We start from the raw sequence: 57671 nt of genomic DNA, 5'->3' as shown, positions 1-57671 counted from the left end.
ATGTTGAGGTTATCGATAATCAAACAAAAGAAGATATCACCCAAGAAACATTGTTACAAATCATCTTGAACGATGAAAAGAAACACACGATATTTTCCACAAAACTTCTTCACCAGCTCATCAAACTACAAAAAGACGAACACCAAGAATTTCTGCAGTTTTATTTGAGTTCCAGCCTTGATTCTTATATGAAACTCAAGGACAATATGCAACAGCAGTTCAATATGTGGAATGGTTGGATGAATATGACACAAATGCCCAACTATTTCGCAAACAATGCATGGGAACAACTACAAAGTACCCTAAAAGGGTATGAAAAAAAAATTGCTGATTTGGAAAACAAACTAAAGGGGGAAGATGAATGAGAGTTTCGTTCATACTTGTATTCACACTAATCACTAGTGTATTCGCCACACAATACTTGAACGAAGTACCTGTCAAGGTAAACAATAACATCTTGTATTGGGAAAAGAGTGAGGCATACCGCGATCACCATCCCATGTTTGTCAGAGAAAAAATTTTGGAAATCACACGCTTCCAAAATCCTCAGGTACTTGAATGTTTTCCACAGGAGCTATACAACAACCAAGGTGCTGATTCATCACTAATGGTACTACTGTATTCTCGCGGTTGGAAACAAGCACAAAAAACACCAGTGCTTCTAATACATGGGGCAGGAGATGATGCGTTTCGCGCTTGGGTCCACCCGAGAAGCATGACAACGCCAAAATCTATACCAAGCGACAAGAAGGGTTTTATGCAAAGACTTTCGCAAAAAGGACATCCCGTTTTTGCGATCAATTTCTCTCATAACCACGGTTGCAATTACTTACAAGCAGAACAAATTCGCAATGCCATCCATATTATTAAGCAAAAAACCCAACGAACAAAAGTAAATGTCATTGCTCACTCAAAAGGCAACTGTGCTGCAAGTATTTACATGAGTGATCTTGGCGAAGTGAATAGCACCTATAAATCTTTTTTGACAAAGTACCAAAATGATATCGGGCACTATGTTCAGATAGGTGCTGCCAACAAGGGTATTGACTTAGTGTTTCGCTACTACATGGGAAATGTCACAGCTCTTGCTAACAACACCTCCTCTCCCATCTGCTTTTACCAAGGTCTAGTTTATGGATCATGGGCAAAGTTATACGAATTGGATATCTACGCACAAAATCCGGGAAAATACAGCGGCAACTACTTTCCAGGGCAAAGCCAGCTACTATACAACTTGGTAGATGATGGGCTTGACTTTTCGGTGTTTAGTTACACCCCAGTAGATTTCAATTTAACAATGAAGGCCTGCTACTACGGAGGAACAACCGCCTTTGTCGCTTCTTACGGAATCCAACATGCCATCAAAGAAGGTCATAACACCATAGGTAAACTAAATGATAAGGGTCTTGATCCGGGTATCAATGTCATTAATGTTTATGGAACACATTCGACTCTTGATGAGATAGATTTAGGTTGGATAAAAATTCCTATTGGAGTGCAAGACTATCCCAGTGATGGCGTACTGTATAAATACAGTGCTTCCTATACAGAGGGTCTCACCAAACGTGGTGCAAAACTTGTGGGACAAAGAGGATTTGATAAAAATCACTTGCAAATAGCTTATGATCCGCAAATACTTGAATGGATTGTAAGTTTGTGGTACTAAAAAGAATTGTTTGTAGATGTGGAATATAAACCAAAACGTATCCTCGATGCTATGAGGATACGTTTTGAAAACTATTCTGAGCCACCAGAGTTGGAAAAAAACCCAATAATATAGCCAAGAATAAAAGTAGAAACACCAACAACAATGGTGATAAAATGCTGTTGAAAAAAAGAAGCTTCCATTTCAGCCACTAATCAGTTCCTTTTCATAGTTTAGTCGTCACCGGTAACAATTGTAGTAACTTCCATAAAAACGCCTAAAACATTGCGTACTTTTTGATCAACAGTTTTGATTTTGGTAATACCACCGTTTGCTGCCGCAGATTTAGCACTGGCATCTCCAAAACTTACACCGAAGATTAGAGTAGCTTTTGCCTCACCCACTAATGCTCCTGGGCTATTGCCTGTTACTGCCAAAGGTCCTTCCACATCCGCGTACAAAGCTCCCACCAAAGGATTTACAGAAAGAGCGCATCCAGAAATGGTAAGCGCAACGGCAAGAACCAACAACACATTTGTAAATTTTTTCATTTAGCTTTTCCTTAACAGCTATGTGAATAGTTAGTAAAATTAAAGACTGGTATAGTTCAAAACTCTATTGTAACGATATAAAATTATCGTTCAACAAAAAAAGGACGTTTGATGAAAGGCATCATTCTTGCAGGAGGTAAAGGAACCAGACTGTATCCTGCGACAAAAGCCGTATGTAAACAACTCATGCCCATTTACGACAAACCAATGATTTATTACCCCTTGTCCATTTTGATGTTGGCGAAAATCAGAGAAATTTTAATTATTGGTAACCCTCAAGATATACCGGTATTTCGCAATTTATTTCAAGATGGTAGCTCTCTAGGACTAAATATTAGTTATGCCCCCCAACCGCAACCCAATGGCATCGCCGAAGCTTTTATCATCGGCGAAAAGTTCATCGGTAGCGATCGAGTTTGTCTTATTCTTGGCGACAATATTTTCTATGGCGAAGGGCTAGGAGAAATGTTGCAAAAAACTCCTGAATCGGGGGCAACTGTTTTTGGCTACAACGTCCCCAATCCAGAACGTTATGGCGTTATTAATTTTGATGAAAATGGTCAACCAAGTAGTATCGTAGAAAAACCACAAAATCCGAAATCCAACGTTGTGGTCGCCGGACTGTATTTTTACGACAATCGCGTGATTGAAATTGCAAAATCTCTAAAACCTTCTGCGCGAGGTGAACTAGAAATTGCCGAAATTAACGATCGCTACCTCCAAGAAAAGCAACTCAATGTCAACATACTTGGTCGCGGCTTTGCCTGGCTGGACACCGGGAGTTTTCAAACAATGCTAGATGCCTCTAATTTTATCCGCACCATAGAAGAACGCCAGGGACTAAAAATTGCTTGTATAGAAGAAGTTGCCTATCAAAACAGTTGGATCTCCGCAGAACAAGTAAAAGAAATTGCCTCGCCTCTCATTGCCAGCGGATATGGTAAGTACTTACTAAAGGTAATCAAACATGACAAGACATAATATATTGGTAACCGGAGGAGCGGGTTTTATTGGTTGTAATTTCATTCGCTACATCTTTGAAAATACCGACTTTGCAGGACGCATTATCAATATCGATAAGTTGACATATGCGGGAAATCAAAATCACTTATCGGACATTGCGGCAAAGTACCCCCAGCGCTATTTTTTCAAACACCACGACATATGTGATTATCAAATGGTCAAGGATGTTTTTCAAAAATACCAAATCGATACGGTTGTTCATTTTGCCGCAGAATCTCACGTAGATAGATCTATTTATGGCCCGAAAAATTTTATTGAAACCAACATTGTTGGCACATCGATACTTTTGGAAATCGCCCGAGAGATATGGGCAGAACGCCAAGATGTGCTATTTCACCATGTGAGTACCGACGAGGTTTATGGTAGTTTGGGAGATAAAGGCTACTTTTATGAAACAACCGCCTACAACCCAAGAAATCCATACTCCGCATCGAAAGCCGCCTCTGATCACCTAGTGAACGCTTACTTCCATACTTACAAACTTCCCATTACCTTATCCAATTGTTCTAATAACTTTGGCCCATATCAATTTCCCGAAAAACTCATTCCTGTAGTGATCAACTGTATCAAAACAGGCAAAAATATTCCGGTTTACGGGCAGGGAAAAAATGTACGCGACTGGTTGTATGTAGAAGATCACTGTAGTGCGATATGGGCTATTTTACAACGAGGAAAACGTGGGGAAACTTACAATGTTGGAGGGGAAAACGAGTGGCAGAATATACAACTTGTGGAGCTTCTGTGCGAAACAGTTGCCAAAATCGAAAAGAAAAATAAAGATGCCTACAAGAATTTAATAACGTTCGTCACCGATCGTAAGGGACATGATTTGCGCTATGCCGTCAACTGTGACAAACTTAAAAGCGAATTAGGATGGTCACAACAACATGACTTTATTACGGCAATAGACAAAACCGTACGTTGGTATTTACAAAAGTAATCTAAAAAAATTTAAGGAAAATGTATGCAAAAAAATATGATTATATTCGTTGTGAGTTGTGTCATTGGAGTTTTTGCTTTTTACAACCTCACACAAATAAGAGATGAAGCCAACGGCTTAGTACAAAAAAGAATTGGTGTTCGCATGGAGCTAAATACCAATGAGCTTACACCACCACGAGACCGACAGGAACATCAAGAAAAGCAGCAACAACTACAAGAGAAATACGACGATCTAAACTACCAGATAGATGCCGTCACCTCACGTAGACCAAAGTTTATCGTACTATTTTTTCTTGCCATTATTGGTGCTATAGCTGCGATAGGTCTCATCATATACCAAAAAGTAAAACGCAAGTAGGACCTACTTTCTTTTATGAACGATCATGCGTATCCCATTTTTGGGACGAAGAGTGACCGAAGGATGCATGACAACCGCATGATCTTTAACAAGTTCAAAATCGCATTTTTGCATCATGTGCGCCAGCAACAAAGTCGTTTCCATCATCGCAAAGTGATTACCAATGCACAGACGCGGTCCGCCTCCGAAAGGAAGGTATGCGTAACGGTGCAATTGTTTCTCAAACTCAGGGGTCCATCTTTCGGGGTAAAACTCATGGGGGTTTTCATAAAAGCGTGGATCGCGATGTAAAAAATACATCAAAACAAATACTTGCGAATTTTTTGCGATTTTTTGCCCGGCGATTTCAATGTCCTCCGTCACTTCGCGACCAAGACCCCAAGCAGGAGGATAAAAACGCATCGATTCCTTCATTACCTTTACTGTATATGTAAGGTTTTGCATATCACTCGCCCGAGGCAAGCGTCCTGCCAAAACCTCATCCACTTCCGCAAATAGCTTTTCCTTTACCTCTGGATGTTGCGCAAGTAGATACAATGTCCACGACAACGAAATTGCTGTCGTTTCGTGCCCCGCGGCAATTAGAGTGATGATTTCGTCACGGACTTGTTTATCACTAATCGGCGAGCCATCTTCGTATTTGATGTTGATAAGGTCTGACAAAAGATCATTGGCCTGTTGTGGATTTTTCTTGCGTTCGCGTATCATATCCATAATCGCAAAGTCGAACTTATACGTCATCCATATCATCCGCAAATTGAGCGGTGTCGGAAACCACAGAGGCAAAGGAACACCCCCGCTGATCATTTTTCCAAATTGATTCATGGCTAAATCGAGCAAACGTTCGATATTTTCAATATCGTCCACAATAGTACCAAATAATGTTTCTCCGGCAATATACAGAGCCACGTCCATCATCTTTTGATGTATATCGAGTTCTTCACCATCTTCCCAAGTGTCTACGTGCTTTTCGATATGTTTCGCCATGATTTTTGCATATTCCGCAATGCGCTTTTTTTGGAAAGACGGCTGCGAGGCACGTCTTTGCTTTAGCCACGGTTGCCCTTCATTTGTTAGCAGGCCTTTACCAAGAAGTATCCTAAGCTGCCTTAAATCCCAAGGTTTGCGAACCCGGGTATGATTTTTCACCAACAATTCTTCGATATACTCTGGCCTATTCACCACATAACACTTTACATGAAACGCCCGAAATTTGAATATATCTCCATGCTCAGCGATACATTTATCAAAAAAAGCAAACATATCTTTGTGTATATCGCGAAAATTACCACTAATAAAACGTCCCTTAGGTCCCGTGATTTCGTTCATGATTATTTCCTGAATAAATTGGTATGACTTGCGATTTGTTGGTTGTCACTGTGGGTTGTTCATCCGTGATTGAAGGATGGGGCGGACGCAAGGTCCGCCCCTACATTTGTAGTGTCCGTTTTTTTTAATAATCGGAATCAAAAAAATCGTCGCCGCTTGTTTCTTCTTCTACGCGACCATCGTCCATAAAATCATCAATAGGATCTGTAGGACCGCTGTCTTTTGCCGGTTCGGACAAATCTTCACTACCATTGTCAAACGCATCCTTGCCACTAACTTCTTCCTCAACACGTCCATCATCGCCTAACCAATCGTCTGCGGTTTTTTCTTCGCTAGAATCGTTATCGACATAGTCGTTGCCTTGTTCGAAATCATTACCACTGTTGTGGTTATGATTGTGGTTGTCTTCTTTATAACTGCTATTGTTGTCCTCATTGAAAAACTCTTTACCAGACTGCTCTGAGGGAGTTTCGTTATGTGGCGGATATGGTTCGGGATCTGTCGGGTATGGATTTGGATCGGGATCTGAAGGATATGGGTTTGGATCGGGATCTGAAGGATATGGATCTGAAGGGTACGGATCCACATGCGGCTCGTGGTGAACTTCTTCTGTTACACAGCCGATAAATATCAAACAAGAAATACCCAAGATTATAGCTATTTTCATATTTTTATACTCCTGTAAATAATATGTCCCATGTTACTGTTCCTCTGATTATACATGACTCCCCACAAGAGTTCACACAAAAAACAAATATTGTCCGCTTTGTGTTGCGTATTTTTACAATCGATTACATTTTGTAACAGAAAATGGATAACAACAAATTTTGTTTTACCTTTTCATCGTAAATACTGAATATTTTGTTTTTTCTCATGAGCTATCATTTTAAATAACGTTAGAATCAATGATACAGTGCCTGCTAGTATAATTTTATTGCAACTCAAGAATTATTAGTTAAAATAAAAACTTAAATATACTTAAATAACTATTTGTTCGTAAGCATTCATTTTTAGTTATGTAAGATAACTTGCGAAATTTTATTAAAAAATTTAATAAAATTTCAAGCCCAAGCACTAGTCAACGAAAAAATAACCAAATAGGTTTCAACAAGCTTACGAACACACTTGGTTTAAAGACAGAACCATGAGTATCGTACTCTCGTTGTAAGGTCTTGTGACTACCGCACACTATAAAGATGGCACATTTTTTGCTCTATTTTTGACTATGACCAAACTAAAAATACAACGAGTCTACGACGTGTGAAATTTTATTGATAGAAAATAGCAGTTACAACTTAAAAAATTAGTTTGTGATGGCAAACTAGCATAGGTTTATGCTGTAAGGATTGTAACTAAGGGAGTGATTTAGATGAGATTGTTTTATCTGTGTTTATTATTTATTTTTGCTAGTGTGAGTACGTATACCCAAGATATAGAATACTACACTCCAGAAGCGCAAGAAGACACATTGACAACACAGGACTATGGTTTAGAACAAATTAGTTCTCAGGGAAATAACGACTCTGTTTTTAAATGGGCTTGGGAGAAGTCTCACTATGGATACGATTATGCCATCGCGAGACAGGGGGGTTGGACCGACCCAAGTTCTGCTGGTAACGCTGTTATTGGTGTTTTTGGAACACGACATGAGAAAGATGGAGACTCTAGAGCTATTACAGGTTATGTTGCATTCCGTCCTTTTTTGTTAGACTACCAAACCTACTCAATTGCTTTTGGATTTTCTTACGTGGGAACTTTGCAAAATTTTTACGAACCGACAAACAACGTTAATGATGAGGATTTTGGAGGTGTTATTGCAGACTTAGAGGCTCAAGACATCGATGTATTCTTAAATTACCAAGCCTTCAACTTTTCGGTTTTAGGAAGTTTCCCACAAATTGGCGTACAATTCACCTTCGAAATAGGTTACCTACTTTCCAACTTACGGGCTTCCATAGAAGATATTCGTGTTCAAGACAGCGACTTCAATGGTGCTCTTTTTGACCTAAACCTACAGAACTACAATTTTAACCAACGCGATCACAGTTTGTACGTCTCATTTGAGATACGTAAACTTTTTGAGAGAAACTACTTCAATATTGTCAGTCTCTTTTTGTATTCTAACATCAATCTCAATAGTGAGAGACGTAATTCCTCCGCCAATGTAGATCTCACAATCCTTGGTGCAAATGATCAACTCGATGATAAGGTTCAAGATTTGACCAATGTTGTTGACGTCAATCTCGGTAATATAGGAAACATTGACCCAGAAGATGAAACTCTCGATGTTACTTATCTAGGTGCATACTTTTCATCACGCTTAATCAATATACCTTTTGGTTGGGAAGCGATAGGAGATCAATCGGGTATCGCCATAGAATCGATTGCTGGTATCGAGTATGGATATGGAGAATTTTTAGGGGCAGACGCTCATGGCGCCGCTCTGCAAATGGGGGGACAAATTACATTTTTCGAATTTGCTATTTTGAGTTTTGTCCACACATGGCATCAAAGTAACGATTTTGAAGATGAATGGAACATTACTTTTGCAGTGGGCTTGTATGGTGCTGTGTCTCCAAGTTCAACTCGAGTAGGTCCTTCAGTACAGGGATTTTAAACAAAACTTAATAGTTATTATCTTTTTTTTGAAAAAGTATATCTCATTGGTATTATTTTTGTTTATTCAAAAATAACATCAATGTAGAATGTAACTAACAAACAATCAAAATGTTAGGAGTTTATAAATTGAAATATATAATATTACTTAGCTTAGCCTTTGTAATGGCTGTATGCCCTTTTGCAGCAGAGGAAAAGTTTGAGGTAGTTTTAGACGCAAAAGGTAGCAATACCGATAACAGCGACTTTGGGTGGAGCATTCTTCTTGTTGACGGTAGCGTTGACCAAGATTGTGCAGTAAAACTTTTTTCTGCGCGTACTCGCGAAGTTTTCTTCGAAGGTAAAGTACAAGCAGGTGAAAGATTCCCTATCAATGTTAAAACAAGTGAAATGAGCCTAACAATCACCGATGGTGTTGCAGGTTCAACCGTAAACTGTACCGTACAGTGGAAGCTTGGAAAGTTCGACGAACTTTTCAGTCTGTCTATGCATACAAACAAAGCAGGTGCAGCACACTACAGCAGAGCTGTGATTGCAGAAAAAGATGCAAGTATTCGCGTCAACAATATCATGGCAAGCCACAACTGCGTTATCAAAATAAAGTTAGATAACGCGGCATGTTTTCGTCAAGAAGTACGTGCTGGTGAAATTTATACAGTTGATGGTATTTCTCAAAGCAACATGAAGGTTTCTGTTGCTAAGGGTCCAAAAAACCAAACTGTACACCTATCTTTGGATGTTGACATGGTGGGAAATGCTACTTTCCAATCAAGAAACAGTGTAAACGCCTTAAGTGCTTCCAGTAACTGGAGCATCATCAACGACAGTAATGCATACAGAGTTGAGTTCGATCAAACAACTGATGATACAGGATGTGTACATTCTGATTCTTACAATGTTAGCCCAAAAGGTTATCACCCACAAATCAAACTTCTTATTGTTAACCAAAAATTCAAGGACATTGTATTGAAAGTTAACGGTATTACTCTTCGCCCAGAATTTGGCATCTCTTTCAACGGACAACATTTCTACAGAGTTGGATTTGGTCTAAAGAGTGGTGAAGAACTAGAGCTTGGTTTGGTCGCAGAAGGTGGAAAACCAATGCATTCAACAAACTTTGCTTTTGTTTGCGAAAACTTTGACGAGCAAGAGTAATCCTCAGAATAAACGATACAAACAGTTTATCGTTATGAATAAACACAAAATCCCACTTCGGTGGGATTTTTTTATTTCAGGATAAACGTTTTTAAAATCTCCTCGCCAGTGACAAACATCTTGTTTTGGTATACAAATGGCGCTCTATCAATCTCATCTACACATTTCTGTTGATATACAATATTCCCATTGCTAAGATCGAATGCGTATAGCTCACCTAATTTAGAGCCACAATACAATCGATCTCCCACGATAACAGGCGAAGCTATTTCGCTGTCGACCTTTTGTTCCCATTTTAATTTTAGACGTTGTAAATCCACAGCATAGACATACCCCCCCTCACAACCAAAATATATCGTATTCTTATAAATGAGAGGTGTGGTTTCGACTCCATTTCGCACCTTAAATTGCCATTTTTGTTGCTTGTTTCCAACATCGATTCCGTACATCCTGCCACTGTTAGAGCCAAAGTAGATGGTGCGTCCCACCACAACAGGTGCGGTACGCACCCCACTTTCACTGCGAAAAGCCCAAACCTCGCGTCCGGTATTTTTCTTCCAACAATAGACCATTTTATTACTGCACGTGGCGATCACCATGTCTTTGTATAAAGCGGAATTCCCACGAAAATCGTAGGGACTACGTCTTCCTCGATGTGGTTTACTATCTTTTGGTACCACATCTTTTTTCCAACGCAACATTCCTCCATCAATCGCTATCGCAAAGAATTTTCCGTTGCGACAACCAACAAAAACGGTTTCTTCATCTACCATAATAGAGCGTGAAGGACTATTGATCTCAAAGTGCCACTGCTCAACTCCACTGTACATATCTAAACAATATAACTTTTGATAGTCACTAAAGTAAACACGACCATTCATTACTGCCGGAGTTGCCCTTACCTCGTGGTTCGTTGAGAAAGTCCACAACTCTGTTCCGTCGTTGGTTTTCCATGCCTGTAGGCCACCACGTCGTAAAGCAAAATAGAGGATATCTTCGCACACAACCGCTGCCCCTGCAGACTCATATCTTCCTAACTCAAATTTCCGTTCTGGTTGTAATTGTCTTACGTTTTGGGAATGTACACGCCTATTGTTTGTCATGTCACCAAAAATAAATGCTTGGTTTTGCGGAGCATGACGCGTTATTTCACAGGTAAATCTACTCCAGCGATGGTCTCGGGACAACGTAATTACCTCAACAGTTTTCTTTCCATACAGAATGGGTACTTCCTTGGTAAATTGTTGTTGGTTTTCCAATGTGTATTCGCGACCATTCACAAATATACGATGCAAGGAACTGCCTGGTTTTGCCTTTCCATGTATTGTCAGAGAATCTTTTTTTGATGGTAGGTCACCACTTTCAGAAAATGTAATTTTGTACATCTGTTGGCCGTGATTGGGATTTTGGCTAACACGCTCGTAGAACAAAATAAAACATACAATTGTAACAAAGATGAGTAAAGCTCCCATGACCGGCAAATGATATTTCCCCATCCATGCAATAAAAGAGGCCGCAAAACGTTTTTTTATGTGCGAAGATTTTCCTTCGCCAAAACGTTGTAACTCCTCGGCGAATTCTTCGGCGGTGGCAAAGCGCAAGTGCTTTTGCTTTTCAATTGCCTTGAGACATATCAACTCTAGTGTTTCGTGTATTTGTGGATTGAGCTGTCGCGGAGGTGCGGGTTTTTTGTGTATGAGTTGTGCGAGAATTTGCCATTTCGTTCCAGAGAATGGCACGCGTCCGGTGAGCATTTCGTAAAAACAAATCCCCAAAGAATATACATCTGTTTGTCCGTCAATTTTTTGATTGCTGCGCGCTTGTTCAGGAGACATATATGCTGGTGTTCCCAAAATTTCACCTGTTTGTGACAGTTTCGTCGTATCGCGGAATTGTTTTGCCAAACCAAAATCCATGACGATAGGTTCACCTTGTTTGTTGACCATAATATTCGAAGGTTTCAAATCGCGGTGCAGCAAATCATTTTCGTGTGCGTAGTGAATTGCGCGTGCTATCTTTGTCGTGATTTCAATAATCCGCGAAGTGGTGAGGCGCTTCATCGCGATCAGTTCTGACAGCATTTCGCCTTCGATATACGGCATCGTAAAATAATAACGATTATTCTCTTTATTCACTTCGTAAATCTGAATGATATTCGGATGTGACAATCTGCTCATGGCTTGGACTTCACGCAAAAAACGCTTTTCCTGTAGAGAGTTTGTTTCTCCCAACATTGCTTTTAAAGCAACTTGGCGGCTATCTCTCATATCTTCCGCAAGAAAAACACGCCCCATGCTTCCTTGTCCAATTTCAGATATAAGACGGTAATGACCAACTATTTTCATCTCAAATGCCCTTGACAAACAGAAAAAATTGTGTGGTTTTCCAACTTCAATACAATTCCCATCCAACATTCTTCGTTAAATCTTCGTAAAACTTTACAGACTTATAAAACTTTAATTCAATATAATCGTGGATATTTGATCCCCAAGCCCATACAGATATATGTGACCTTGTAGAATTTGTTTGTATGGCAAACATTTTTTGCTATAACAGAAGTCATACCTTAATTATAAAACGATAATGAATCTTTGTAAAAAAAATAATTGTGAAGGAGGGCGCGGTACCGCGCAACGAATATGGAAGAGTACACAAAAATATCACAAAAACAGTTTCTCGAAGATATAAAAGCAGGTAAAAAACTAGAAAACTGCGCAATTGACGAAGTTCACATCAACAGTGAAACCATCAACCGCGAAATTCAAATCGAAAACTGTACCATTGCAAAAATGACATTGCAAAACTGCATTTTCAAAAAACCAATCACATTCAATAACGTCACTTTTCAAGGCGAAGTGTCTTTGAACCTAGACAAAGAAGAACACAAGGAAGCCGGGCAGACGGTATACGAAAACGATGTGAATTTCTTAAAGTGTACCTTCCAAGATGTGCTGCACGCAAAGAGCGCTATTTTTGAAAAAGTCACCACGTTTGACGAATCGATATTTGAAAAAAGAGTTACTTTTGCCAAAGCACGTCTTTTAGACAAATCTTCTTTCGCCAAAACACACTTTAAAGAGACATGCCGCTTTGAGGCAACCAATTTCCATCATGTGACCACTTTCGAACAGTCGGTATTTTCTGACAAAGCCAACTTTAAAAAAGTATATTTTCTACAAACTTTTTTGTTTCGCAAAGTAAAATTTGAAAGTAATGTAACATTTGAGAATGCTACATTTACAGGTTTTGCGCGCTTCGAAGACATGGAATGCGCCGGAAAATTTAGCCTGAAAAAAGTCACCATGGATAGCAAGGGTTACTTTCATCGCGTCAAGCTCGGAGATGAAGGTATTTTTCGCGGAATTGTCTGCAAAGAAAGTCAATACTTTAGTTGGATGGAATGCGCCGGAGACATGGATTTTTCCGGCGTAGAAGCCCTATCATCTTTCTACATACAAGAAAGTAAATGCCAAGGAGAAATAAAATTTACCCGTAGTGTTTTTCATCATGACCTACATTTGATCGGTAGTTATTTCGGAAAACGAGTAAATCTGGGGCAAACAGTCTTTCACATGCGCCTAAACTGTACCGAATGTGTTTTCAACGAAGACGTGGTACTCTACGCGTCGAATCCGAACATTTTGCTCCTCAAACGTTCACAAATCGAAGGAAAAATAGCCTCGCACCGCGAAAAAGAATTTCACAAAGCCAAAGAAGTCTACGTAATGTTACGCCGTTGCTTTGACTACTGGGGAGAGCATGAAAATAGTGAATGGGCGTACTACAACTTTCGCAAAGCAGAACGCAAGGCTCACAAAAGCATCAACCCCCTAACCAAATTTAAATTGTTCTGCAATTGGTTGTTCTTTGATTTAGGTTGTGGTTATGGAACAAAGCCTATTAACGTCACCATTCTCGCTGGTTTTTTAATTTTTGTGTTCACCAGTATTTTTTGGAGCTTTGGACAATTTTTTGTTGTAGATCCCAGCTTAGGAGATACCACAAACGGTATCTCCTTTATGCAAGCTTTGTACATTAGTGCCATGAATTTTGTGACATTGGGGACAGAAGGAATTTCACCATCTTTTGATCACTGGATTAAGTACTTAGTCGCCATAGAAGGTTTTCTAGGTTTATTTCTCATGACAGTGTTTGTCGGTACTTACACACGCAAGATGGCCAAATAACCGTTCTTTTTGTTGTAATAGGGTGTAAATAGACTACATGCCCTATTACAAAACTTTTTCAGATGAAAGCTTGAATAATCGCGGTGATTGTGTATATTACAATGATAGGATAAGTTGTGTAATTTTGCTACAAACCATAAACCACCGTCTGTGTGATCCGTCTACCACAATTCAGTGTAACACAATCTACACAACAGACTATATCCTAGAACGGTTCGCTTTGTTTGGAAGATTAAAATTATGAAAAAGATAGCCATTGTTTCAGATATTCACGGTAACATTGAAGCCTTGACCGCTGTTCTTGATGATATCGAAAATCGCGGTGTGGACACAATATATTGTTTAGGAGATGTGATTGGTTATGGTCCTAATCCAATCGAGTGCTTCAATATTGCCACTCGTCGTTTTGAAATTATCATAAGAGGTAATCACGAAGAAGGCGTTGTTGACGGAGCCTATGGTGTTAGTGCAATGGCGAAAGACGCAATGGACTGGACAAGAGAGGTAATGAAACCTCAGTTTTATAGTCTACCTAACACAAAAAAACAATGGCATCTACTACAAAATTTACCTTTAATGTTTCGCGAAAACAATATGTTGTTTGTACACGGATCTCCACGCTGTCCGACCCAGGAGTACATTCTAGAAGACGATACCCAGGACATTTTTGGAGAAATTCCCGAAAAAATTGCAGAGATTTTCTCATGTGTAGATCAATTTTGTTTTGTCGGACACTCTCATAAACCAGGCATTATTACCGACAAGAGTGAATGGATTCCCTTACACAGATTTGACTACATTTGGGAAGTGAACAAAGGACAAAAAATCATTTGTAATGTCGGCTCTGTGGGGCAACCTCGCGACCGCGACAACCGTTCATGCTATGTTACCTTTGATGGTAAACAAATTTGTTATCATCGCATTCCTTACGATTGGTCACAAACCCAAGAAAAAATTCGCAAATTACCAAAGCTCGACAATCGTTTAGCAGATCGTTTAGAGGTGGGTCACTAATGAAAAAAACAGTGAACAAAAATGTCAAAAAAAACAGTGCCTCCTTCGCACAATTTGCTCTCAACTCCATAGATGACAATGTAAAATATTCATCAAAAAACAATTTACTACTCCCGGCTCTTATCGTAATCGGTGCGTGGATTGTTTTTGCTTCCACAGGTTTACAAGAAGCCTTCAAAAGTATCACCGACTTGCAACAGATGATGGATGTATGGCAAAACGGTGGGCAAGCCCTAGATCAATATCTACAAAACAATACCACTGCCGAGCAGTCTTCGTGGTGGGATGGTGTTTCCGGTCTTTTTAGTAGCGAAGAGCAACCCAAAGAAAAGATGTCCGGTTTCCAAAGAGGCCTCATTGTCAATAGCGCGACAATTCTTGCCCTTGTGGCTTTCCTTTCGCTAGTATGCATGCGTTTTGGCAAAGCTACGTGGCGTGATGCAACAATTGTCACAGGTACACTGTTGTTGCCACTACTCATTGGAATGTTCATTAGCTATGTTCTATTTAAAATGGCCACAAAATCACAGTCAGAAAATCTTCCAGGCATTTTATATTCACTGGGGTTAGGAATTGTAATGACTGCTTTTATGACGGCTTTTATTATGCTCTATGTCAATATACAAAGTGCTCTTGGTATCATGCAACGCAAACGCTACTATACAACGATAGGTGCTGTATTTGTTGCTCTTGCCGTTTTTGGCGGCCTTACTTATTCTCTTTCATAAGATAAAACGATGACACAACACCCTTCCGACAATCACTGGCATGAAATGTGGCGCGACAACCGCATTGGATTTCACCAAAGCGAAGTATCTGCTTTTTTAGAAAAATATTGGGAAAATAACCACCGCAACGTATTTGTGCCGCTGTGTGGCAAAACCAAAGATATGGTATGGCTTCGCGAACAACAACATCGTGTGATAGGTGTCGAATTCAATGAAACTGCTATTCGCGACTTTTTCGGCGAAAATGAAATTGAACATACCGTAGAACGTAAAGAAAATTTACATCTCTTCCACAATGAACATTACCAACTCTATTGTAATAATTTTTTTGATTTACCCATTCTTTCAGAAGTAGAAATAGTTTTTGATCGTGCGGCATTGGTAGCCTTACCAATAGATATACGCAAAAAATATGTGGAGTACTTAAAAAAAATCACCCCAAACTGCATGCGTATATTACTCATCACTTATGAATACGACCAACAACAAATGTCTGGTCCTCCATTTTCCATTACACACGATATGGTAAAAGACTTATATCATGATCACGAAACTATTGACAAACTAGACGAAAGAGACGTTCTACAGTTGTTGCCAATGTTTCAAAAACGCTTGTCTTTTATGAAAGAATGCGTTTACCAAATTCACAGATAAACTATTTCGAAGTAATGAAATCGATGAAAATTTCTCCTCGCAAAAAAATAATTTTCGCTAGTGTTGCCACTTTGGTACTTTGCAGTGTTGTTTTTTTGATACTAGAAATTTACTTACGTATTGCAAAAGACTACGTTGACTTAGATCAATTCACCGGAAAAAAACCTGGAGTTAGTAATCCAAATAAACAGTGGGCATTTATCGACGCCTTTTGCGCTTTTTCACCGCAGCCAGGACAAAGATACACATTTGGCAAACTCACCAACAAAACAGTAAACGACCACGGTTTTTTCTCTACACCACCCATCAGCGCAAAAAAACCACAAGGAACAATACGTATTTTATTCCTCGGAGGCTCTTCCACTGCGGGAACAGGACATAATCTTCAAGATACCGACACTTGGCCATGGCAAACAATAGATCTTCTACGTAAACGTCTACCGACAAAAAAAATCGATTTTATCAATGGCTCCTGCGCCGGATATTCAACATTTGAATCTTACGGGCGTCTATGGAGTCGTTTACGGCACTTCTCTCCAGATATCGTAGTGATGAATCACGCGTGGAATGAAATGCAGTACTTCGCACAAGCGGAAAATATTCACCAGTGGCGTGTTTTAAAAAATAGTTCGTGGAAATTTCAAGATATCCACAAAGTCGTCAAACTATATGAGCCGCATTGGGTAGATCATTTCGTCAAATACTCGCAATTGCTCATCAGAATACGTTTTCAATTTTCCACGCTCATCAACGGCGAAATCGGACAGGTGGCAGAACAAGAATTGCAAACCGACTTCAACCACAAAGGCTTATCTATTTTACAGACAAATTTTAAATTAATACGCGAAACATGCTCGGTAATCGACGCAAAACTTTTCGTCGCCAAACAAGCGACATTGATCTCCACAAATACTCTCCCACAACATCGCACCAAATGCCGCTGTGAATACCATGGATTTAATTACGACGCACACATACGAGCTTTTGAAGCCATATACAACACCATTGATAAAGAATTTGCCGCCAAATCGGTAATCGACCTGACATCGTTATCTGGACAACCTGATTATTTTTTCGACCATGTGCATCCCACACCACTAGGATGCAAAAAAATAGCGGAAATTGTCGCGGAAAAACTTGTGTGGTATATCAAAAACAAATAGACTATCGTAGAACGAACGTCTGTCTTCATTTACACTATCGGGCGGACACAAGGTCCGCCCCTACAACGCACTTTGTTAAAGATTGATTTATGTTGTGCGGTTGCATCTCATTTCAGCAAAGCATTAATCAAACCATAAATCCCAAAACGCACCATGTAATTTATTTTGTAGTTGGGAAAAGATTTCACCAGCAACTCTTCTATTTTCTTGTGGTGCACACCGGCTTTCTCTCCTTGTAATTCCCCCTTACTGTTCCCCAAACTCACAATGTAGTCACGAGTAATTTGTTGTGCGGTTTGCAGATAACGTATTTGCTGTTTAGCGGCAGCTACAGCGTTTACCGCTTCACCGCGTCCACCGTATACAGTGTAGTCTGCGTAACTTTGCGCAATGTAGTGTAGGTGTTCGATCCACAAAGAGATCGTTGCCTGCGCTTGTTGATGGACAATGCCACCTTCTAGCCATGCGTGGGCTTTATGATGGACTAAATCTCCTACAAATAGCGCCTTTGTTTTTGGAAAGCACCCCAATGTTTGTGTAGAACTTACTCCTGGTTTGTCGCGCTCTTCTAAAACTAGCTTTTCCCCGTTCGCTAAATATATCTCTAACGTTTTCTCAAAAACAATATCGACAGTCGGCATTTGCGGATATGTTTCCTCGGTGAACATTTTGGCAATGTGCACAAAGTAGTATTTCTTATAGCCATGCACTTCAGGTATTGCCATGGCGGTACTTTGTGAGCAAATCACTTGTACACCCTCTGCCTGAAATACAGTTGCGCCATTGAATTTGTCGGGATTGGGATGGGTGATCACCAAATACGAAATCGGATTTGTGGTTTTTGTGCGCAAAAAATCAATCGCCTGCTGCGCAATTTGCGGTGTAAACTGACCACCGAAAGCGATGACTTCTTCGCCATTGTCATAAAAAAAACTTTTGGTATTAAAGCCGCTAGCATCACTTTCGAAAACATAAATACTTGTTTCGCTATACAAAACGCTGCTGAAAATGACAAGTGTTGTTATTAACCATTTCATTTTTTATTCCTTTAAAGTTGATTTCCATTGATTATGCTCCTATTCTAACGTATATTCTTTTGGCATTCTTCAGCACAAAAGACAATTTATTGCTTCAAAACGACAAATAATCACATTGTATAGGAATTTGCTAGTATGCGATGGACAAACTTATGGAAATAAAAAGTTATCGTGGGGTTATGGACGACGCGCACAGCCAGCGCCACAAACACAGCACACATCAGATATTGACGGTACGCAAAGGAGTACTCCTTTTTGCCGATGACTACCGGCAAAATATGTTGTGTGGGGAAAACGCGGCTTTTGTGCCAAAGGGGTTATTTCACCAAGCCCAGGGAATTAATACGCAATTTGATACGGTGTATTTTTGCGATGAAACGTTTTGTCAATTAAGCGGATATAATACAAATCAACTTCCACAACAGGTCATTGTATTTCAAACGTCGCGTTTATTTCACCAACTATTGCGAGAAATTTCCCGGGATTCTTCGGTGGAGAGCGTCACTGGCAAAACGGCGCTAAAATTACTGTTGCACATTTTTTTGGAGCACAAAAAACAACTATTGCCGATTTCGCTTCCCAAAAGCAATGATTCGCGTCTTGCAAAAGCCCTCAATTACATCGATGAAAATTATCACGAGGTCATACTTCTAGATGATTTGGCAACTGTCGCAACAACGTCTAAACGCAATTTAGAACGCATTTGCAAACGCGAACTGCATATCAATATTAGTGAGTATATATGCATGCGTCGTATTTTTGCGGCAACAATTGATCTCGTAACTACCGAAGATTCAGTGCTAGAGGTTTCGTTAAATGCAGGATATAATTCGCTCAGCTCATTTTATAAGGCATTTCACAAGCTGGTAGGAAAAACCCCAAAAGACTATCGCAATTCATCTTTGTTTCTGTGATAGCATCAAAGAGAACAATAAAAACAAATTAAGATGCATTACGCCTGTGGAGAGGCATGAGACTTGTTGTTTTCAGCGAAGCTGAAATCTACAAGGCGATGGTGAAGGCACCAATATGAAAACGATACTCTTATCTAATCCCCTAATATCGTGTGTACTTGCGACTTCATCAGTAACAGAGATACTGTAGGATACAAATACAGCACGAAAGGTAGATTTACAAAAAATTTTGCACGTGGCATCGTTAAAAAACTTAACTTTCTTTTAGTAAACGCAGAATCAAATCTTTGGCATTTCCATTTGCCGATAGATTATTTTTGGTACATAGTTCACGCAGTTGTGAAAGAGTACAAATACTTTCCAACAAAGTTAAAATTTCCTCGTGATCAATGAGCATGATGAGTTGGTTGATGTCATTTTTGGTTTTATCTTTGCTCATGACATAACCGCATTTTTCCATCAACTGCCGGATATCTTCACTGTGAATCACTTTATTTTTGATGATTGTATCGATACGTTTGGTAACACGTTGTTTTTTGTTTTTGTCGGTTTCCACCTTAATGCCATGTACACTGAGAATTTTTTCTTGCTTTTTAAAATCTTGCTCGCGTTCTAGAAGTAGTTTATTTTGCAGCGCAATGCGTTGTTCTTTTTGATTGATTTCCTCTTCGCGCTTTGCAAGTAACGAGCTTTGTTCCTGGAACTGCGCATGCATTTCGATATTATCGTCAATCCATTTTTGTGCGTGTTCAGCAAACTCGTTTACCGTACTTTCTAATTTGGCATATATGGTCTTCAATACCGGATCAGGTGTATCGGCTTTATCTATTTGTTTTTGCAAACTTTCCAGCTTAGCGCTCATTTTGCGCAGTGTATTTTGTTGACGTATAATTTTCTGCTGGCCAATGCGCATTGTCTCACGCATTTTTACTTTCTGTCTTTTGCTGGTTTCAATTACTTTTTGCGCGCGATGGAGAACGTCTTCTACGGTCTCCCCTTCACAGGCGCGTTTTTTACATTTGGCAAACAATTGCTCCAAGTAGCTAAAAATATAGCCTATACTGGAACTGTACTCCCAAATCCCGTGAACTTCGCGTTGCAAAAATGGAAACATAAGTTCTTCATGCCGCGGCGGCGTAAAGAGGTGCTTCATCCAAAAGCGATTTAGTGTATTGGTCGCGAGCATACACACCTCTTTAAACGATGGTTTGCGCAGGGTAAATAGGTGGCGAATTTTTCCAATAATTTTTTTGGGAACGATGTTAATGACACCATGTTTCCCCGTCCAATGATCTTGGCGACAGGTAAAAACCAACACCAAATTATTCGAGCTTTCAATAAGCTCGCTAATGTCGACAAAAAGCTCTTTGATGAGACTTTGAATTTTATTTGTCGGATAAATTTTATGAAAAATGGTAAACGTTTCTTCAAATTTATCTAAACCAATACAAATGGTTCGATCTCCCTTAGAGATAAGGTATAAAAGAGCCTTCTTTATGGCAACAAGATCATTATTGTTGCTAAAAATTTCATTGACGACACTTTCACTAATATTTTCGGAGAGTCCCATGCGCAAGAACTTCTCAAACCAATCGAGTTCTTCCACGTTCAGAGATGACTTCTTCACCGCTTCGACGATCAGAGTGTCTTGCGGCAATTCTCCAAGTAAATATGCAAAATCCCCACTGCTTTTTGCTTTCTTACGCAACTCATCTTGTGGAATATCTGTCGACAATTTTGTGGAAGAAAAACCATCGTCTTGCAAAAGTTCTAGCATAGTATTACGCAAAACATTTGTACATATCGTTTTTAGAGCGCATACTCTTTTTTGAGGGAAGGAAAATGATATTAGAGAGTCAAATATTTGACGCATCAAATAATAGTCAACCGCTTTGCGCCCAGGAAAAGGTTTTGTTCCGAGATATAGAGCTTCGTATTTGGTCGCTTCTACCTGTAACCAATTGAGTAACTGTGTTTTTCCAGCACCTTTTTCCCCAACCAAAAAGATCCATTGACTGCTACGGTTACTTCCATATGCAAAGTCGGACAAACACGAACTAAGCTCGTTTTTTACAATGTAGTTGATTTCTTCCATAAAATTTTCAGTAGGTAGTTTGCTACCTGCATCTTTTAGGTTAAATCCACTAAATGGGTTGTGTTCGCCATTAGCAATTTTTTGCCATTGTTTATTTGCTTGTTCTAGTTTTTGCGCACTTATATTTGCAATGTTTTTCGATGGCATATCTTTTTACTTTCCTATATAATATGTAGCAGTTTTGGCAAATTATTTAGAGGAAAAAACACGGTGGGTATCATGGAAAAATCCACTTGTAATGCCCTTATGTATTGTACTATGACTTTTGTTTTCGTCAATGTAAATTCTGTTTAAATGTGAGGCATAGGATGCTAAGGATCGTATTTTTTTTAAGTTTGAGTTTCAGTATTATCCTAGTAAATGCGCAAACTACTCCTAAGCCAAAGGTACTATTGCGAACTGTGGAAGCGGCGACGAATTTTCCAGCGTTTAACCGTTTTCTTGAAAAACAGGGTGTGCCAATACTACAGCAACAACTGAATGCCAACATTCCTTATATTGATGTTAAAAATAACGACAAAGCGCGTTACTTTGGTATCGCACGTGTAGCATCTTACAACTACTACTATGTAGAAGCCCAAAACAGCCATCCACGTAAATCACTACTAGGAAAGGTAGTGCTAACCTTATTTGTATATGATGTAGAGCAACAACAAACTGTTTTAAAACGCGACTTTTTAGGGGTACACGCCATCGCTTATGATCCCGGCGAAAAAACAGGACTTGTTGTTTTAAAAAAAGCATATCAAGAGGCCGCTCGTGTCGCTTCTAATTACCTAGATGTTCCACTATACGGAACGATTCTCGCCGTGAACAGCGAAAGTATAACCGTGGATATCGGCTCTTTTCATTCTGTCAGTGCCAATGACAAACTCGACGTGATGGATGCTTCGGGTAAAAGCCTAGGATTCGCGGAAGTACTTTCCTCTGCTCTTAAAAGAGAACAATGCAAAGCATATTTTTCTGCGCACAATGAGCAAGTTCAACCAGGTAATAAAGTACGCCTAGTCATAGATCGCCCGCAAGAGCTAAAAAGCAGCAAAGAGCTAGACCAAGAGGCCATAGATAAATCCATGCAAATGCGCAACGTCGCGTTTACCAAACAAAATATATCGCCCAATCCGCCGTTAAAATTGGAAGTAGATATTTCACATCGCGACCACACGGTGTACATAGGCGAAAAAATGCGTTCTATCGCTCTATATGTATATGGCTTTGATGCATGGGAAGATGAAATTACCGTCCGCGACAATATAACGTGGAAACCTGACGATTGGGAGATAAGTAGTAGCGTCAAAGGAGATTTTTTACTCGCAGCAAATAAGTTTGGACGTATTGACCTGCAAGCGTGCTATACCACTTCGGTAACTCAAAAGCGCGTCAAGTCCGCCGTCATTCCTTTGGAAATAAGACAATTAAAAAAAATAACTTTCGCAACGCCATACGTAGTGGTTTCACCACAGCAAGAATCCAAACTCGAATTGCAAACTGTTTACAATGAACAACAAGTTTTAGGTGTAGACGCCTTACAGTCGGAGTTAGTGTGGGAATACGACACAAATGTTGTCGAAATCCGCAATGGTCATGTCATTGCCAAGAGTTCACCGTGTAACACTCTGGTGAAAGTGCATTCGAAAAGTGTGCCACAAATGATCGCACACCTCAATGTGATTTCATTTGTATCCGCACAGGTTCAAATACTAGAGTGGCCCGAGCGAATACTACAAAGTAATGAAACAATTACACTTGATCACAAAGAAAAAATACGCCTCACTTGGAAAATTAAGGGCTTGCAAGAGAAAGTTTTTCATCCGCTTGAAATAGCATGGCACATTAGTGAGCCACAATGGGGAGAGATCAACAATGATGGAAACAATTTATTTTTCGTTGCGGGATTAAAAAAAACGATTACGCCCATAAAGGTAACAGCGCAAATCAAAAATGTTGCTCATAAGTCTTTACACAAACACACGACAGCGACCATGTGGATTGAGATTCGTCCTCCTCTTTTTTCCACAAAGACAATTATTATTGGTAGTATCACATTATTATTTTTAGCTTTCGCGTTGGTGATTACCAAAAAAATTCTTCGTGCACGCAAACCATATCCTATACCGCGAAAGTTCAATGTATGCTACCTGCAATTACAGGATAGCAAAAACGTCCGTTATGTTTATTTTGTGCATAAAAAATCCGTTATCATTGGAAGATCCTCAAGCTGTGACATTCAAATTTACCATACAAATACTCATGGAAATCCGAACAAAGAAATGACAAACTTTATCAGCCGCAAACATTGTCAGCTAACATTAGAGGACAATAAGATATGGTTAGAGAAACTAGCGCAGACAGAAAAACACAACATTACGGTGGTCAACGAAGATAAAAAAATTGAGGACGGTATCAAGCATTGTATGTTGGATGGAGATACACTAAAGATAGGACGGTTGCAACTCAAAGTGAATTTATGGCATAATAAAAGTAAACAATTAGAATGTATGCGTCTACAATATGTAAATAACCCACACAACCATGAAGAATTTGTGGTGATTTTCCACCGCGCAAATTTTGGATCGGGTGTAGAAGTGCCCATTCGCATTCGCGAAAATATACCAGAAGTTGCCGGTGAATTTCTCGCACAGCAAAACCATATTTTTATGCGTGCTTTTACCAAGAAAAATTTTCTGAAGTCACTTTTTGTCAACAAACAACCTCGACCTTTAGTTGCAGGAGAAACCATCACCATCGGCAAACAAAAAATGACGATATGTTTAGAAGAAGATTAGGAAGTTCTTATGCCTAAAGTAAAAGATTTGTCTATTTTAATGACGCGCAAAGATCTAGCCAACGAAGACCTTAGTCAACTAAAGTTTTCGCCGGGATTTATCATTGCCGATCGCTACGAGTGTATCGAGCTTATTGGCGCTGGTGGAATGGGTGCTGTTTATTTGGTCAAAGATCACATTCTCGACAATGAGCTCATCGCATTGAAGGTGCTCCTTCCTAAATTTTTAGGTGATGAAGAAGCGAAAAAACGTTTTCGCAAAGAAGTCGCCATTTCGCGAAAAATTTTCCATCAAAATGTACTGCGCACTTACGACTTGGGCACATTTGAGTCACTAGATTTTTTTACGATGGAGTATGTCCAGGGACAAAATCTTCGCGAATGGATGAAAGAGCAACATACCAAGGGAGACATTCCGCTTGAACAAATCGCCGATATTTTGGTCAATGTCCTTGAGGGTCTAGAGTGTGCACATAAACTAACCGTACACTGCGACATCAAACCCGACAACATCCTATTATGCAAGAGTGCCCCCTACTACCAGGTAAAAATTTGCGACTTTGGTATTTCGCGCATTCAAAATAACACACAGTTGACCTATACAAGTCGCATTATGGGAACCTACAACTACATCGCTCCTGAAATACAAGAGAACGGTAAGATAGATCGCCGCATTGATCTTTACTCTGTCGGAGTTATTTGTTATGAAATGCTCACCGAGAAAATGCCAATAGGACGGTTTAGCTTACCTCGGGAACTACGCCCCGACTTGCCAGAAGCCATTGATACATTTATTGAAAAAGCTCTCGCTTACGAACCAGAAAATCGTTTCCAAAATGCCGAAGAAATGAGTGAAGCTTTACAAGATTTCGTCAGCCCAAATAAGCGTAGTGCAAAACGTATGAAAAAAGACGCCCAACGCCAGCAACAAGAACAAGAGAAAGAGCTTACTGAGTTAAAAGAAAAATTAGATAGCCGCGGAAAAAAACTCTCGGAATTGGTCGTCAGACAACAGAACTTACAAGAATTACTAGAACAACGAGAACAAGAACTCGCCCAAAAACAAACGCAACTAGAGCAAAAAGTCGCCATTATCGAAAAACAAAAAAAAGACTTAGAACGCAAGAACAAACAGGTACAAGAAAAACAAATCGCTTTAGAAGATGTCGAAAAAGAACTTAAACATCGCAAACAACAGATGGAAAAAAACTTTCGTGCCAAAGAACAAGATTTTCGCAAAAAACTAGAGGCACAACGAGTGCAATTTGAAAAAGAGAAAAGTGCCTTCGAACGCCATCGTCAACAAGTCATCGAAGAAACCGACAAGATCGCCTTGCATAAGAAAAAAGAGGTTTCTCTTTTTGAAACAGCAAAGCTGAGTTTCAAAAGCATTGCCACTAAACGCAGAACCAAAGCACCTTTTGCCACTACACTTTGGAACGAATGTTGGCAAGAACAACACGAATACTTTAATTTCACCCATAGTAGTTGGAAAAGTCTTGCCGTGGCCAAACAAAAAAGATATGCACAGCAATACCAAAGATGGTATGCACAGCAACATGGATATGCGACAGAACAAATTTTTGTCGCCGGAGAGATCCGTGTCGCAATGATGTTAGTTCCTCCAGGTATTTTTTTTATGGGTGGAGAAGAACACGACAATGAAAAGCCTACACATAAAGTAACCATTGATCGTCCTTTTTGGATGGCAAAGTATCCGATCACCCAACATCAGTGGTACAGTGTTACAGGTAATAAACCGTGGCAAGGGAAAAAGTACGGAGAAGAATTTCCAGGAAGTGCCGCCTCTTACATTAGTTGGAAAAAAATTCAAGAAGAATTCTTTGCGGTTATTGGCAAAGAATTTCGTTTTCCTAGCGAAGCACAATGGGAATATGCCTGTCGCGCAGGAACAACCACCAACTATTATTGGGGCGAAGACAAAAGCAAAATAGGCGAATATGCTTGGTATTCGGCAAACAAGAAAAAAAATACCCCGCATTTAGTCGGTCAGAAAAAACCCAATATGTGGGGATTGAGTGATATGATTGGTAACGTTTGGGAATGGTGTGGGGACTGCTGGAGTGAAAACTACCATAAGACTCCTGTAGATGGTAGTTCGTTAAAGACAGAGAGTAGCACGCGCTCACGACGCGGCGGAAGTTATTGGTCTTTTGCTCAAGATTGCCGTTCTGCGTGCCGTACGTCAAATCGTGCGGACAATTGCTGGGATGACTTAGGATTTCGCATTTTGCGTAAAATTAAGTAGTTTTTCGGTCAGGGTCACGGTCAGGATCACGGTGACTTAATAAGTAAGTGTCATTCAATAAAAGACTTACAAATTCATGTCATTCCCGCGAAAGCGGGAAACCAGCAATACAAATTTGACTTGAAAGCGTCTGGTTCCCTGATCAAGTCAGGGATGACACGTAGCATAAGTCTTCATTATAGATTGTTTACGCTTAAGTCAATGGCATTGAGGGTCAGGGTCAGGGTCACGGTCAGGGTCACGGTGACGATTACGGCTACGGTGACGATTACGGCTACGGCTACGGTGATTATCGTGGAATTGAATTTTGTTTTTCGGTTGCACACGAACGTTCAAAAATTTTTAATATACAATTACTATGAAGAGAGAAGCCATGGATGATGCAAAAAAAACCAAAACCACAAAGTGGTATGTGCGCGTTCTACGCTCCACATTGTTGGGAATATTTCTCATTGCGATTAGCATCCGATTATTCGGTGACTTTTTAATTTATTACAATCAGCGTTATCCCATTGGCGATTGGAATACAGAAGGTATTAAGGGGTTAGAAGAACATACTATTCGCGTGGGTAATAAAGTAACTTTACATGGATGGTACTTCCCCGGACAGGCAGATAAGGAATTTTTACTGTTTCTACATGGAAATGCCGGAAATATCACCACGCGTAAAGCGCGTGCAAAATTATTCCAACTTATGGGATACTCGGTATTTTTATTTGATTATCGTGGTTATGGAAAATCAACTGGTTCTCCATCGGAAAAAGGTATATACAAGGATGTCTCTGCTGTTTTTAAATATGTGCAGAGTAACATGAAACCGAAAAAACTTGTACTTTTTGGAGAATCTATCGGTGCCGCTTTTTCGATTTATCTGGCAACAAAGCAACCGGTACACGCTCTTATTTTAGAAGCCCCTTTTATGTCTATTCATGATATGTCAAGTGTATTATTTGGATTTCGTCTACCAAAGTTTCTTTTGAGTTCCAAACTTCCTTCCATTGAACGCATTAGAAACATTTCCTACCCCACAATGGTAATACATGGTACGGTAGATAAGGTAATACCTTTTTCACATGGCAAGAAAGTTTATGAAGCATCTCCCGCATCACACAAATCTTTCATTCGCGTGGAGGGTGCAGGACATAACGGAATCTATCTAACGATAGGTATGACTAAGTTTATGAAACCAATAGTAGAATTTCTAGAAAAGATAAAGCAAAATGACTAGTGAAATTCAAAACCAAGAATCACATTTTTTTGATTACTATGACTTTTTGGGCATCCCTCCTGCAGCACCGCCTAACTTAATATATTTGGCTATACTTAAAATCGAAAAATCTCTAAAAGATAAAACATTTAGTGACGAAAAATACGTTGCCAATGTCAAAAAAAACTTAGCGAATATATACGATCGTCTGCTCAGTGAAGAAGAAAAAAGACTACAGTACGAAAAGGAGTGGCTCGACTACTACTTTCCTCGGGACCAGTACCAAACAAACATTAAGTCAATGAAGTTAAACAGTCACAACAGTACTCTGTTATCAACGGGGCTTAAAGAAAAATCAGCTCCTCTCGTAAAAGAACCCAAAAAAAATGAAATCTTCGATTACAGTAGTGATTTTAGTTATTTGATGATGTGTGATCGCCCCAAAGAAAGAAATGTATTTTTCTTAGACACAGAACAAGAAATACATCTACCACCATACTCAGATTATATTCATTTCAAAAAAGACCAGTTTTTTCTCTCGACACATGGAGAGGTTAAGGTGTCCATCATTAATGACGCCTTGGGAAAACACGTCATTTGTTCCACAGCTTCAAAAGAAATTCCTTTACATATTGGAGATCGTATGGAATTTGAAAGTGGAACGCGTTTAATTTTACGTGGATTCTACACAAAACCTGCGACAAATACGGCAACAAAGAAGTGGGGTATTCATCTCGTACAAGAAAATGTCATTCTTCCGCTGGAAGAAAATAAAAACTATGTTTTTGGACGCAATACGAGCGATATTCGCAGTTTGTCTTTTGATGAAGATTTATTTTGCTTTGTAAACATCGGCAGACGCGAACGCAGTATATCACGCCAAAATTTCCAAATGTTCCACCACGCTGGTGATTGGTATCTAAAAGATCTAGGTAGCCGCTACGGAACGACGCTTGACCTCGACCACCACAATAAATTCGAAACGCTCATTGGTGGTAGTATTATGAAACTAGAGATAGGACGCATTCGCCTCGGCTATGACAAGTCTTATTTGATCGAAGTCAATGAAATAGAAAAACTAGAAAAAGCGACGCCTTTGGAAATCGAAACATACGATTACACCACAATTTATGATATTCCTTTATTTTAGGTCAAAATTATGAAATACATAATTTTATGTGTCGCAAGTATTGTATTACTCCATGCACAAAGCCAAAAAGCTATCATCGAGCTCGAAAAGCAACGCTACGTGGCAATGACAGAAAATGACCAACCGTTTTTACAAAAAATCCTAGCAGATGATTTAATTTTTACTCATGCCAACGGCGTTGTAGAATCAAAAACCTCGTTTTTGCAACGTTTAAATAAGAAAGACCTTATATACCGATCGATACAACTACAAGACGTAAAAGCAAAAATATACGAAAATTGCGCGGTCGTCACAGGTACTTCAAATATTATTGCTCAGGGTGGAAAGCAAAAGGTAAATTTAAGTCTACGCTTCACGACAGTGTATATCTTAAACAAAGCAAAAAAATGGAAAGTTGTTGCGTATCAATCCACACGTATAATACAAATGAACAAAAAATCTTAACCTGTTAATTTTTTATAATAAACAAAAGATTCATCTAAATTTTACTGTTTTTTTGTATATAAAAAATTATAATTGTTAACTGTACTTTTTTGTCTTAGAACGATAACCCATACTTTGATGTTTATTGCGTAGAGTATTAACATGCATCAAGCTTACATTTTAGATACCACAATGCTATTACAAAACCCCTTTAATAGCAATATTGCTAAACAATTTAGCAACTATAATGGCTTTGATGGTTCCACTTTGGTGAATATATCCACAAAAGTTTGCCCTAAAACACAAGAAGTCCACGAAACATTTCGCAATTTCATATTGAGCGAAGGATTCTCTTGTATTTTAGGAAAAGCTGCCGTTAAAAGAAATGCGTATCGTTTTGGGCTTTATGCAAATATGAATGATGACGGTACTCTACAAGGTGTCGCGCATGATCTGTACAATTTTGTGGTAGAGAGACCTACTTTCGGCGATAAATTTTCTACCTTTGTCGCATGCTTTCAGCAACCACAAATAGAAAATGAGCAACATTTTGAAACAACCATGTGGAAATTTTTATATCGTTTACAACAGCTAGATCAACAATATCATACCTATGACCCTGCTGTCAGTTCTAATCCAGAGGATAATGACTATGCGTATAGTTTTGGGCGGTGTGCATTTTTTATTGTCGGTCTACATCCAAAAAGTTCACGGTCAACAAGAAAGTTCGCTTACCCGACAATCGTGTTTAATCCTCATGTGCAATTTCGTAACCTAAAGGAAACACAAAAGTTTTCTAAATACCAAAAAATCATTCGCCAACGCGAATTTAAATTACAAGGAAGCATCAATCCTAATCTTGCAGAATTTGGTGAAGCTTCTGAAGCAAAACAATATTCGGGTAGGCATGTAGAGAAAAACTGGGTTTGTCCTTTTCATGCAAAAAAAATAGATAAATCGTGAACGAATTTTCACTAAAAAAACAATACAACGAGTTTATCGTACATCGCGATTGGCCAAATGCCCTTGCCGTTATACAAAAAATACTCGCCACCCGTCTAGAACCTCTCATCACACTTTACATTAAACAAGGCATTGTGTTTTTAAAAATGCGGCGCTACCGCGAGGCAAAGAAGAGCTTACGCAATGCATTGACAATCGAGGAAAGAAGTTTTGAAATTATCGTGGCAAAATTGGCCACCGAGTATGACGAGTGTGTTGTCAAACACTTGTGGAATGAAGCACTTACTATTATAGACATAGCCATTGAAATACATCCAAATCCCACCACGCGTTTACACCGCAAACGCGGTATGGTACTAGTTAAAACAGGTGATTACCAACGAGCGCTCCATGTTTTGCAAAAAGTAGAGGAAAAGGAGCCTTCCCCAGAACTGTCCAACCTGATCACCAAACTCGAGAAAAAAGTACGAAAACAAGCGGCCAGTAGCGATACAGTTTTTGAAAAAGAGGTCCAACAAGTCGTAAAAAGAGATATCAAAGACCCGCAACTTGTTGAACAAGAGTCTATCAGTCGTTTGTTAGTTGTAGAAGATGAAACTCACTTCGATCCACAATCCTTTCACAAAGGCGTCAATGTTTTACGAAAAGATTTTGCTCATTACAACTTACTCTCTATTCTTGGGAAAGGTGGAATGGGCGAAGTTTACAAAGCCTATGATACAAAACTCGATCGCATGGTTGCTTTAAAAATAATATCAGCAGTTGATGAATCTTCGACGAGAATAGAACGTTTTTTACGTGAAGCGAAAGCCACCGCGAAGTTGCGCCACCCAAATATTATCGCTGTTTACAATAGCGGCAAATTTGAAAATCACTATTACTTTGCCATGGACTATATCGACGGAGCCTCTCTTAAAAACTATATTCTGCAAAATTCTCCCAAAATAATGGACATTGTCCGCCTGATGATACAAATAGCCGAAGCCATCCAGTTTGCTCACGATAATGCCATTATCCACCGCGATATCAAACCTGCAAATATAATGATCACCCAATATAACGTCCCCAAAGTAATGGATTTTGGTCTGGCAAAAGTATTACATGATACAGAAAATCTATCTAAAACAGGCGAAACGATGGGAACACCTGCGTACATGTCACCGGAGCAAGTGTACGGACAAAAAATGGATTTGCGTACCGATATATATTCTCTGGGTGCAACCCTATACCAAGCCATCACACATCGACCTCCCTTTCAAGGGGAAAACCACTTAAACATAATGTATCAAGTTGTCAATAAAGACGCCATCCCCCCAAGAACATTAAACCCCGATATTCCCGTTGAAATTGAAGCCATTTGTTTGAAATGCCTGGAAAAAAAACCACAACGCCGTTACCAAAATGTACAAACATTTATTCGCGATCTACACAATTACCAACAACATTTGCCTATTAGTGCACGTCCACTTACCGTGTTCATACAACTACGAAAATTTGCCCTGCGACACCGCACCATTATCGCGGCGTCTTTATTGGTTGTTATTAGTTTTTTTTGTGCCGGTATTATCGCCACAGTACAATGGTGGAGAGCAGAAGAACAAGCACGTATCGCACAACGCGAAAAATTACAAAAAGAACAAAACTATCTTGCCGCCTCTATACGTTTAGCAAAAATAGCTCTTACCAAGGCAAACCAGGCAGCCCAAAATGGCTCATGGCGCGAAAGTGGAGCATTTTCAGGGATTGCATTAGATGTTGTCAAACAATTTAATGATCCAAGTACACATTTGCTGCGAACACAATCTCACAGCTTTATTCGCCAAGCCTTGCACAGTGAAAATTTGCTATGGGAAATTTTTTATTCGCAACCACCTCTCTATGCTCTTGATTTTTCCCCAACAGGTGATTTACTTGCGACAGTGACAAAGAGCCATCGCTTATGTTTGTGGGATACAAGTACTACATTGCTCAAAAAACAAGTCGCTGCACACAAAGATGATATTTATCAGGTAAAATTTTCTCCGCTCTTTAACATGATTGCCACGTGCTCTGCCGATGGCACAATCAAAATTTGGGACAGAGATTTAAAAATGTTAGCCTCTTTCGTCGGACACAACGGCATTGTTCGCGACATTGACTTTCACCATAGCGGTAAAAAGCTTGCTTCCGCCTCCTGGGATGGAACAATTAAAGTGTGGGATACCACCACATTCAGCCTTCTCTATACCATTAAAGTACCGCATACGAAAATGTACTGCGTAAGCTTTCACAACAATGACCTTATTACCGGTGACCAAGACGGACACATAACCATATGGAATGGCAAAAAAAAATATGCACAACTTACCGGACATCTCGCGGGGATAAACAATATAGACATTCATGAAGACTTCGTGGTGTCTTCTTCAGCAGACAGCACTGTACGTGTGTGGAATATCAAGGAACGTCAGCAAATTTGTGTCTTAGGGAAACACAAAGATAAAGTGTACAATGCTATATTTAGTGATGACGGAAAATTTGTATTTTCTGTGTCACGCGACCGTACAGCAAAAGTGTGGGAGTTTGCCACAAAAAAGTTGCGTAGAACAATTGATGCTCATACTGGTTCAGTATACAATGTCGCCTATAATGCAAAAAACAAAAGCTTCGCGACAACTTCGATTGATGAGACGATCAAAATTTGGAGCAATGAAAACACTTCGCCGCAAAAATACCATCTCCACAGTGATAAGGTGTACTGCATAGACTTTGATGAAAACAGCAACCGCTTTGCTTCGTGCTCTCGCGACCGCACGATTCAGCTATGGGGACAGGATAAAGCGACATTGGAAGGACACTCAGGTACGGTGTTCAGTGTCACGTTTAGTCCAAGTGGCCGCTGGCTCGCATCTACGTCTTCAGATAATAGCCTCAAAATATGGGACAGCAAAAGCGCACAACTCTTTACGGAATTACCTTGTCAACAGCAACTTTCGCCAAGTCGTTTCTTAAACAAAGAACAAGACATTGCACTTGTACAAAACAATGATTTGCAACAATGGAATATTGCCAAAAAGCATTTTATCAAGACCATCGTCAAAGATGTGGGTTCATTATTCGCCTTCAACAATAGCAATGACTACATTATTTCGGCCACAGGCCCCACGCTGCGTATTATTCATTTACCGACAAACAAGCAAGTACATAAACACTACGCTGCGGATATCGCTTATTTGTGTTTTCATCCACGTAAAAATGTGATTGCCATTTCTCTACAAAACAATGAAATACACGTTTTTGATATCGAAAATACGGCGAAAGTGGTCATTCTTAAAAACTTATTTACCGTTGCCACCGCAATGGTTTTTCACGCCAAATATGATGTACTTGTCACTGGAAATGCCGCACTTATTTATATCTGGAATATAAAAACCCAAAAACAAATGCAAATTCTTTCAGGACACAAAGACCAAGTTTCCCATTTGCGTTTTATAAAAGGAGACATTTTGGTGTCGGGTTCCTGGGACAACAGCATTTATTTATGGCCCTTTGTCAACAACACCAACTACTTCTCCTTTCGTCGCGATTTTACGGCACAACACATTCAACGGCAACTACACAAACAACCACAAAAAATAACCGAAAAATTGTTTGGCTTGCGTGTAACAGATAACTTCACCATTGAGCAGCAATAGCATCCATAAGGAAAAAATGATGAATTACCAACACTCACTACTCCAATCTTTGATAGATCGCAATATGATCACGCAACAACAAGCAAACACCTGCCAGCAGATCAAACAACAAACTCCACACAAAAGTTGGATCGAAATCTTACTTGCCAACAACTTTGTTTCTCATCAAGAATTGGAAAATATACTAGCGGCAAGCGAAGAAAAAACAGCATTTTCCATCCCCGGATATGAAATGATAGCTCCCTTGGGAAAAGGTGGTATGGGAAGCGTTTTTAAAGCGCGCCAGACAAACTTAAATCGTCCGGTCGCCATTAAGATACTACAGCTAGAAAATCCAAATGTGATTTCGCGCTTTGCACAAGAAGCGAAATTACTGGCCCAAATTAGCCATCCCAATATCGTTAGCATTTTGGATTTTGGTAAAACGAATTTTCACTATTATATTATGGAGTACATTGCCGGAGATAACCTGTCGCAACTTGTCAAAAAGAGAGGTCCCATGTCGCAGCCATGCGCACTATATGTGATATACCAGGTTCTAAAAGCTCTAGATTGTATTCACAAAAAAAATATCATTCATCGCGACATAAAACCGGGAAATATAATGGTCAAAGACGATGGGATTGTAAAACTTTGCGACCTGGGATTGGCAAAATCACAAGATCAAAAAATACAGCATACGCAACACAACGCGGTATTGGGCACACCGTCTTACATGAGTCCAGAGCAAATCGAACAAGCAAATAGTGTCGACATCCGCAGTGACATCTATTCTTTGGGAGTCACTTTGTTTTTCTTGTTGACAGGAAAAGCCCCCTACCAGGGGAACTTTGCCTCAGTGAGTTTCCAACACATGCATAAGCCACTACCTAAATTGGAAAAAATTTCGCCTATTGTTGACAATTTGCTAAAGGACATGACCGCAAAAGATGTGAACAAACGTTTCCAATCTCCTAGTGAAATTATCGCGATCTTAGAAAAGGCCAACATTCGCAACTGTGAGAGCAAATGGCACTCTTATCTTCGACAACCGGTCAAACTGCAAAAAAAAGAAAGTATACATTCTCAAAAAACGGACATACAGACCGACAATAACGTGGAACAAAAAACCCAAAGAGCCGTCACCAATACACCCGCCAGAACAAATGTTCCTCTGAAAAATAGCTCAGCGAAAAAAATTCACCACGTTACAAATCCATCACCAAGTCCCATAGTAGAAATACCGCAACACCACACAGCAAACCAACCACCGCAAAAGTTTTTGCAACGCATGAAGCGGCGACTTTTTTTCCTCAGCGGATTCATTCCTTTGTTGTTCCTCCTCCAAGACATCAAAATTTTTCTAATACTGGTGTGGTATTCCCTGTTGGTGATGAATCACTTTTCTCCAAAATATTTTGATTTTTTCCACCGTATACAATGGAAAACATTTTACAAATTTATGTTTATTAGTGTTGTAGGTGGTACAATCATCATCACATGTTGTACCTTATTAGACCATCCGCAAAAAGTGACAAAGCACCCTAAACTTTTCTTTGGGTGCATTATTTTCCTAGAAGCAGGAGTATCCGCCATTTGGTATCGGTCAATGCGCAAATACCTATTCACCACTAAGGAAATTGCGCTTACTTACCTAATTACTCCTGTCGCACTGAGCTTACAACTAGAATCTGCCATTTTTGGAATTATTGCGGGCCTTCCCATCATTCTTACTCACGCGTTACTCGACAATCAATTGGGAGAGCAAAGAGTCGACCGCCGTCGTAAATATCTTGTGGTGCTACAAATTCTTCTCTTTGTCTTTTTGGTAATGGTGACTATACAAAAATAATTCTCCAGAGTATTTCTAAATGCAATTATATAGGCAACCTCTTGTGATTACAGACCAAACTACTTCTAACACAGCCCAATTTAATTCGGACGCTCAGTTCCAGGCTAGGGCTCCATTTATCGATGTTGATCAATTCCAGTTTAATAACTCTTTGGGAGATTTTACAATAGACAGTATTCTTGGTGATGTTTTTTTTATCAGAAACAATACTCGTAACCCACATCCCAAGATTACGTTGGCTATGGCATCACAATAAAGATCAAGATAAAGCGAGTAAAAATTCATGGGGTAGTTCTAGAAGTGGCTTATTGGAATTGTGGAACTGGGGTCGCGTAAACGTTCGAATCTTCCCCAGTTTATTTGATTTATTTAGCGTTATTTGGTGAGTGATTACGTTATTTTTTTCGCACTCTGAAGCCTAATAAAGCTAAACCAAGAAGCATAGCAACATAGGTCGACGGTTCTGGAACAACAGCTAATGGATTTTCGGTCTCGAAAGTTAAGGATTGGATTCCTACTTCTCCAAATGTATTAAAGCCAATAGAACCACCAGGTACGAAATTAGTACCACTCACACTAATGGCTTGTAATGTAGCACTATCAAAAACCGTAAGACTATTAGCACCACTTGATAAATTCCAATTAACAGAGTTATCACCTCCTCCATTTAGGACTCTAGCAATACCACCTGTTAGTCTTAGATTTTCGCCACTACTGTGGGTAACTTCCATTTGTAAACCAATACCACTATCGTTATTTAAAATTTGTTGCCCACCATCTAAAGTAATAGTAGCTCCCTGTCCAACAGCAGAAACCGTCAGTGTAAAAGTACCACCAATGCCATCAGTGATATCAAGAGTAGTCGGTGCTGAATGGAAAAGACCAATAGAGTCACCAAGATTAGCATTATTGAAATCAAGCGTTATTGATGTAGCACTCAAGGATGATGCTAAAACAAAGGATAATAAAAAAAGCATAGTTGTTTTTATCATATGTAGTTCCTTTTTGGTTAGGTTGAAGTAAAATATTAATTCTATTTTAGCATAAAGGAAACTATATCTCTAACATAAAGGAAACTATATGCCACAGTAAATTCTTGTAATATCTCGGGTTCTATCCGGGTTTTGTTATGTCAATTCTTCAGGACTGACAAGATGCTATACGTCTTTGTGCCTAATTATCCTTACACAATTCTTGCAAAATATATACAATCTCTTTTTTTTGTACGTTGTATCGCGGAATAACAGGCAATTTTTCGATGTACGTAATGAGCTTTCTTATATTTTTTACACCACATTTTCGTAGATACTGACGTTCTTTATAATTGCTTATGATACGTTCTACGGATTCCAACCATGAAATCCCACTAGTTTTGCTACGTAAGTCTTCTAAGTGTTGCATCAGAGAGGGGATGTCAATGGAAGTAAAATGTATATCCTTCGGGCGTTGCCAGTCATAAACGGCCACGAAATAACCCGAGTATATCTTTATACGTGATACTTTTGACGATATGTGCACCTGCCAATTGTATTTTCGTCCTTGTTTACTATACTTGTACAAATGCGGCTCTATGCGTTGATTGTTTTGGTACATTACATAGCGATAGAGAATATCATCGATCATTTTAAAACTTCGCGGCGTTGTAAATTGAATTTTTCGCAGTTTCGTCAAAGGTAAAGTAATCATCAATGGCCCATCCCCAGGAACAATATCGACTATTTTGCGCACCGTCTCGTATTCTAAAAACTGTACTTTTATTTTTATTTTACCTACTGGTAAACGGTCGTAAAAAGAAACTGGCTTACCATTTGCTTCGTACTGTATACGATGAACAGAGACCGACTTTTTGGTTTGTTTGTCAAAAATATAAAAAGATACGGCGCGCGCTGCAGCAATTCCTTCATTTTTTTCGCCTTGTTTTAGAGGAACGAGCTGTGCTTGAATATGGATTTTTTCAGCTGCTGGTACAACATCAATACGCTCTTTATACACCTTATATTGTGGATGAAATACGCGAAGGTTATATTTTCCGGGCCGTATCCCCTGACCATTTTTGATCTCTTGACGTACTTTACTCACCACATCTTCAATACTCATCGAAAAAGCCACCTGCGGATCACATGATACCTGCAAGACTCTCTTTTTCGCCTTCAGCTTCACCTTGATTCTATAAGGTCGTTGGTCAGGCCATACAAAAATAACTTTCTCCTGAATCTTGTATCCTGGTTGTTCGATTTTGAGCGTATATTTGCCTGGAGTAATCTCATCACCATGCTTCAAAACTTTCGACTTTTGTTTTGCAACGAATGTGATCACACTGTTATTGTTTGGTGAAAGTACATCATATTGCAACGTAACATGCAACCGACGAGGTATTGCCTGCAATACTTCATTAAGAGCATAAACCTCCGTAGAAGGTACAATGATAATTTTCTTGATAATGGGAAAATACCCTGGCTGACGTATAACAAGTTCATATTCTCCGGCGGCAAATGTCTTCTTACTCCTCACAGATTTGCCATTCAGGAGAATCGTTTCCGGCTCAATAATTTGATCGTGTGGGAAACTACCGGTAATGCAATAGCGTATTTTTCGCTCTTGCACGCTTTTTGTCCAAAAAGGAAACAATACCCCAAGTAAAATCAAAACGCAAAGCGCAACGACATATGGAGTTTTTTTCTTTTTGGATACCTGAATAGAAATGGGCTTATTGTCCAAAACCAACTGTAGATCGCGCGCAAAATCCGTAGCGCACGAATAGCGTTCCTTCGGATTTTTCGCCAAACTTTTGCGGCATATTTGTTGCAAATCTTCTTTGATCTTTTTGCCTTTGGGAAAGGTAACTTCCGAATTGAGAATTTGAAAAAAAATATTGTAGTGTGTCTCGCCATTAAACGGAACCTGCCCGGTAAGAATCTCAAACAAGATAACACCTAATGCGTAGACATCCGTGTATTTACCAACCTTATCTCCTTGGACTTGCTCTGGCGCCATGTACAGAGGAGTTCCCATTTGTCCTCCTGTTTGAGAAACGCTTTCCTGCGTCGCGCCAATTTTCGCCAAACCAAAGTCCATCACCTTCGGAACATCCTCGTGCGTTACCATAATATTTGCAGGCTTCAGGTCGCGATGAATCACACCGGCGTTGTTAGCAAAATCAATCGCATGCGCCACTTTGATCAAAATTTTGAGTAGCTGATCGCGTTTGTATACTCCAATAAGCTCTTTAAGTGGCGCACCATCGATAAAATCCATGGTAAAATAATAATGTCCCTGCTCTTCGCCTATGTCGTGTATGGCCACAATATTAGGATGAACTAAATTTGCCGTAGTTTTCGCCTCTTTGAGAATATTCTGTTGTTGTTTTTCGCTATCTCCGCTGTGAAGTAACTTCAAAGCAACGGCGCGGTCGAGTTTTAGATCTTGCGCTTTAAAAACGTAGCCCATTCCTCCGCTTCCGATCTTCGCCAGAATCTCATAATCTCCCAAACGACTTCCCACTCCGAGAAACGTCTGTGAACTATCTTCGCGAAAAGATTTGTCGACAACCGTTGCATCTTTTATCGTATCCTGGGTTTCACTATGAGAAAAAACAACCGTCTGTGCGCTACTAATTTCTTTTGTGCTGCGAAATTTTTTCAATAACTGATTGACTTTGCGGTGATCTTTATCAAGAGCATGGGCCTGTTGCAAATCGGCATAAGCCTTTTTGTTCATCTCTAACTTAATGAACACAACGGCCCTCTTACAATACAATTCTGCACTAGGATTTTGTTCAAGTATCTTACTCAAAACCTCAAGTGCGGCACTCCAATTGTGCTCCGAAGAATACTGATTGTACTGACTTTTCCATTTATGAATATCCTGGGTTAGCGATGATGGATTTGTTGATGAATCGGACATGGCATATTCATTTCTACAAATATTAGCGAAACAGTAAACAACACATGAATTTTTATAATATCATTCTTCCAAGATATTGGACAAGGATAAACATTTTAAATTCACGCGGTTACAGGAAAATAGCATTTTTTTTGTAAAAATTTTAACAAAATGGATACGCTACTTATTTTTTTCCAATAATCAATTGAAATGAATACGAATATTTATCGTTTCGATATGAGTACGAAAAAATCGAAGTGCTTTTCACAGAAATGCAAACGAAGCCCTGTCATCGCAAAAGCTTTTGATCAAATAATTTGAGTTAAATTACGCAAAGCTGATTCGGATCATCCTCTACATTAAATCTTGATCCGAATCATCTCCCCTTTCATTGATATTTTATTCGAATCACTCCCTCCCTTGGTTGTTATGTGATTCGAATTTTTTTTGGGTTTGGTAGCTTTGATAATCATTTAATTCGCATCATCTCTCTTTTTTGATAGCTATTGATTTGAGTCATCTTTTTCTATTTTCCGTGGAGTTTCAAATGTTTGTCTTCAAAAAAATTGTGTTCTTTATATTTTTTATCAGTACCGTTATTGTCCAATTGGCAGCGCAACAAGCAATTCTACAGCCTCCTAAAGTGGATAAACGCGTCGAACTTTTGAGTATCGCATTCCGATTAGCAGATAGCCGTGAATACAACTCGAAAGCATTTCCCAAATACGTAAACAATATCGAAAAGCATTTTTTTAAACACAAAAATCACAAACTCATTTTCTTTATAAAAAACGTTTTGCGGAAAAAAGGAATTTCGTTTGATGCTGTCATGTCCATGGCGGTGCGTATTAGTCAACCTCCTGAAATTAAGCTATTGCCAGACATCAAGAATATTGATGAGCGGTGGGAAAAAGACGATATACAAAAATTTGTACTCTTACTCAAAGACTTTTATATGGAAGCCGACTGTGAAACTTTTTTTCGCGACAATAAAGCGCTGTACGAAATTGCGTCGCAAAGATTGGGCAAAGTTTACCAACAGTTAGATCTGGATTGGTACTCGAATTTCTATGGTTGCCCTCCTAAGGGCAAGTTTGTCATTGTCTGTGGTTTAGGAAATGGCGGTGGCAATTATGGACCGAGTGTAACGGTCAATGGACAAGAAACTCTCTATGCGATTATGGGAACGTGGAAAGTAGATGAGGCGGGAATACCCGAGTATCCAATAAAACAATGTTTTCCCACTTTACTCCATGAGTTCAATCATTCTTTTGTGAATCCTTTGGTCATAGAGTACAAACAAGCGCTCGAAAAAAGCGGTAAAATTATATTTCCTTATGTGGAAAAAAAGATGAAAAGTCGTGCTTACGGAAAATGGACAACAATGTATTTTGAGTCGATTGTACGTGCATGCGTGATCCAATATCTTAAAGACCACGGTTTTGACAAAGACTACGTTCGCAAAAGAGTAAATTACGAAGTGGGTAGTGGATTTTTATGGACACCTAAATTGCTTGTTGAACTAGAAAAATATGTACAAAATAGGGAAAAGTACTCCACGCTAGAGTCTTTTCTGCCAAAATTGGTCAAATTTTTTGATAAATTGGCGGCAGATTTTCCTGCATTTGAAGCGGAACTTGATAAGACGCGCCCAAAAGTAACGAAATTAGAACCTTTTGAGAATGGAAGTCAATGCGTAGCACCAGACACGAAAGTTTTAAAAGTCTTTTTTGATCGTGAGATGCGCGGTATGGGTTTTAATTATGGATCAAAAGGTAAAGATGCATTTCCTGATGTGGCAAAGGTGGTCTATTCTGCAGATAAAATGTCGATTACCATTGAGATGAAATTACAAGCTAATAAAGAGTATCAAATGCTTTTGTGGGGCGCATTCAAAAGTAAAGAGGGTGTACCACTTAAAGACTTTGAAATACACTTTAAGACAACTGATTTTTCCAAAAATAACTAGGATATTCTCACAATAAAAAGGCACAGCAAACGCTGTGCCTTTTGTACCTACCACAAGGAATAAACTAGTCAATAGTAACTTGTGTTTGGTATGGATAAAGATTTTCACCGGTAATTGTCAAAGTAAAAGTACCTTTTGCTGTTGTAGGTAAAGTGCAGTTACCTTGGGCATCGGTTTTTACCACAATTTGCGTGTTCTCACCATACAAGCACACAGTAGCGTTCGCAATTGCTTTACGTGTATTCTTGTTGCTTACCTGTAAAGCTAAACTGTCCTTGCTACGTTTTTGCGCTACTTGCTGATCTTGTAGAGTACCTGTCCAAATTTGCATTTCAGGGTCACCAATGCAGTGAAATAGATAGAACTCTGTTTCGGTGTAATCGTAAGCGGTTCCAAACGGGTTACTTGGATAGTTCAATGCCAAATACATTTTTCCGAAGTTAAGAACCACACCAAGCTTTTTGGAAAAAGAATGTTTCGCCGGAAGTTGAACACCAGTGTCCAAACAATCGTAAACTTCTGTTCCGTACAAGCAGGTATAAAAACCATCGCAAAGACGGTCATTCCACCATGAATAACTCACTCTTGTCGAACCTAAAGCCGACACAGCTCCCCCATTTGGATTTTTAAGAGCGGCTTCAACAAAACAATCGCTAGAATAGTCCATTTGTCCTGTTAAGCAGTTGATCGAAAAAAGAACCGGAAGCTTGTCGCCGTTTTTAAGAGCGGTAACATCACGCTTATGTACAGGTGGCTTTCCCCATCCTGTAATAGATCCGTGATCGCGATGTTGCACTAAAAAAGCACCTTCTTCCCAAAATTTTAGAGTGTTTTCACGTGCTTCAACAGACGATACGATATTTTTCGTCCACTCTTGTGGCATACGACAGCCAACAACAGGTCCTTGTTCATCGCGAATGCGATCGCGGTAGGTTCCTGGTTTTGCGGGATCGTCTTGCGCTGTGGTACGGAAAAAATATTCGAGGTGTCCTAGACCGCTAGAGCCAGCACCAATGGTTCTTTCCGGGAAAGTATAAAATTTGTTTAAGCTATGATGAATGGTAAAAGCGGTTTCACAGAATAGTCGCTCGGCGACGTTTTTCTTAGAATATTGGTATTGGAACTCACCGCATAATAGAAAACGTTTTTGCCAATCACCACGTGGCGGCTTGCGTTGATAGTTTTCGATTCTCTGCATTAAAAGATCGGCTTCTTGTTGATTGCGTGCAGGGATACGTCCAATGTATACATCTGGATAATAGTCATCGCCCTCTAAGCAACTGTAGTAAAGATCACTGGGTACAGAAGCGTCTTTCAGACCGAGAATTTTGCAATTTTCTTCTCCCAAAGGGTGACGATTCGCATTGTCTTTGGAAAGAGGTATAAGGTTGTGTCCGCCGATTAGGGTGACAAACGCCACTTCTGGATAATGTTTTTTGATGGTCGCGCGAATTTCTTGCGAAGAGGCACGACTAGAAAGAACTTCGATTTTGGTTTGTAGACCTTTTTGGTTTTTCCACTGCGCAAAACTTTGTGCGTGTTTTTGCAGCTCAGGGGTGGTCAAGATCAAATAGGTGGAGATATTTTTTGTGTTGCGCGCTGGTTGATAGTTGAGTACCAAACCTTTGGCAATCGCGTCCATTTCGCCATCGGTGTTGGCCAATGTACGACTACCACCTTCAAAATCAATGGCCACTTCGATATTTTTATGCACCACAAGTTCGCGAGTTTTGGCAATGTATTGACAAGGATTAAAGCGTACCAAAGCCAAACGACGACCACGCATAATACCATCATAGGCAATTTCTACAGAATTTGCAGGAAAAAGTTCATCAGAACCGTAAGCATCGCGGTCCATATGAAAAGTACGTACTAATTTTTCCTCCCCCACGGTATCAATTTGTGGCTCTTGTGCTGGTGCCAAAGGCTTTTCCAGTTCCACAATTTCATTTGTGGCATTCAAAATGCGCACGCGAATAGTCGCACCTTGGGGAACTTCAATGAATGCTTGTTGACTAGGTATGCTAGGCTTTCCTACGGCATATAAGCCACTACCACCGGGAAATTCTACCTTGCTATACTTTTCGCCACTTTGAACTTTGAAAGACTCCAATTTCCATTGAAGTTTCACACCACCGCGCTGTGCATCGAGTAAATTGATTTCACCCGCAAACAGAAAACACGACAACAGAGCGGCTAATATTGTGTATCTTATCATTTTAAACTCCTTATGTAAAAGAACATAGATCTAGAGTAATCTAATTTGTAGATGAAGTCAAAATGAAAAAAAGAACGTTTCGCTGGCAATTTACTGTTTTTGGATGTATAAAAATAGTTATCAATTTCAATATACGGAGATATAGATGTTCCATAAAAACTCGTTACCTATATTTGATGGACACAACGATAGCCTTGCACGTTTTTTCTATCGGCATGATGAGCGCCAATCTTTTTTTGATATGCACACTGTAGGGCATATTGATTTTCCACGCCTCCAGCAAGCAAACTTTATGGGAGGACTATTTGCGGTATTTGTTCCTGCGCCCGATGAAAAAGCCACATCTCGCGACAAGAGTAAACTAGCCCCAGCTCTGGACACCATATATGCGTACCAACATACTTGTAAGATGATCGAGTTTATGGAGAAAATTTGTGAACATCCACAAGTTTTTCGTTTTGAAAACGCCAGTGATTTACAAAAGTGCTATGAAGAAAAATGTCTAGCAATAGTGCTACATTTTGAAGGGGCCGAAGCAATTATCGATTTGGATAAGCTTGAATTTTTTTATGAAAAAGGACTGCGCTCTTTGGGACTAGTATGGAGCCGTCCCAATCAATACGGTGTTGGAGTCCCATTTGTTTTTCCACACACACCGGATATTGGTCCCGGCCTAACCGACAAAGGTAAGGAATTGGTAAAAAGATGCGATGAACTAGGTATCGTTGTGGATGTATCGCATCTAAATCAAAAAGGTTTTTGGGACGTGGCAAAGATATCACAAAAACCACTTGTGGCCACACACAGCAATGTACACGCAATTTGCCGTTCACCGCGAAATTTACTCGATGACCAGATAAAGGCCATCGCTGACTCTGGAGGTGTGATCGGCATAAATTTAGGCGTGCCATTTATCCGAGAAGACGGCAAAATCAATCGCAATACGTCGTTAAAGGACATCGTCGCACATTTTGATTATATCGCGAAAAAAGTAGGAGTTGACCACGTTGCCTTTGGTTCCGATCTCGATGGTATGTACATGGCAAAAGGTGTCAAGGATGTGACTGGTTTGCCAAAAATAATTGCGCGACTACATGAGAATGGATATAGTGAAGATGACTTATGTAAAATGGCCTACAAGAACTGGTTTCGCATATTGCGTTTGTTATAACAGAACTTTGGTAATCATTTTCGCGGTGGTATCCGTAGGTGGAAAACATTAGGAGAGAGCAATTTGTTAGAAGTTAGCTATAGTCTTTTGACTCAAGAACTCAGTATGGAAGGTAGTTCACAGCAGCTACGTGATTTTGTGGATGTCATTGAACGTTGCTTGGTGGATAAACATTGTGAAGTAAATTTGATCACTAATTTTGATCCGTCTCCTTATGACAGAGCACTGAATGGTTTAAAATTAGTGTTCTCCGATTCGAAAAACGAGATTCGCGTGGTCGATGATTGTCTAATCATTGAAGGCAACGAGGAACTTTTCAAAAGTTTGGCAATGAATCTACCGTATGACGCTGAAGATCCCACCTCTGGTATTCCCTATCACATAGAGTACGATCGTATCTCTTTTGGACATATCCTGAATGACAATTCTTTGGATATGAATATCACAAAAAAACGCGAGGACTGATGCATAACAAAATGTTGTAACTTTGGCTGCAACAAATAAAACAATAAAAACAAACTAAAGCGTGTTACGCCTCTCCCGTGGGAGAGGCATGAGGCTTGTTGCTTTCAGCGTAGCTGAAATCTACAAGACGATGGTGAGGGCACCAATACGAAAACGATACTCTTTTCTTAAATCAAACTATTCCTATCGCGGGTATTTTTCCTGCTCGCTTATTTTTTCCCCCACATATTTGCGACAATCCCAGTGTAAAGTATCATCTTTCACCGTGACCGTATAAACAAATTTGCGGCCACTCACGGTCTCGTCGAGTTCTAACACAAAACCAGAACCTTGTTTTTGGTATTGCAAGTCATCACTAGAATACATGCCAATGGTTCTTTGCGGTAGAGACTCCGGAAAATTTTGGTTTTGTCTATAACGAGAAATCAATTGCAACAGTGTAGATGTCATCGCAATATTCGCATGCATACGTAGTTGCGTTTCGTAAGTTGCCATGGGAGAAATAAAGCGTACACAAAAGTGCTTTTGCGACAAACTATCCTTCAACTCTTGGTACTTCTGCTTACCCAAGCGGTAAGGTAACTGACAAATCGCCGCAATATCATGTGCATGTGTGACATACGCATCTAACCCGCCGGTCATATACTGAGCCAACTTTTCACGAGTAGAAATTTCTGTTGTAGGAACACCAAACAGCGAAGCGAGTTTCTTCACATCTTGCGCTTGCGGAAAGGTATCTTTTGCAGCGAGCTTATCAATGAACTCCTTATGTTCACCACTTAAGGAAAACGAAAGAAGTTGCCATACACCGCTGAGGTCATTGCGTTGTAATTTCTCGCGATAAGGTGCTAAAAAATATTGTGCTTCCATTTTAAAAGGTTTGTTCAAATTCATATCCGGTAGCATTTTTCCCAGTTGTTGTTGTGTCGCCTTCGCGAGATCCTGTGGAAAATCCTCATGGAGATGCGTATTGCGAATCGCCGACAATGACATTCCCAAACTAGCATAGCTCACCAAATAAGAGATCAATATTGGATCTTGGCTCAGGTGGTGGCTAAAACGCATTGCCGTTAAATATCTCTCTCCCGCTGTCTCCCAATTTTTTTGTGAAGCACAATGTAAACCACTTAATACCACCAGTCGAGAGAGCTCCATCATTTTGGCAAGGTGTGGCAGCAACATATCTCCACCCTCTTTGTATTCTGTCGGTAAGACAAAACGACAATGTGACAATTTAGATGCCTTGGTGACCTCGCGGATCGCCGTTTCGTTGTTAGAAAACAGTTTACCAAGCTCACCATTTTGCGCCATTTGTGCAAATTGAGAACTATTTTTGTGTTTTTCGTCAAGGTCCTTTGTTGTTAGTGCTGTCGCTTTCCAATAGATTACCGCCGCATTTTGTGTTTGATCATCGGCCAATACAAAGCTCATTATGCAAAGAATAGATATCATACATTTCATAATTTCGTTCCTTAATTATTGCTAAAATCCGAAAGGTTTCGCGACGAAGCTTTGTATAATTGGCGCGAAAAGGAAGAAGAGTCTTTTTGAGTAAAGTCAGGGATTTCCCCCGTAACGATTACCTGACGACGCATATAAGAAAGTCGTGCTTTGTGCATTTGTGGTTTCGCTTTGGCCACCACAGGTGGTTGTGGTGTTGCTTTATCAAAAGCCAGAAACCACACCCCACAAAAACTAACGACAAAAAGTGCCGCGACACTAATATACGACCAATAGTTTTGCGTACCAAAAATCTTACGACGCAGAGCAGGCGAAGGTTTGGCTTCGAATGTTTGTAAATACTGTTCGAATTGCTTGTCGTTCATGAAATCACCTCGTGAGAATGAAAAATGTCTTTTAGATGTTTGAGAGCATATTGATAACGAGAAGCCGCGGTATTCGGCGAAATTCCCACCGTAGTACCAATTTCCTTAAAGGTCAAATTTCCCCAAATTTTTAGCACCACAACTTCTCGTTGCTCTTGTGGAAGAGAAGACAATCCGTTTGTTAACGTCGCACGTTCTTCCTCTTTCTCCAGCGGGTGCGTAAACCACACTTGGGAAACTTCCTCATTAAGCGATTTTAACTTCACCACACGCTGATAATTCATACAACGATTGCGTACCGCTTGCATGAGATAACTTTTCGGAGAATCCGGCACATTTTCGTTTTTCAGTAGACTCATAAAAATTTCCTGAACAACATCCTCTCCGGCCTGAAAATCGCCCAGGAAGCTACAAGCATACAATGACATAGCGCCACAATACTGCTCAAAAATATCCTGCAACTGTGCTCTTTTACTTTTCCACCATTTCATATATGTACTCGATAAATATTAGTTCTGTTAGTTAAAGCTTCGTCTATATTAACTAACGCTGAAATTGCGTCACTACAAAAGAGACACAGAAAAGAAAAAATTTGTCTATAAAATTTTATTTTTTATTAGGGCGTGTCATCAATTAAACAAACTTTAATTGATGACACGCCCTATTTTTGATAGCAAAAGGTAGGTTTATTTTTGGGCACAGCGTTTGATCTCTCGTAGTGTAAGATGATAGAAAAATTCGTATGTTACACCAACGGCAACAAAAAATAACCACCAGCCAAACCGTTCAAAAAATTTTTGACTAGAGGCACCTATCAGTATTGTTGATATTAGGCAATGTAAAATAAAAACGACTATTGTATATAGCAAAGCCACAGTAGTTTCTTGAGATTTTGCCGAAAAAAATAGTGCGGTATTGATGAGGATAATACGTGCATACATATAGCAAATACCAATGAGGACTAAACGGTGCGTAATATGAAACTTGCGATTGCAGTAGCTGCTTAGAAAGTGGGAGGTGAAGTAGAATACATTCATGTGATGCGGCCATCCTGAGTATGTCTGTATCGATGCAGTTTCGTAATTTGATGTTAAATTATAGCATAGACGTAGGATGTTTACGATGCATTGTTTAGACAGTAGAGATAGATATTGGGTTGTGGTAAGAAAAAATCGTCTTTTGCGTAGGCGAAGATTAAAAAAATCAAGAGAAAGGTCAAATGACCTTTCTCTTTTTTATTGCTATTGATCAATTACAGTAAGTGCTTTTTTCGCTGCGGCGCTAAATTCAGGATTGGGGTCTATGGCCATTTCTCTTAAAACCGGGATCGCCGACTTGGCGTCTTGTTTTAAAAGCTCTAGAATGCGTATAGCAGAAACTACGTTAATGCTACCATAGCGGCGGCGAATAACTTGCTTTAGATATTGAACGGTGTAGGCCGCATCAATTTCTTGCAAGTTTTTAATAATAAAGAACTGATTTTCCGGCTTTGTTTCCAGGAGTGCGATCAAAGAATCCACAGCTTTGGTTTTCAAGCCTACTTGTGCAACAATTACCCACGCCAGAACTTTTTGATCTGCCGTAAACTTTTTGTTACTCAAAATGTACTTACATGGTTTTAAAACGTATCGACGTTCCTTTGGTGTCGCAATCTTTGAAACAGTTGTTAGAATCATTGAGTGCATTTGTGGTGGAGATTTACGCAACTGTTGCATCAGTTTCACTGTTGCTGCGTGTGCTACTTTCCCCATTTTTCCCAATGTATCCATGGCAACCGTCCGCACTTGTGGCTTTGGATGTGTTGTGTATTTAAAGACCTCTGGTACAGCGGGCTTTCCTAGCTTCACCAATACTTCCTCGGCTTTATTTCGCACATCTTCGGACTCATCTGTTAGTTTCTGTGCAAGTTTGCGCACCACGGACTGCGATTTAATCTTGGTATTACTCAGCGCTTTTATGGCAATCAAACGAATTTCTTCGTCTTCGTCGTCTAACCACTTAATGATGAGGTTGATGTCTCCAGAGCCTTCGATGTCTAAGACAAGTTTTTGTGCTAATTTGCGAATTTCGACATTGTCGGAGTTCTGCAATGTTTTCAATCCTGTAAGTGCCGCTTGTCTTTCACCTTCGACGGCTTCAATTTCACCCAGAGCGGTCAGAACAATATCTTCATCGTCACTGGTGAAAAATTTACTGATGTACAACATTGCGTCGGCATCTTCTAACTCAAGTTTTTCCTGTACCTCAAAAGCAATAAAAATCGCAGATTCTGTCAAATGAGGATAGCGAGTTGCCATGTTGTGTAGATAGTCGAAGCCATTGAATACCGCGACAGTGTATAACGCCGCTTCTTGTTTTGTCTCTTCTGTCGCTTCATCTTCATCATCTTCTTCGTCGTCTTCGTCATCTTCTTCGTCGTCTTCGTCATCTTCTTCGTCGTCTTCGTCATCTTCTTCGTCGTCTTCTTCGTCGTCGCCTTCGTCATCATCAGCATCGTCTTCATCGTCATCGCCGTAGTCTTCGTCGTCATCGGCATCTTCGTCGTCGTCGCCTTCGTCATCATCAGCGTCGTCTTCTTCATCGTCGCCTTCGTCATCGTCAGCATCGTCATCATCATCGTCGTCACCGTAGTCTTCATCGTCATCGGCATCTTCTTCGTCGTCGCCTTCGTCATCGTCAGCATCGTCATCATCGTCGTCGCCGTAGTCTTCATCGTCATCGGCATCTTCGTCGTCGCCTTCGTCATCGTCAGCATCGTCATCATCGTCGTCACCGTAGTCTTCATCATCATCGGCATCTTCGTCGTCGTCGCCTTCGTCATCGTCAGTATCGTCTTCATCGTCGTCGCCGTAATCTTCGTCATCATCACCATCGTCGTCATCGCCTTCATCGTCATCCCCATAAGGATCTTCGGTTTCTTTTTCGAGGATAGGCAACAACTTCGCCATGATTTCATCTTTGCGGTCTGGAAAATTTGCTAAGATGCGAATGGCAGATGCAGAAATAGCAAAGTCTTCATTATCAATCAATGACATACATACCGCATACATTTTCTCATGACTGACACCATAAGACTGGCTTATTTGCAATACCAACTTTTTAATTTCTAAGCTTTGATCTAGACCCGAAACGAGAATGTCAGCATCGCTTTGTGTCGCATTGTAGTCACCACTTTCTAAGTCTAAAATTTCGAGTAAGTTCTCGCGAACAAACGCATTATCTGTCAACAGTAGTGGTAACAAACTAGGAACAACACCTTCAGGGTCGTCACTTTTGTATTTTGTCAGAATAGCCGTGGCCATAGGTCTGACAGGATGATTGTCACTGATTAACTTGACCAAAGATTCCACAAAACCTTTTTGAATTTTGTGCTCAAAATCCGTCGAGATCACATTGTCTACATAGATTTTTTTCGCTAAGTTTATCATGTCGTTGTCTTTACTACGTAGAGCACGATCTAAAACAACAGCGGCACCTGTAGAAACACGATCTTCTTTGAGTAAAATTTCGGCCACCGCTTGCTGCTCAAGCTGCGTACCGTTTTTCAAACGCGACATAAAAACATCAACGGCAGGTGTGACATCGTCATTCCAACGTTCATGAAAATGTAAGAACCAACTCGCTGCGGCCAATCTGGTTTGTGGATCATTGGCTTTGACAAGTTCTAGTAAACGTTTTTTCACCATTGGGCGTACTTCATTTGCTTCTAGTACATCATCTCCGGCGCCAATACGAATGAGTTGCATGGCCGCCCAACGACTACTTTGTTCATTACTACCTTTCATCAGTATATTCACCAATGTAGGGGTAACGCTGTCTTTCATCTCAAGGTAAGCTTGTGGATGGTTACTTGCAATACGACGTAGCGCTTTGATACGCAATTCGGTATCTTTGTGCTGGGTGTTTGCCACAAGACGTTGCAAAATAGGAACCGCTGCTTGAGCCTCGATAACGGCCACAGCAGCAAAGGAAGCATCGCGTACGGTGATTTGATCGTCATCAAGTGCTTTTTCTAGAGCTTCAGCGGCTGGGGTAGCATCTGTTTTCATCTTAGCAAGTGCATACCCGGCATCGCGACGTATGTATTCGTCTTCGTTCTGCAATGCAGCGATGAGCGGTTCTACTTCGCGAAGAACACTTAGCACCTTTACAGCATTTCGACGTACGAGTTCATTGTCATTATCAAGTTCAGCGACAACAGCATCCTTTATCTTCAAAGATGCTTCGCGTGGAAGAACTTTGAGGTTTTCTAAAGCGGCTATTTTTAAATCGGCATCTTCTTCTTGTAAAGCCTTGGTAATTAACTGTAGAAACTCATCGTCACTAAGGGAACCATGAGATGCAATAGAGGTCAAGGCCGCCACTTTTTCGCGATCATATTTGGTGCTTAGTAAAAACTCTAACGCGGCGATCGTCTTATGTTGTGGGTTAATTTTATTTTTAATCTGCTCACGTGTGAGTTTATTCAAATGCGAAAGGTAAACATCGTTAAAAAACAACTCGGATTGATAAGACTTTCCTTCGAAACGAATTTGCAAATTTTCTAACTCTTGCTTTGCTTGTATTACTTCAGGCATTGAATTTAAGTTTAGTTGAACACATCGACGTAAAAAGATGGCCGCGTCGTCATATCTTTTCTCCACCAACTTCATCATGCCCAGGTAATAGTAGCAAAGAGTATGTTGTTTTTCTGAAATACCAATGTTCCAACTCTGCGCTTCATCTAGTAGCTCATCCGCGCTTAGCTGACCCGTGATATAATTTGAAAGTTGCTTGCGATATCGATCGCGAATATCCGTGTAGCCACTGATAATTGTCTGAATATTTTTATGTGCTTGCTCTTTTTCGTTGAGTTGCAAGGAAGCAGTAGCTTTGACAAGAAGAGCAATTTTCTTTTCTAGTTGTGGAGCGTTTGCATCTTCGAGTAATCTGTCCAATATTATTTTTGCATCGGCAAATTGACCACGTAAATTGTACATGTTGGCCATACCAAGTAGGGCGCTATATTTCGCCTTACCGGTGTAAGCTTCATTACTGTATACCTCTTTGAATAACTTAGAAGCTGCCGCATAATTTTTTTCACCTTGTCTCACCAAAGCATGTGCTAAGGCGTTGGCAAAAGCGGGATAAAGTTCATTGAACGATTGCGGTTTTTGTTCAACGATGGGTTGCAACTGCGTAATGAATTCTAAAAAGTCTTTTTTATACGCGGAATGTATACTTTGTAGAAGTGTTTGGATGTATAGGAATTCATATTCTAAATCAAATCCCAACTCTTGAGATGCCAAAGCAAAATATTCAGGTGCTTGTGGAGTAAATAGATACGAGGAAGCGTTGTATAGTTGAATATCAAACAACATTCTACTCGTATCCTGGGTGGGGCGCTTGCGCAATTCTTCGAGAGCCCGCTCCATGTCGTTTTGCAAAAAGAACAAACGACCGCGAATGGTATATGCTTTTGCTGATTTATCGACGAGCTTTTGGCGCTTCTCTTCGAGCTTTCCCTTGTCCGCTTGATTTAAATTCACCTCAATTTTTGCTGTGTCTCTATCAATTTTGCGCAAATATTTGAACGCATTGTCGATATCCACTTGCGCTTGTTGATAACTATATACTCTCTCATTGAGTTCCGCTAATTTTAAATAGTTATCCGAAGACTTCAACATCGCTTCTTCATGACTAGGATCTTTTTGTAAGACGCGGTCAAATAATTGTTGACGACCGATGGGATCTTGTTGGAAGGCTTGCGTCTCTGCTTTTTCCATGAGTTCTTTGATTTCAATTTTTATGATCTCGTCAATAAAATATTGAATTCCCAAAACAAAAGCGAACCCCCACAACGCCACAAAGACAACAGATAGACCATTACCTAACCACGACGTAGATGCGGAACTTTTTTCCGTTTGTAACTCTGTATGAATTCCCGAGAGTTGATTAAGGCATTCTTGCGCCTGAATACGCGATTCTGAGTCGTCCATTTGATGTACATTTTCGGCATATGGTTTCACCAAGCCCAAAACACGCATCACCTCAGATAGTTTTTGGCGTACTTCTTCTATTTTACTCGGGTTACCAACAACCACTAAGTTTTCCAAATCAAATAGGGCTTCTTTAGAGGTTACGTCTTGTACTTGACGTCCGGTATGGTAATAAATCCAAGTACGGCGGTAACTTTCTACACCTGCCTTAATAAGAAGTGAAATCACAGCAATGTCCAAAAGCAAACGCGTTAAGAAAGTGGCGCCCAAAAATAGATATCCACTCACCTCAAGATTTACCACATTTACTGCGTCTAGTAAGTCTAAAAACAGCTGTGTGCGAATAAAGTTTTGAATTCCAAGAAAAAGGAAATCAGAACGATCCGGAACTAAGATCACTGCTTCGGGAGAAAACAAAAACGCCCAGCGAAATAGTTCTACCATACTTACGTAGTATAGCGGTATCATCAAAAGAACCACACTTTTTTGGTAGTCCAAGTCTTCGGATTTGCGCCGTGCAACAATGGTATACATGATGTATAACAGTACAGCTATTGCGCACACCAAACCAACGATATTATCCTGACCAAGTAAGAAGATCAAAAACGGTATCGCCCCGAAAAACAAAAAGATTTGCAAGATAAAGGTAAAAAATTTGGAGATAAACCCTTTAGAGGTTTTATATCCGCTGCGCCAAAAATGTTGAAAGGTGATGGTGCGAAACATCGGCACTAAAATTTCACGAAACAAAAAGTTGTCGGCGAAATAGAATACTGCTTTTACCGCATTTACACCGCGGCGTACAATGTAACCTTTTTCACATTTCGGACATATAGATTTTCCCCATGAACTAAAGTGTTTAGGAAGCTTGTACACAAAAAGCGCATACAGTGAGAAAACGACCAATCCCACAAGTGCTCCTAAAGCTTCTTTTACCCACGGAGTAGATAAAGAAGGATTATTTTTTAATGCCTCTATGTCTCCTGCGAGCTTCCACCCTACAAAAACAACACCAGCAACTACGGCCAGTAGTAAAGTACTGACAAACATAGTTGCTAATTTGTATTTTCCGGGATAAACTCTCCAGTCTTTACAAGAGCATTTTCTATGCATTTCCATAAGCATTTCTAGCAAGAAAAATCTTGCCATCTCCTATTAGGGTATACATCAATTTCCAAAATAGACACTACATTATACTCCATTTTGGAAACATTTTACTAGCAAAATAGAATTCGTAATAAATATGTGCCGAATGTATTTAGCGTAAAACGCCAAAAATGACAAGTAAAAAATAGTGTAAATTTCGCTCATCCAGACACATAGTGTTTTTTCACTAGTTTTTAAAAGTTTAAAATAGTACCATAGAAAATTATAGTATAGTGTATGATTTTGTGCTTTGCAACTTATTGAGTAGATTGTTACTAACGTTTGGGATGGTAGTATTATGGATGAAGATAAAAGAACAAATTTGCCGGCCGTTCTTGGCTCTTTTGTGGTAGGTATATTGTTACCAGTATTTGTGTGGTGGGCGATTCCAAGTGCTGAAAATCGAAATACAACATCAAAAACGGAAAATGCAAAACAAACAACAGCAAAAAAAACGCCCACGAAAACAACGACACAGTCGCAACAACAATATTTTGCAGATTCACTTCGTGCATACAACAATGGCAATTGGTATGTTTCATGGAAAAAAGTCCAACAAGCTTACGAGATAGACCAACAAAATCCGCACTATTTATTTCATCGTGCACGAATGCTGCACTCAGGCAGAGGCATTATGCAAAATATCTCACTGGCCCAATCCATCGCAAAATCACAATATGACCGCTTACTAAATCGCCAAGACAATTTTAGTATTTTTGCGATTGCCGTTATGAACTATTGGGGGTTAGGTGTCGGTAAGAATTTGCCTCTTGCGCGAAAACTTTTTGAAAAACTTGAACAGCAAGGTTATGCTCCTGCCTTGACAAGCCTTGGATCCATGTACTCCTCAGGACAGGGAGTGCCACAAAACCTACAAACGGCAATTCATTACTTCCGTCGCGCAGCGCAAAACAATAACGGTCTTGCGATAGGAAACCTTGCACAATATCACTTTGTGAGGCAAAGTCCGCTATTTAATCCACAACAAGGTATTGAACTTTACCAGCAGGCGGCAGATCTCGACAATTTACAGGCAATACATTTCTTGGCCAATCTACATTTGAATGGGCAATTTGTTCCTAAAAACATACAACAAGCAAAAAATTGGTTACAAAAAGGGATTGAATTGCACGATCCGCACTCCATGTTCCTAATGGGAAATATTCATCTAACGCTCAATGATATTTCCTTAGCAAAAAACTGGTTTAATAAGGCCATAGAAAATCAAAATCCTTTCGCAATGTATGCGATGGGTAATCTATATTTGAAAGAAAAAAACTACCCCAATGCCCAACGATGGTTTTTAAACGCTGCAAATCGAAATTTTATCAAAGCATGGACAGCCCTGGGTCGTATGCATTTTTACGGACAAGGTGGAGCAAAAAATTACATCAAGGCTTTGCAATGGTTTGAGAAAGCAGCGAACTATCGCGAGCCGGAAGCAATTGCATTTTTAATCGAAATTCACAGCAATGGCTTGGGTGTACCGCGAAACCAAGAAAAGGTACGCCAACTAAAACTGTTACTGCAAAACAGACAGCGATTTAAATAGAAAAATCAAATAACCTTGACCGTAATGAAAGTCTTTTATTTCGGCACCCGTCGCAACAGATGGCGATTATCATGGAGTAAATATTGACAACCTCTTGTAAATATGGTACTCTTTGGCAAAACTAAAACTAATTTGGTATAAAATAGGTCCGACATGAAAAAAGCACAAGGAAACATCAAAATCATCTTAAAAAACAAAAAAGCATTTCACAACTACCACATTCTTGATAGGTTTGAGGTGGGAATTGCTCTTGTGGGGACGGAAATAAAATCCATCCGCAATAGTAAGGTCAACATCGGAGATGCGTTTTGTAAGATAGATAAAAATGAAGAACTTATTTTATTCAATATGAATATCTCAACCTACGAAAAAGGTGGGTATTCAAATCACGATCCATTACGACCGCGAAAACTTTTAATGCACAAACGTGAAATACGGCGTTTGAAAGCAAAATTGCAACAAAGAGGTTTTACTTTAGTACCTGTAAGTGTCTATCTAAAAAATGGCCGCGCCAAATTAGAACTTGGCCTTGGAAAAGGAAAAGACACTGCTGACAAAAGAGAAACCCTTAAAAAGCGCGAAGCGCAACGTGAAATTAGCAAGTTTAAGTTTTAGATTTCTACAAGCGGGGGCGAATATGGTATCGACTGGGCAAAGTGCTGATGAGAGTGGCGTTTCGAGGTTCCAGGTGGCCTCGTAAAACCCTGGAAATAAATTTAAGTGCAGAAAATAACGCACCTTTAAGAATGGCTGCTTAATAAGCAACCTTCAGCTCCTGTGTCTTTCTTGCGTGATACGGTCGTAGCTTAAAAAATAGCGAGATAGTTTTATTTTTTACGCCTGAGGAAAATAAAGCGAAACTTTTGATGGCTAGTGTGTATGGCGTTTGTCTATTAGCAAAATATACACGAAACTGATTAATAGACTACAAACGTAGAAGCTTTTGTCAAACTGTCGCAGGACGTGGGTTCAAATCCCACCGCCTCCACCACTTTCACAAAAAAGTGAAGTTTGAATACTAGATAACTAGTTCAAACTTCACTTTTTTTCCTCAAAATAATATGGAGGTATTCCCTCCAATCAATCTCTTCACTTATTCACTTCAAGGAAAAATTATGGCTAGAGTATTACTAAAACGCCTTGGATCTCCTATTGAAAAATTTACTTCTTCCCAGGTCTTTCAAGAAAATAAAGACCACATGGTAGAACTGGAAAAAGACTACACAGCAAAAAGGCAAGAGGTATTTTCGGGTTGGGGAGAAAAGTATGTTGAGCGCATACATAAAAAAAAGAAACTCACAGCGTGGGAGCGCATCGAACAACTCAAAGATCCAGGTTCTAAAGTATTTCCCATCGGTACCTTTGTCAACTACGGCTATGATTTTGACGGGCGTACTTCTCCCGGAGCAGGTGTCATCACTGCTTTCGTTCGCGTAGCCAACAAATACGTAGTCGTAATCGCCAACGACAACACAGTTGCCTCCGGCGCTTGGTGGCCACAAACGCCCGAAAAAATACAACGTGCACAAAAAATCGCACTAAAACTACGTATACCTGTTGTCTATCTCGTGGATTGTAGCGGATTGTATCTTCCCGAACAGTCCAAATCGTTTCCAGGTTTTACCGGAGCGGGACATATTTTCAAAATGAATAGCCTGCTGAGTAGTCACCAGGTTCCTCAAATTACCGGCGTTTTTGGCGATTGTATTGCTGGTGGAGGCTATATGCCCATTATCAGCGACATCGTGTAT

At 39.8% G+C, this 57671-nt stretch carries 42 protein-coding genes and 1 other RNA gene (2 of these 43 cut by a window edge); 28 read left to right on the top strand and 15 right to left on the bottom strand.

The genetic code is table 11. The features are described 5' to 3' along the window. Window positions 1–365, top strand: partial view of a polyhydroxyalkanoate synthesis regulator DNA-binding domain-containing protein gene (locus UABAM_RS18670; RefSeq protein WP_151969524.1) — the 3' portion only. It extends 109 nt beyond the left edge of the window; the window shows 365 of its 474 coding nt (coding positions 110–474); its start codon lies off the left edge, out of view; it ends in the stop codon at window positions 363–365. Beyond that, entirely contained in the window at window positions 362–1666 is a 1305-nt protein-coding gene (locus UABAM_RS18665) for an esterase/lipase family protein (RefSeq protein WP_151969523.1), read from the top strand. Before UABAM_RS18670 ends, UABAM_RS18665 begins: the two co-directional genes overlap by 4 nt. A gap of 212 nt (window positions 1667–1878) precedes the next feature. Here the strand turns inward: UABAM_RS18665 and UABAM_RS18660 are convergent, their stop codons facing one another. Then, window positions 1879–2196, bottom strand: coding sequence for a TRL-like family protein (locus UABAM_RS18660; RefSeq protein ID WP_151969522.1), 318 nt, complete (start codon window positions 2194–2196; stop codon window positions 1879–1881). A 111-nt stretch (window positions 2197–2307) separates the two neighbouring features. Between UABAM_RS18660 and rfbA the strand changes: the two genes are divergently transcribed. From rfbA to UABAM_RS18645, 3 genes are read left to right on the top strand one after another with little or no spacing between them, the layout of a single operon-like run. Further along, entirely contained in the window at window positions 2308–3177 is an 870-nt protein-coding gene (gene rfbA / locus UABAM_RS18655; RefSeq protein WP_151969521.1) for a glucose-1-phosphate thymidylyltransferase RfbA, read from the top strand. Continuing rightward, a complete protein-coding gene (rfbB, locus tag UABAM_RS18650) occupies window positions 3164–4159 on the top strand; it encodes a dTDP-glucose 4,6-dehydratase (protein WP_151969520.1) in 996 nt (331 codons plus the stop codon). The genes rfbA and rfbB overlap by 14 nt, the downstream gene beginning before the upstream one ends. Before the next feature lie 24 nt (window positions 4160–4183). After that, window positions 4184–4519, top strand: a complete 336-nt coding sequence (locus UABAM_RS18645) for a hypothetical protein (protein WP_151969519.1) — start codon at window positions 4184–4186, stop codon at window positions 4517–4519. Window positions 4520–4522: 3 nt separating this feature from the next. Here the strand turns inward: UABAM_RS18645 and UABAM_RS18640 are convergent, their stop codons facing one another. Next, complete coding sequence (locus tag UABAM_RS18640) at window positions 4523–5848, bottom strand: cytochrome P450 (protein WP_151969518.1); 1326 nt, start codon at window positions 5846–5848, stop codon at window positions 4523–4525. 124 nt (window positions 5849–5972) lie between these two features. Beyond that, complete coding sequence (locus UABAM_RS18635; protein WP_151969517.1) at window positions 5973–6515, bottom strand: hypothetical protein; 543 nt, start codon at window positions 6513–6515, stop codon at window positions 5973–5975. A gap of 702 nt (window positions 6516–7217) precedes the next feature. Here UABAM_RS18635 and UABAM_RS18630 point away from each other — a divergent pair. Together UABAM_RS18630 and UABAM_RS18625 are read left to right on the top strand one after the other, a co-directional pair. Beyond that, window positions 7218–8465, top strand: coding sequence for a hypothetical protein (locus tag UABAM_RS18630; RefSeq protein ID WP_151969516.1), 1248 nt, complete (start codon window positions 7218–7220; stop codon window positions 8463–8465). Window positions 8466–8593: 128 nt separating this feature from the next. After that, on the top strand, window positions 8594–9619 hold the full coding sequence (locus UABAM_RS18625) for a hypothetical protein (RefSeq protein WP_151969515.1): 1026 nt from the start codon (window positions 8594–8596) through the stop codon (window positions 9617–9619). 71 nt (window positions 9620–9690) lie between these two features. Here UABAM_RS18625 and UABAM_RS18620 read toward each other — a convergent pair whose 3' ends face one another. Beyond that, the gene (locus tag UABAM_RS18620) at window positions 9691–11964 is read right to left on the bottom strand and encodes a serine/threonine-protein kinase (RefSeq protein WP_173013410.1); all 2274 of its coding nucleotides are present in this window, start codon (window positions 11962–11964) and stop codon (window positions 9691–9693) included. Window positions 11965–12258: 294 nt separating this feature from the next. Here UABAM_RS18620 and UABAM_RS18615 point away from each other — a divergent pair, with 294 nt between their 5' ends. The 5 genes from UABAM_RS18615 (at window position 12259) to UABAM_RS18595 (ending at window position 17365) form a co-directional block, all read left to right on the top strand. Further along, window positions 12259–13806: a hypothetical protein gene (locus UABAM_RS18615; RefSeq protein ID WP_151969513.1), complete on the top strand. Its 1548-nt coding sequence runs from the start codon at window positions 12259–12261 to the stop codon at window positions 13804–13806. 240 nt (window positions 13807–14046) lie between these two features. After that, entirely contained in the window at window positions 14047–14820 is a 774-nt protein-coding gene (locus UABAM_RS18610; protein ID WP_151969512.1) for a metallophosphoesterase family protein, read from the top strand. Further along, on the top strand, window positions 14820–15548 hold the full coding sequence (locus tag UABAM_RS18605) for a hypothetical protein (RefSeq protein WP_151969511.1): 729 nt from the start codon (window positions 14820–14822) through the stop codon (window positions 15546–15548). Before UABAM_RS18610 ends, UABAM_RS18605 begins: the two co-directional genes overlap by 1 nt. A gap of 9 nt (window positions 15549–15557) precedes the next feature. Then, the gene (tmpT, locus tag UABAM_RS18600; protein ID WP_151969510.1) at window positions 15558–16202 is read left to right on the top strand and encodes a thiopurine S-methyltransferase; all 645 of its coding nucleotides are present in this window, start codon (window positions 15558–15560) and stop codon (window positions 16200–16202) included. Window positions 16203–16225: 23 nt separating this feature from the next. Beyond that, complete coding sequence (locus UABAM_RS18595; protein WP_151969509.1) at window positions 16226–17365, top strand: SGNH/GDSL hydrolase family protein; 1140 nt, start codon at window positions 16226–16228, stop codon at window positions 17363–17365. Between the two features lie 107 nt (window positions 17366–17472). Here the strand turns inward: UABAM_RS18595 and UABAM_RS18590 are convergent, their stop codons facing one another. Further along, entirely contained in the window at window positions 17473–18402 is a 930-nt protein-coding gene (locus UABAM_RS18590; RefSeq protein WP_151969508.1) for an MBL fold metallo-hydrolase, read from the bottom strand. Window positions 18403–18554: 152 nt separating this feature from the next. Here UABAM_RS18590 and UABAM_RS18585 point away from each other — a divergent pair, with 152 nt between their 5' ends. Then, complete coding sequence (locus UABAM_RS18585; RefSeq protein ID WP_173013409.1) at window positions 18555–19316, top strand: helix-turn-helix domain-containing protein; 762 nt, start codon at window positions 18555–18557, stop codon at window positions 19314–19316. A 253-nt stretch (window positions 19317–19569) separates the two neighbouring features. On the opposite strand, the gene UABAM_RS18580 is transcribed toward UABAM_RS18585, so the two are convergent. After that, window positions 19570–21558 carry an SAP domain-containing protein gene (locus tag UABAM_RS18580; RefSeq protein WP_151969506.1) on the bottom strand — a complete coding sequence of 663 codons (1989 nt, stop codon included), beginning with the start codon at window positions 21556–21558 and terminating at the stop codon, window positions 19570–19572. A gap of 161 nt (window positions 21559–21719) precedes the next feature. Between UABAM_RS18580 and UABAM_RS18575 the strand changes: the two genes are divergently transcribed. Then, window positions 21720–24197 carry an FHA domain-containing protein gene (locus UABAM_RS18575; protein ID WP_151969505.1) on the top strand — a complete coding sequence of 826 codons (2478 nt, stop codon included), beginning with the start codon at window positions 21720–21722 and terminating at the stop codon, window positions 24195–24197. 9 nt (window positions 24198–24206) lie between these two features. Next, on the top strand, window positions 24207–26465 hold the full coding sequence (locus UABAM_RS18570; protein WP_151969504.1) for a protein kinase domain-containing protein: 2259 nt from the start codon (window positions 24207–24209) through the stop codon (window positions 26463–26465). Between the two features lie 198 nt (window positions 26466–26663). On the opposite strand, the gene UABAM_RS33985 is transcribed toward UABAM_RS18570, so the two are convergent. Further along, on the bottom strand, window positions 26664–26789 hold the full coding sequence (locus UABAM_RS33985) for a hypothetical protein (RefSeq protein ID WP_261343888.1): 126 nt from the start codon (window positions 26787–26789) through the stop codon (window positions 26664–26666). Between the two features lie 49 nt (window positions 26790–26838). On the opposite strand from UABAM_RS33985, the gene UABAM_RS18565 reads away from it, so the two are divergent. The 6 genes from UABAM_RS18565 to UABAM_RS18540 all read left to right on the top strand — a co-directional run bounded on the left by UABAM_RS18565 (window position 26839) and on the right by UABAM_RS18540 (window position 35713). Continuing rightward, window positions 26839–27693, top strand: a complete 855-nt coding sequence (locus UABAM_RS18565; RefSeq protein ID WP_173013408.1) for an alpha/beta hydrolase — start codon at window positions 26839–26841, stop codon at window positions 27691–27693. After that, window positions 27686–28822 (top strand): FHA domain-containing protein, encoded by a 1137-nt coding sequence (locus UABAM_RS18560; RefSeq protein ID WP_151969502.1) that lies wholly within the window; start codon window positions 27686–27688, stop codon window positions 28820–28822. The genes UABAM_RS18565 and UABAM_RS18560 overlap by 8 nt, the downstream gene beginning before the upstream one ends. Window positions 28823–28831: 9 nt before the next feature. Next, window positions 28832–29266, top strand: coding sequence for a nuclear transport factor 2 family protein (locus tag UABAM_RS18555; protein ID WP_151969501.1), 435 nt, complete (start codon window positions 28832–28834; stop codon window positions 29264–29266). A 141-nt stretch (window positions 29267–29407) separates the two neighbouring features. Then, on the top strand, window positions 29408–30208 hold the full coding sequence (gene gntA / locus UABAM_RS18550; RefSeq protein WP_151969500.1) for a guanitoxin biosynthesis heme-dependent pre-guanitoxin N-hydroxylase GntA: 801 nt from the start codon (window positions 29408–29410) through the stop codon (window positions 30206–30208). Next, entirely contained in the window at window positions 30205–33882 is a 3678-nt protein-coding gene (locus UABAM_RS18545; protein WP_151969499.1) for a WD40 repeat domain-containing serine/threonine-protein kinase, read from the top strand. The genes gntA and UABAM_RS18545 overlap by 4 nt, the downstream gene beginning before the upstream one ends. Before the next feature lie 16 nt (window positions 33883–33898). After that, on the top strand, window positions 33899–35713 hold the full coding sequence (locus UABAM_RS18540) for a serine/threonine-protein kinase (protein ID WP_151969498.1): 1815 nt from the start codon (window positions 33899–33901) through the stop codon (window positions 35711–35713). A gap of 395 nt (window positions 35714–36108) precedes the next feature. Here the strand turns inward: UABAM_RS18540 and UABAM_RS18535 are convergent, their stop codons facing one another. Then, window positions 36109–36705, bottom strand: a complete 597-nt coding sequence (locus tag UABAM_RS18535; RefSeq protein WP_151969497.1) for a PEP-CTERM sorting domain-containing protein — start codon at window positions 36703–36705, stop codon at window positions 36109–36111. A 181-nt stretch (window positions 36706–36886) separates the two neighbouring features. Then, the gene (locus UABAM_RS18530; protein WP_151969496.1) at window positions 36887–39616 is read right to left on the bottom strand and encodes a serine/threonine protein kinase; all 2730 of its coding nucleotides are present in this window, start codon (window positions 39614–39616) and stop codon (window positions 36887–36889) included. 526 nt (window positions 39617–40142) lie between these two features. Between UABAM_RS18530 and UABAM_RS18525 the strand changes: the two genes are divergently transcribed. Next, window positions 40143–41564, top strand: coding sequence for a DUF4932 domain-containing protein (locus UABAM_RS18525; protein ID WP_151969495.1), 1422 nt, complete (start codon window positions 40143–40145; stop codon window positions 41562–41564). 64 nt (window positions 41565–41628) lie between these two features. Here the strand turns inward: UABAM_RS18525 and UABAM_RS18520 are convergent, their stop codons facing one another. Further along, complete coding sequence (locus tag UABAM_RS18520; RefSeq protein ID WP_151969494.1) at window positions 41629–43782, bottom strand: C25 family cysteine peptidase; 2154 nt, start codon at window positions 43780–43782, stop codon at window positions 41629–41631. A 145-nt stretch (window positions 43783–43927) separates the two neighbouring features. On the opposite strand from UABAM_RS18520, the gene UABAM_RS18515 reads away from it, so the two are divergent. Both UABAM_RS18515 and UABAM_RS18510 read left to right on the top strand, forming a co-directional pair. After that, window positions 43928–44953, top strand: coding sequence for a dipeptidase (locus UABAM_RS18515; RefSeq protein WP_151969493.1), 1026 nt, complete (start codon window positions 43928–43930; stop codon window positions 44951–44953). Between the two features lie 63 nt (window positions 44954–45016). Further along, window positions 45017–45418, top strand: coding sequence for a hypothetical protein (locus UABAM_RS18510; protein WP_151969492.1), 402 nt, complete (start codon window positions 45017–45019; stop codon window positions 45416–45418). Window positions 45419–45601: 183 nt separating this feature from the next. Here UABAM_RS18510 and UABAM_RS18505 read toward each other — a convergent pair whose 3' ends face one another. The 5 genes from UABAM_RS18505 to UABAM_RS33485 form a co-directional block, all read right to left on the bottom strand. Further along, entirely contained in the window at window positions 45602–46879 is a 1278-nt protein-coding gene (locus UABAM_RS18505; RefSeq protein WP_151969491.1) for a hypothetical protein, read from the bottom strand. Window positions 46880–46890: 11 nt separating this feature from the next. Continuing rightward, the gene (locus UABAM_RS18500; RefSeq protein ID WP_151969490.1) at window positions 46891–47244 is read right to left on the bottom strand and encodes a hypothetical protein; all 354 of its coding nucleotides are present in this window, start codon (window positions 47242–47244) and stop codon (window positions 46891–46893) included. After that, complete coding sequence (locus tag UABAM_RS18495) at window positions 47241–47735, bottom strand: RNA polymerase sigma factor (RefSeq protein ID WP_151969489.1); 495 nt, start codon at window positions 47733–47735, stop codon at window positions 47241–47243. Before UABAM_RS18495 ends, UABAM_RS18500 begins: the two co-directional genes overlap by 4 nt. A 195-nt stretch (window positions 47736–47930) precedes the next feature. After that, complete coding sequence (locus UABAM_RS18490) at window positions 47931–48281, bottom strand: hypothetical protein (RefSeq protein WP_151969488.1); 351 nt, start codon at window positions 48279–48281, stop codon at window positions 47931–47933. A gap of 204 nt (window positions 48282–48485) precedes the next feature. Continuing rightward, on the bottom strand, window positions 48486–54341 hold the full coding sequence (locus UABAM_RS33485) for a HEAT repeat domain-containing protein (protein ID WP_173013406.1): 5856 nt from the start codon (window positions 54339–54341) through the stop codon (window positions 48486–48488). A gap of 325 nt (window positions 54342–54666) precedes the next feature. Here UABAM_RS33485 and UABAM_RS18470 point away from each other — a divergent pair, with 325 nt between their 5' ends. The 4 genes from UABAM_RS18470 to UABAM_RS18455 form a co-directional block, all read left to right on the top strand. Next, a complete protein-coding gene (locus UABAM_RS18470; protein ID WP_151969487.1) occupies window positions 54667–55920 on the top strand; it encodes a tetratricopeptide repeat protein in 1254 nt (417 codons plus the stop codon). A gap of 153 nt (window positions 55921–56073) precedes the next feature. Continuing rightward, window positions 56074–56535 carry an SsrA-binding protein SmpB gene (gene smpB, locus UABAM_RS18465; protein WP_151969486.1) on the top strand — a complete coding sequence of 154 codons (462 nt, stop codon included), beginning with the start codon at window positions 56074–56076 and terminating at the stop codon, window positions 56533–56535. A gap of 12 nt (window positions 56536–56547) precedes the next feature. Continuing rightward, window positions 56548–56911: a transfer-messenger RNA gene (gene ssrA / locus UABAM_RS18460) on the top strand. A gap of 124 nt (window positions 56912–57035) precedes the next feature. Continuing rightward, window positions 57036–57671, top strand: the 5' end (the start) of a protein-coding gene (locus UABAM_RS18455) for an acyl-CoA carboxylase subunit beta (RefSeq protein ID WP_151969485.1). Its footprint extends 1083 nt past the window's final position; only the first 636 of its 1719 coding nucleotides appear in the window; its start codon is at window positions 57036–57038; its stop codon lies off the right edge, out of view.

It is taken from the genome of Candidatus Uabimicrobium amorphum (assembly GCF_009002475.1).
GTDB lineage: Bacteria > Planctomycetota > Uabimicrobiia > Uabimicrobiales > Uabimicrobiaceae > Uabimicrobium > Uabimicrobium amorphum.
Note: the sequence above shows the minus strand (reverse complement) of the source record. Positions and strands in the feature narration are given on the sequence as shown.

Coding starts and splice junctions, on each gene's coding strand:
- UABAM_RS18665 (WP_151969523.1), top strand. CDS start 362: ATGAGAGTTTCGTTCATACTTGTATTCACACTAATCACTAGTGTATTC.
- UABAM_RS18660 (WP_151969522.1), bottom strand. CDS start 2,196: ATGAAAAAATTTACAAATGTGTTGTTGGTTCTTGCCGTTGCGCTTACC.
- rfbA (WP_151969521.1), top strand. CDS start 2,308: ATGAAAGGCATCATTCTTGCAGGAGGTAAAGGAACCAGACTGTATCCT.
- rfbB (WP_151969520.1), top strand. CDS start 3,164: ATGACAAGACATAATATATTGGTAACCGGAGGAGCGGGTTTTATTGGT.
- UABAM_RS18645 (WP_151969519.1), top strand. CDS start 4,184: ATGCAAAAAAATATGATTATATTCGTTGTGAGTTGTGTCATTGGAGTT.
- UABAM_RS18640 (WP_151969518.1), bottom strand. CDS start 5,848: ATGAACGAAATCACGGGACCTAAGGGACGTTTTATTAGTGGTAATTTT.
- UABAM_RS18635 (WP_151969517.1), bottom strand. CDS start 6,515: ATGAAAATAGCTATAATCTTGGGTATTTCTTGTTTGATATTTATCGGC.
- UABAM_RS18630 (WP_151969516.1), top strand. CDS start 7,218: ATGAGATTGTTTTATCTGTGTTTATTATTTATTTTTGCTAGTGTGAGT.
- UABAM_RS18620 (WP_173013410.1), bottom strand. CDS start 11,964: ATGAAAATAGTTGGTCATTACCGTCTTATATCTGAAATTGGACAAGGA.
- UABAM_RS18615 (WP_151969513.1), top strand. CDS start 12,259: ATGGAAGAGTACACAAAAATATCACAAAAACAGTTTCTCGAAGATATA.
- UABAM_RS18610 (WP_151969512.1), top strand. CDS start 14,047: ATGAAAAAGATAGCCATTGTTTCAGATATTCACGGTAACATTGAAGCC.
- UABAM_RS18605 (WP_151969511.1), top strand. CDS start 14,820: ATGAAAAAAACAGTGAACAAAAATGTCAAAAAAAACAGTGCCTCCTTC.
- tmpT (WP_151969510.1), top strand. CDS start 15,558: ATGACACAACACCCTTCCGACAATCACTGGCATGAAATGTGGCGCGAC.
- UABAM_RS18595 (WP_151969509.1), top strand. CDS start 16,226: ATGAAAATTTCTCCTCGCAAAAAAATAATTTTCGCTAGTGTTGCCACT.
- UABAM_RS18590 (WP_151969508.1), bottom strand. CDS start 18,402: ATGAAATGGTTAATAACAACACTTGTCATTTTCAGCAGCGTTTTGTAT.
- UABAM_RS18585 (WP_173013409.1), top strand. CDS start 18,555: ATGGAAATAAAAAGTTATCGTGGGGTTATGGACGACGCGCACAGCCAG.
- UABAM_RS18580 (WP_151969506.1), bottom strand. CDS start 21,558: ATGCCATCGAAAAACATTGCAAATATAAGTGCGCAAAAACTAGAACAA.
- UABAM_RS18575 (WP_151969505.1), top strand. CDS start 21,720: ATGCTAAGGATCGTATTTTTTTTAAGTTTGAGTTTCAGTATTATCCTA.
- UABAM_RS18570 (WP_151969504.1), top strand. CDS start 24,207: ATGCCTAAAGTAAAAGATTTGTCTATTTTAATGACGCGCAAAGATCTA.
- UABAM_RS18565 (WP_173013408.1), top strand. CDS start 26,839: ATGGATGATGCAAAAAAAACCAAAACCACAAAGTGGTATGTGCGCGTT.
- UABAM_RS18560 (WP_151969502.1), top strand. CDS start 27,686: ATGACTAGTGAAATTCAAAACCAAGAATCACATTTTTTTGATTACTAT.
- UABAM_RS18555 (WP_151969501.1), top strand. CDS start 28,832: ATGAAATACATAATTTTATGTGTCGCAAGTATTGTATTACTCCATGCA.
- gntA (WP_151969500.1), top strand. CDS start 29,408: ATGCATCAAGCTTACATTTTAGATACCACAATGCTATTACAAAACCCC.
- UABAM_RS18540 (WP_151969498.1), top strand. CDS start 33,899: ATGATGAATTACCAACACTCACTACTCCAATCTTTGATAGATCGCAAT.
- UABAM_RS18535 (WP_151969497.1), bottom strand. CDS start 36,705: ATGATAAAAACAACTATGCTTTTTTTATTATCCTTTGTTTTAGCATCA.
- UABAM_RS18530 (WP_151969496.1), bottom strand. CDS start 39,616: ATGTCCGATTCATCAACAAATCCATCATCGCTAACCCAGGATATTCAT.
- UABAM_RS18525 (WP_151969495.1), top strand. CDS start 40,143: ATGTTTGTCTTCAAAAAAATTGTGTTCTTTATATTTTTTATCAGTACC.
- UABAM_RS18520 (WP_151969494.1), bottom strand. CDS start 43,782: ATGATAAGATACACAATATTAGCCGCTCTGTTGTCGTGTTTTCTGTTT.
- UABAM_RS18515 (WP_151969493.1), top strand. CDS start 43,928: ATGTTCCATAAAAACTCGTTACCTATATTTGATGGACACAACGATAGC.
- UABAM_RS18505 (WP_151969491.1), bottom strand. CDS start 46,879: ATGAAATGTATGATATCTATTCTTTGCATAATGAGCTTTGTATTGGCC.
- UABAM_RS18500 (WP_151969490.1), bottom strand. CDS start 47,244: ATGAACGACAAGCAATTCGAACAGTATTTACAAACATTCGAAGCCAAA.
- UABAM_RS18495 (WP_151969489.1), bottom strand. CDS start 47,735: ATGAAATGGTGGAAAAGTAAAAGAGCACAGTTGCAGGATATTTTTGAG.
- UABAM_RS18490 (WP_151969488.1), bottom strand. CDS start 48,281: ATGAATGTATTCTACTTCACCTCCCACTTTCTAAGCAGCTACTGCAAT.
- UABAM_RS33485 (WP_173013406.1), bottom strand. CDS start 54,341: ATGGAAATGCATAGAAAATGCTCTTGTAAAGACTGGAGAGTTTATCCC.
- UABAM_RS18470 (WP_151969487.1), top strand. CDS start 54,667: ATGGATGAAGATAAAAGAACAAATTTGCCGGCCGTTCTTGGCTCTTTT.
- smpB (WP_151969486.1), top strand. CDS start 56,074: ATGAAAAAAGCACAAGGAAACATCAAAATCATCTTAAAAAACAAAAAA.